The organism is Streptomyces sp. CC224B, assembly GCF_030010595.1.
Taxonomy (GTDB): domain Bacteria; phylum Actinomycetota; class Actinomycetes; order Streptomycetales; family Streptomycetaceae; genus Streptomyces; species Streptomyces longispororuber.
Genome location: NZ_JASCXL010000013.1, coordinates 57,672 through 106,741 on the forward strand (window position 1 = coordinate 57,672; position 49,070 = coordinate 106,741).

Here is a 49,070-nt window from a genome sequence, read left to right on the forward strand (position 1 = left end):
CGTCCCAGGTGGTCCTGGGCCTGCCGCTGGGCGGTCGCGATGCCCGGCATCAGGACGGCGAACAGGACGCCGACCACCGCCACCGCACCGACGACCGTACCCAGCAGAACCAGGTCGAGGACGCCCATGAGGACCAGGGTGCCGAGGAGCATGACCGCGGCGTTGACCAGCTCGACCGGGGCGCCGGTGGCGGCCTGGTGGAGCAGGACCGTGTCGGAGGTGACGCGGGTGACCAGCTCGCCGGGGGTCCTGCGGGCGACCGCGGGCACGGGGGCCCGCAGGAAGCGCCGCACCATCGTCTCGCGGGCCCGCAGCACCACGCGCTCCCCCAGGGTGCCGACCAGCGTCCACTGCCAGTACCCCACGGCGCTGCCGACGACCAGCAGGAACAACAGGGCCAGCATCGGTTCCCGCAGCGAGGCGGAGCCTCCGAGCGCGTCGAGCACCTCCTTGGTGACCATCGGCGTCGCCAGCCCCATCGCCGACGTCACGAGGGCGAGGAGGAGGGCCAGGGCCAGGGACCGCCCGTGCGGACGGGCGAACGACCAGAGGATCCGCAGCCGCGGGAGGGAGACCGGTCCTCGGGGGTCCGCCGGTTCCTGGGACTTCTGGGGCGCCTGAGAAACCGCACCTTCGGAAACACTCATGCCTCAGAGTGGAACATCGATGTTCCACATGGGTCAAGTAATTTCCGTCATGGGGCAGCGCTATCGTGGGGCGCATGAGCGAGGAGCGGAGATCGGCGCCGGAGAGCGGAACCCGGGCGCGCACGCGGCGCGCCATCATCGACGCCGCCGTCGCCCTGGTGGCCGCCGACCCGACCGCGTCGCTCGGCGATGTCGCGGCGGCGGCCGGGGTGGGGCGGACGACCGTGCACCGCTACTTCCCCGAGCGTTCCGACCTGCTGGCGGCCATCGGCCACGACGTCCTGGAGAAGGTCGCCGCCGCGACCGAGCGCGCCCGGCTCGACGACGGCCCGGCCGCGAAGGCGCTGGAGCGGCTCTGCCAGGAGTACTTCGAGCTCGGTGACGGGCTCACGCTGATGTTCGAGTCGCCGCAGTTGGCGACCTGGTCGGGCTGGGACGAGGAGACCGCCGCCGACCAGCACTTCCTGCGCACGGTCCGGCGCGGCCACAAGGACGGCAGCATCGACACCGCGCTGGACGAGGAGTGGGTCCGCAACCTGGTGTGGGCACTGCTGTACTCGGCCTGGGAGCACACCCGCACCACCGCGGCGTCCAAGCACACCGCGATGACGCTGTGCCTGCACACCCTGCGCAAGGCGATCGCCCCTTGACCGCGGCGGCTCCGGTCGGTCGGCTCTGCGGGGTGCCCGGGGGCCGGGGGCTGGGGGCGAGCCGCAAGCGCTACAGCCGTCCTACCTACGACGGTCGTGGCTGTGACCGTCGTGGCTACGACCGTTCTCGATACGGCTGTTCGCGCACAGGCCGCTTCCGCTTGCGCTCGGCCGCCCGGCGTCGGTCCAGGCCGACCACCACCGGGCCGGCCGTGACACCGTGCAGGAGGACCGACACCAGCACGGTGAAGGTCACCGCCGCCCACAGCTCCCTCTCCGGCACCGGGAAGTCCTGCTGGCCGAGCGCGTAGGCGAGGTAGTACAGCGAGCCGATGCCGCGGATGCCGTAGACCGCGATCACCCGGCGCTCCCGGCGCTCGACGCCGCCTACCAGCAGCCCGGCCCACCCGCACAGCGGCCGGACGACCAGGAGCAGAAGGAGCCCGGTGAGGGCGCCCCGCCAGGTCAGCGGGGCGAGGCCGCCCAGTGCGACGAAGGCGCCCAGCAGGAACAGCAGCACGGCGGTGAGCAGGCGCTCGATCTGCTCGACGAAGTCGTGCAGCACCTTGTGGAAGCCGTGGGCGCGCTCGGCCGCGCGCACGGCGCACGCGGTGGTGAACACGGCCAGGAAGCCGTAGCCGCCCGCGAGTTCGGTCAGCCCGTACGCCAGGAAGGTCGCGGCCAGCGCGACGAAGCCCTCCCGGTACTCGGACAGCCGCAGCACCCGGGAGCTGGTACGGAAGAACAGCCAGCCAAGGAGTCGGCCGATCAGCAGTCCGCTCAGGACACCGACGGCGCACTTGTACGCGACGTCCTGCACCAGCCAGGTGCCGAACCAGTCGGCCGACCAGCCGCTGCCCGCGGTGGCGGCCAAGGCGACGGCCGCGTAGGTCAGGGGGAAGGCGAGGCCGTCGTTGAGGCCGGCCTCGCTGGTGAGGGCGAAGCGCACCTCGTCCTCGTCGTGCTTGTCCTCCGTGGGCTCCCCGACCCGCATCTCCGAGGCCAGTACGGGATCGGTCGGGGCGAGGACCGCCGCCAGCAGCAGGGCGGCGGCCGGCGGCCAGCCCAGCCACCACGCGACCAGCGCGGTGCCGAGGACGGTCAGCAGCATCGTGATGCCGAGCAGCCGCCAGGTCGAGGCCCACAGCCGCCGGCCGACGGGCCGGTTGAGCGCGAGCCCGGCACCCATCAGCGCGATGATGATGCAGACCTCGGTGACGTGCTCCGTCACGAGCCGGTTCTGCACCGGGTCGATCTCCGGCAGCGGTAGCGGGAGGAGGTACACGCCGATGCCGCCGGCCAGGAACACGACCGGCAGCGACAGCGGCCGTCCCGCGACCACCCGGGGCAGCACCGCCGCGAGCAGCGCTCCTACGCCCAGCCACACGAACACCACGTCGGCGATCGTCACTGCGTTGTGCCTGTCCTTTCCCTGTCGCCCGGGTGCCGTGTCCGTGCCTCGGTGGGCGGCGCGGTGCCGAGGAAGCGTGCTGCCGAGGAGCGCGCTTGCGAGAAGCGTGCTGCCGAGTAGCGTGCTGCCGGAAGTGTGCTGAAGAAACGCCCCCGCCGGTCAGCGGGGGCGTTCGCGACGGTGTCTCAGGGTGTGGTGCGCCGGGCCGCGCTCGCGGCCGGGATCCGCCTCACGCGTGGGCGTGCCCGCGCCGGTGACCCCGGCCGGTGAGCACGCGGTACAGCGCGAGCAGGATGACCGAGCCGACGATGGCCGCGACCCAGGTCGAGAGCTCGAAGAAGCCGTCGATCGAGTCGACTCCGAAGATCACCTTACCGAGGAACCCACCGAGCAGGCCTCCGGCGACACCGATGAGCATGGTGATGACGATTCCGCCCGGGTCCTTGCCCGGCATGAGCGCTTTGGCGACAGCGCCCGCGAGCAGCCCGACGACGATCCACCCGATGATGCCCATAGCAGTGTTCTCCCTTGCGTCCGGTTCACCGAACGTGTGTCCCGCGAACACCACGTCAAACGGCGGACACCGGCGCGCGGTCGATGTCCTCGACCACGGTGGTCATCGCGTCCTGTGGGACGTCGGCGGGGCGGGGATGCCGTTTCGTACGCGTATCACCGGTCGTGGTCGCGGAAGAACGGCGTGCGCCGCGGCCGCCGTTCAGGCGGGGCGAGGCGACGGCGGCGTGCCGTGTCAGCGGCCGGACAGCAGCGCTCGGGTTTCGCGGGCGACCTGCTGGGCCTCCCCCGTCGGCACGACGAGGACCGGGACCCGCGCCCCTGGCTCGCTGACGATCTCGGGCCGTTCGGCGACGAGTGGCCGCAGGCCGCCCGCGAGGCCGAGTACGGACAGCCGGGCGCACACCTCCTCGCGCACTTCCGGCTGGTCCTCGCCGATCTCGCCGGTGAGGACCAGGGCGTCGAGCCGCTCCAGGGACGCGGCCATCCCGGCGATGCCGCGGCGGCAGTGGTGGGTGAAGACGTCCAGGGCGAGCGCGGCGCGTTCGTCCCCCGCCGCTCGGCCGCGGACGAGGTCACGCGTGTCGTCCGAGGTGCCGGAGAGGGCGAGCAGCCCGGACTCACGGTTCAGCGCGGCGTCGATGTCGTGCGCGGACAGCTGGTGCCGGGTCTGCAGCCAGGTCAGGGCGCCGGGGTCGACGCTGCCGCTGCGGTGGCTCATCACCAGCCCCTCCAGCGGTGTGAACCCCATCGTCGTGTCGACGCTGCGCCCGTCACGCACGGCGCAGGCGGAGCAGCCGCCGCCGAGGTGGGCGATCACCAGGTGGAGCTGTTCGGGCCGGCGGCCGAGGAGTTCGGCGGCTCGCCCCAGCGCCCAGGCGTAGGAGAGCCCGTGGAAGCCGTAGCGACGCAGCCCGTGGTCCTCGCGCCACCTGGCGGGCACCGCGTACTCGCGTGCGGCGGCGGGCAGGCCGGTGTGGAAGACCGTGTCGAAGCAGGCGACGTGCGGGACGTCGGGCAGCAGGCACCGGGCCGCGTCCAGAACGGCGAGGGCCGGCGGGACGTGCAGCGGCGCGAGGTCGGCCACCAGGTCCAGGCGGGCGCGGACCTCGTCGTCGACGAGGGTGTGGCCGCGCAGTTCCGGCCCGCCGTGGACGATGCGGTGCCCCACGGCCGCCGGAGCGGGTGCTTCGTCCAGCAGGTGCCGCAGCGCGTCCGGAGCGTCCTCGCCGGGCGGAGCACCGCTGCGGTGCTCGGCGAGGATCTCCCCGTCGGCACCGAACACGGTCAGACGCAGGCTCGACGACCCCGCGTCGGCCACCAGGACCGGGCTGTTGCTCCGTGCGACCATGCTGGTCCTCTCCTGTAGGGCAGTTGTGGGGCAGGGTCACATGCCTGTGGATCAGGCACATGGGAGGGGAGAAATACCGGCCCGGCACGGCGCGCGGGCCGCCGCCGCACCGAGGTACCCGGCCCGGTCCCCCGGGAAACGGGCCGGCCCGCCCGATGGGTTCGCAGGACCGGCGCCGTGGACGCCGCCGCCTCGGCCGCCGTGCGTTCGGGGTGTCCGGCGGTGTCGAGGCCGTGCCCCGCGAACGGGTGCGCGTGCGCGTACGCGGCGGACAGTCACCGCGCTGTTTGAGTGATAGTCGTCCCGGGCGCTTCAGGCGCCGACCTGCACCGCCGATGGACCGAAGTGTCACAGACGCCTCCGTGTCTGCGAACCCACCCCATCGGCAAGGAGAACCATGCTTACTGTCCACCGTCGCGTACTGACCGCCGCCGCGCCCGGAGTCCTGGCACTCGTCGCCCTGGCGGCACCGGCACACGCGTCCGCCGCTCCCGCTCCCTCCGCCGCCGCACCCCACGAGTGTGCGGCCATCGACTCCTACTCCCCCAACGCCCACGAGGAGCACACCGTCGCTCTCGTCGACGGCCGCGCCTTCGCGGGCGAGTGGGACGCCAAGCTGCACACGATCGTGTGGCAGGACCTGTCCGACAACCCGGGCTTCCCCGCCCACGCGTGTGACATCACCATCAGCGAGCAGGGCGACAAGGCGTTCGTCAAGACCGTCACACGTGACGGAGCGGTGCACGAGACCACGTGCAACACCGCCGGCAAGGACGTGAAGTGCGACAAGCCGTGGACGCAGCTCAGGCCGCCCACCGCGCACCACGGTTCGTGACCTTCTCCTGACACCGCGACGCGTTCGCCGCGCCACCGGACGGCGTCGGTCTCCCCCACCGGCGTGGCGGCGCCCGACCGCCCCCGCCGCCCTCGCCACCGGTGGCCGCGTCGCGTCGCAGCCAGTTCCGCCGCGGGCTCGGACGAGGGGTGCGGTACCGTCCGGCCACGCGCCCCTGAGCGGTCCGCCGCACGGCCCGTGGAGTGGCAGCCGTACGGTGGTCCGCCGCCGGGGCGGGAGCGGCGCCTAGGTCACTTGCCGCTGCCCGTGGCGCTGTGCGTGGCGCCACCTGCAGGGGCGGCGCCGCCCTTGGAGCCCTTGTGGCCCTTGGCGCCACTGGCGGCGCCGGCCGTGCCCCCACCGGCGGCGCCTCGACGGTTGCCGAGGTAGTCGATGACGGACCAGTTGGTGGTGTTCGCCTTGTCGGTGATCTGGCGGCTGGTCTGGGCGTTGTCCGGGTGGGCGGGGGCCGGGGAGAGTACGGCGGCGACCGGCCCGCTGATGTCGGAGCCCTGCTGGCTCCTGTTGGTGTCGGCCGTGGCGGTACCGGCGGTGGCCAGGACCAGGGCTCCGACGAGGGCCGGCACGGCGGGGTGGCGCAGGGGAGGAAGCATGGGGGTGCCCTTCACTCAGGGAATCGGACGGGGTGGATGGTGGCTGTGCGGGCGGGGCAGGGGTCTTGCTCTTCTGCTTCGGCTGGCGGGACCCGGGCGTGTGCCCGGACCCGTGCGGAGACGGTCGCGGGGGGATCGGGGCGGACCGCGCAGGTGAGGGGATCGGCGGTTCGTCCTATGAACACCCCGCACGCCGCTCAACGGCCTTACCGGCCCCAGGGGCACGCGAGCGCAAGGCTCACCGTGAGGCCGCCGCGTTGACGCCCACCCACAGGAGCGCGCGCCCGCCTCGCGTCAGCGGCGCGCCCGGCGGCGGCGACGAGCACACGATCGCGTGGTTTTCCTCCGCGGATCGGGGAGCAGCGCGCCCGGAAGCCGTTCCCTCCGCTCGGGCCCGCCCTAGCGTGGGTGCGTGACCGACGACCGAGCCGACGCGCGTACCGCCGTACCGGCCGTCCCGGCCTGGAGGGGTGCTCAGCTCGGCCGCCTCTCCGAGTTCCTGCGGTGTGTGCTCCTGCCCGCTCTCCTGGTGATCGTCACTCCGCCTCTGGTGTTGCTCCTGGTGACGCTGGTCATGGCGTTCGACGGGGCCCTCGCTCCTGTGCTGAACCCGTCCGACTGGCCCCGGTTGGCGGCGGCGCTGCCGAGGCCGTCCGCCCCCGCCGCGCTGATGCTCTGCGGGTTCGTGGTCGCCGAAGCCCTGCTGCTGCGGCTCCTGCCGGGGCGCACGGTGCGGGGGCCGGTCACCCCGGCGGGCGTGCGGCCCTCGTACCGTGCGAACGGGCCCCTGGCCCTGCTCGTGACGCACCTCGTCCACCTCCTCGCCTCGGCCGGACTGGGGTGGTTCTCGCCCGGGGTGCTGTACGACCGGTTCGGGGAGTTGCTGACCACGTCGTGCGTGCTGTGCCTGCTGCTCTGCGCCGGGCTGTACGTGAAGGGACTGCGCCGCCCGTCGGGCCCCGACCACGGCAGCACCGGTCGCCCGGTCCTGGACTTCTTCTGGGGCACTGAGCTGCACCCCGTCATCGGTGGTGTCGACCTGAAGCAGTTGTTCAACTGCCGGGTGGGCATGATGGGGTGGAGCCTGCTCCTTGTGTCGTTCGCGGCGGCCCAGCACGAGCGCAGCGGCGCGGTGTCCTCCTCGATGACCGTCGCGGTGGGCCTCCAGCTCGCCTACATCGTGAAGTTCTTCGTCTGGGAGACCGGCTACTTCGGCACGCTCGACGTCATGCACGACCGGTTCGGCTACTACCTGTGCTGGGGTGTCACGGTGTGGCTGCCCGGCGTCTACACCCTGAGCACGCTGTATCTGGTCGTCCGTCCCCGCTCTCTTCCGGTGTGGGAGACCGTGCTGCTCCTGACCGTGGGGCTGGCCGCGCTGGCCGTCAACTACGCGGCGGACGCCCAGCGCCAGCGCGTACGCGACACGCACGGCGACACCCTCGTCTGGGGCCGTCCCGCGCAGGTGCTGCACGCCTCGTACACGACGGCCGACGGCAGTACGCACTCCGCTGTGCTGCTGTACTCCGGCTGGTGGGGGCGGGCGCGGCACTTCCACTACCTGCCCGAGTTCGTGCTCGCCGTGTGCTGGGTGGCGCCCGTCGGTGCCGGGCGGGTGCTGCCGTACTTCTATCTGCTCTTCCTGGCCGTCCTGTTGCTCGACCGCTGCGGACGCGACGAGCGGCGCTGTCGGGACAAGTACGGCGAGGCCTACCTGGAGTACTGCCGGCGGGTGCCCTGGAAGATCGTCCCCCGCCTGTACTGACGGGCGGCGCCGCCCGTCGTCCGTGCCCCCTTCTGTGCCGACATGTTCGGAGGTGCTGGAAAGTGGCGGGTGTGATCCTGCTGTGCTTCGTCGGTGTACTGTTCGCCGGCTCCCGCTGGCTCCCCGGCCGGGTGGTGCGCGGAGCGGCGGCCGGTTCCGGCCCGGTCCCCGAGTACCGGCTCAACGGGTTGGCGCTCTTCGTCCTCACGGTCGGTGTCTGCGTGCTGCTGTGGTGGCGCGCTCCCCAGGTCCTCGCCTATCCGGTACGGCATCTGCGGGACCTGTTCGTCGCGGCGAACGTCTTCGCGTTCGCCCTGGCCGGGATCCTCTGTGTGCGGGGCAGGCACCGTCAGCCGGCGCGCCCGCGGCCCGGGCCGTGGGCGGCGGTGAAGGACTACTTCTTCGGTGTCGAACTGAATCCCCGGTGGGGCGGGGTCGACCTGAAGCTGTTCAGTTACCGGCCCTCCCTCATCGGGCTGCTGCTGATCAACTTCTCCGCGGCCGGCGTGCAGTACGTGGAGCACGGCTCGCTCACCCCGCGTATGGCGCTCTACCAGGTCTTCTTCTTCGTCTACCTCGCCAACTACTTCCAGTTCGAGGGCGGCATGCTGCACACCTGGGACCTCACCAGTGAGCGCTTCGGCTGGATGCTGGTGTGGGGCGACTACGTGCTGGTGCCGTTCTTCTACGGCCTCCCGGGCCTGGTGCTGGTGGACGTCCACCGGCCGCTGCCGCTCTGGCTCGGGGCCCTGTGCTGTCTCCTGTTCGTCCTGGGCTTCTGGCTCTTCCGGGGCGCCAACGACCAGAAGCACCGCTTCAAGCAGGACGCGAAGGCGACCATCTGGGGCCGTCCGGCCGAAACCGTCGGGGGCAGGCTCCTGGTCTCCGGTTTCTGGGGCATCGGCCGCAAGCTCAACTACACCGGCGAGCTGCTCGTCTACGTCAGCTGGACGCTGCTGTGCGGCGCGCACTCACCACTGCCGTACACGGTCCCGGTGTTCCTCCTCGTCCTGTTCGTCCATCGCGCACACCGCGACGACCGGCGCTGCCGCGCCAAGTACGGAGCGGTGTGGAGCCAGTACTGCGAGCGGGCCCGGTTCCGGATGTTCCCGTACGTGTACTGATCCGCCGCCACCCGCCACCCGCCACCCGGCAGCCGGGCGGCGGGCCTGGTCTGCCATGGGGTCAGCACCCCATGACGGCGACCTTGCGCACGCGTCGCCGGGGAGGGACGCCCACGTGCGAACCCGCCAGCCACAGCAGCCAGTTCGCGAGGCCCGTGACGGTGGCGACGGAGTCGAGCAGGTCCCTGCGCTCGTCGCGCACGGCGTACGCCAGGGCGCCTGCGGCGATGTGGGCGACCGAGCCGCCCAGCGCGCCGCGCCGGGTCTCCTCCAGGGCCAGCAGCCGCATCGAGCGCGCCCGTTCGTGTGCGTCGCCGCGCCACAGGGCGAACAGGGAGTGGCGCAGCGCGAGGCTGGCCCGGTCGTGTCCGGTGAGCACGCGGTGGACGGCCGCGGCCACGCGCTCGGGAACGCGGGACGCCTGCGTGCGCGCCTTGCGGTAGCCCTCCAGATCGGTGGCCGCGGCCAGGCCCTCCGCGTCCAGGACGGCGTTCGTCATCCCCTGGGCGGCCAGCGGGTGTCCGCATCCGGCCGCGTCACCGACCAGCACCACCCGCCCGCGGCCGAAGCAGGCGCGGCGGCGGAACTGGCCGACGGACCACTGGACGTCGCCGGCGCGGACCCCGCGGCGGAACGCCTCGGCCAGCTCGGCGGGCAGGTACCCGGTGAAGCGGCCCTCCAGGTACGCGCGCACCTGCCCGGCCCCGGGGCGGCTGAGGGGGACGTCGAGGCAGACGCGGACCAGAGCGGGAGCGATGCGGTAGACGAGCGCCGGCCCGGGGCCGCCGAGGAAGATGTGCCCGTACCCCTCCGTGGGCAAAGGGACATCGCGCAGGACCAGTCCGGCGGTGTGCGAGAGCGTCACAGGCGGGGCCGCGTTGCGGTACAGGGCCCTGCGTACCGCGGAGTTGCGGCCGTCCGCCCCCACGACGAGGGGCACGTGGAGCAGTTCACCGGCGACCCGGCAGGCACCGTCGGCTGTCGCGTCCGTCAGGCGCGGGCCGAACACCACCGTCACGGAACCGGTGCGGCGCGCCTGCGCCAGCAGGGCACCGGCGAAGACGTGGTGCGGCGCGGTCACCGCGCCGCCCCGGCCGTAGGGCAGCTCGATCGGGGTGTCCCCCGCTCCGGGATGGACCAGGAAGCCGCGCTTCTCGACGAAGGCGCCGGACGGCAGGCTGACGCCCAACCGGGCCAGGGCCGCGACACCGGCCGGGTGCAGCCACTCCCCCGCGACGCGGCCGCCGCGCTCGGGGCGGGGCTCCACCAGTGTCACGTGCGTGCCACGCCGGGCCAGCGCGAGCGCGGCCGCGCATCCGGCCGGACCCGCGCCCGCCACGACGGCTTCCGCGACTTCCACCTTCGACCTCCGTCACACGTTCGAGTGCATGAATCAGGAGACGACGCCCAATTACCCAGAGTTCCTACATAATGACGTGAAGTCACTCCAATGGGCTAGGGCGGCTCCGTGCCCGCCGATGGGGTACGGGGGGAGGGGCATGATCCTGGTGACAGGCGCCGGCGGCCATCTGGGCGCCAATCTCGTACGCCGGCTGCTGGCGGACGGCCACGACGTACGCGCCCTGGTGCCCGCCTGGGAGTCCGCCTCGCAGGCACTGGCGGGCCTGCCCGTCGAGCGCGCCGCGGGGGACGTACGGGACGCGGCGGCCGTGGAGCGCGCGGTCAAGGGGTGCGGGAGCGTCTTCCACTGCGCGGCCCGCGTGTCGACCTCCGCCCGGGGACACCGTGACACGTACGCCGTCAACGTACTCGGGACGCGCAATGTCCTGGACAGCGCGCTGCGTTGCGGGGTGGGCCGGGTCGTCGTCACCGGCTCGTTCAGCGCGACGGGCGGCCGGCCGGGGCGGGCGAGCACGGAGCGGGACCTGCACTACCCCTTCGAGAGCCACACGCCCTACACCCGGAGCAAGGTGCTGGTGGAGCACGAGTGCTGCAAGGCGGCGGCCCAGGGGCTGGAGGTGGTCGTCGCGGTGTCCACGGCGATCATCGGTCCGCACGACTACGTGCCGTCGCGCATGGGACGGCTGCTGCTCGACCACGCCCACGGCCGGCTGACCGCCTACCTGCCCGGCGGCTTCGAGTTCGTCTCCGTGCGGGACCTCGTGGACGGTCATCTGCTGGCCTGGCGGCACGGCCGCCCCGGTGCCAAGTACTTGTTGTCGACGGAGTTCTGCACGGTGGACCGGATGCTGGAGCTGTACGCGGAGGTCACCGGCCGTCCCAAGCCTCCGCTCCGGGTTCCGGCGCGGGCCATGTCCGTGCTGGCCCGGCTCGCCGAGGCGCCCAGGGCGCTCCTCGCTCCCGACCGGGAGGCCCGCTTCACCCCCGCGGCCGTCCGCTTCCTGCGCTCGCAGCGCCGGGCCGACTGCTCGCTGAGCCGGGACGTCCTGGGTTACCGGCCCACGTCCATCGCGAGCGCCGTCGAGCAGGCGTACCGCTGCTTCGTCGACCGCGGCCTGGTGGAGCGGAGCGCGCGCGTGCGAGGGGTCAGGGCGGCGCCGCGGCGAGCGCCCACCGTATCGGCCGGGGGCGGGTGATGGCCTTCCACGGCGCGGCGGCGCGACCGCATGTCGTCCCGGTACCGCGCCTGTCCGGTGGCGGGCTGCCGTGGTTCGGGCCCTGCTGGTCGTTCCGGCGGGACCCGGTGGCCCTGCTCCGCGCCGGGCGGGAACGGCTGGGCGACGTCTTCGGCTTCCCGCTGCTGGGGCAGCAAGTGGTGTTCGCCTGCGGGCCCGAGGCGCACGCGACGGTCTTCGGCGCTGAGGAGACGGTGCTCAGTCCGCAAGAGGCCTACCGCTTCATGACCCCGGTCTTCGGTACGGGCGTGGCCTACGACGCGCCACCGCAGGAGATGAGTGCCCAGATCGGCCACCTCCTGCCAGCACTGAGTTCGCGTCGGCTCGACGGGTACGCCCTCATCGCCGAGCAGGAGGTCCGTGCCCTCCTCGCACGCTGGGCGCCGCAGGGCGAGGTCGACCTGTTGAGCGAGTTGAACCGGATGACGGTGGCCATCGCCACGCGCTGTCTGATCGGTGATGAGTTCCAGCGTGGCATGGGGCCGCACCTTCCCGGGCTCTACCGGGACCTGGAGAGCGGGATCCGCCTGGCCGGCATCCTCAGCCCCGCGCTGCCGCTGCCTTCCTTCCGGCGCCGGGACCGTGCCCGCGCCGCCATCGCCCGGGCGATCGGCGACGTCATCACCGCGCGCCGTGCGACGTCGGCGGGTGCCTCCGACGGGTGTGAGGGGAAACCGGCCGCAGGGGTGGTGGACGTCGGTGGGGGCGACATGCTGGCCACGTTGCTGGCGGCCCGGACCCCGGACGGTTCCGCGCTTTCCGATGACCTTCTGACCGGCATCCTCATCGGCATGATCTTCGCCGGTCAGCACACCAGCGCCGTGCTCGCGACCTGGACCGGGGCGCTGCTGCTCCAGCATCCCGAGTACCTCGGCGCGCTGCTCGCCGAGCAGCGCGCGGTGACCGACGGCACTCTCCGGCTCGGCACCGAACCGCTGCGCCGGATGGAACTGCTGGAACGCTGCGTGAGGGAGGCCGAGCGGCTGCACCCGCCGCTGATCCTGCTCATGCGCAAGGCACTGCACGAAGTGGAGTTGGTGGGCCATACCGTTCCGGCAGGCGCCCTGGTGATGCTGTCACCCGCCGTGGCGCACCGTATGCCGGAGGTCTTCCGCGACCCCGACCGCTTCGATCCCGCCCGCTACGAGGCGCCACGCGAGGAGCACCGGCAGCCTCACAGCCTGATCGGCTTCGGCGGCGGCCGGCACCGCTGCGTCGGCCTCGCCTTCGCCTACCTCCAGGTCAAGGCCGTCTGGAGCGTGCTGTTGCGCGAGGTGGCCTTCGAGCCGGGGCACGCGGACCACCGCCCCGACTACTCCACCTTCGTCCCGGCTCCGGTGTCCTGCCGCGTCCGCTACCGCAAACGATCCGTCCCCGTACCGGAGCAGCCGTGAGCACCGTTCCGCACCGTCGCGCGGCGCGCCTCCCGGGCCCGGACGCGCCTCCGTCCTTCGCCCGGGCCCGCAGCAAGCGGGCCAAGGTCCGCGCCGCCGGCCTCGACCCCGACTACTGGTATCCGGTGGAGTACGACGCGGCGCTGCGCCCCGGCACCACCTTGGCCACGCGCTTCTGGGGCCACCACATCGTGGTCTACCGGGGGACGGACGGCACCTTGCACGCCCTGGAGGACCGCTGCGCCCACCGGCAGCTCAAACTCTCCGGCGGCGAGGTCGACGGCTGCCGCCTGACGTGCACGTACCACGGATGGACCTACGACGGGCAGGGCCACGTCGTCCACTACGCGCATGACCTGTTCGGCAGGGCCCGGCCCGAAGTGCGCATCCCGAGTTATCCGGTCGTCAGCCGGCACGGCCTGATCTGGATCTTCCCGGGCGACCCCGAGCTGGCCGGACAGCGCCGCATTCCGCGGATCCCCGAGTTGACGGGCGCCCGCCCCTGGGCACGCCTGGACGCCTCCTACACCTGGCACGCCCACCACTCGATGATCATCGACAACGTCAGCGACTTCACCCACGCCTATCTGCACCGCAAGTACCGGCCCTTCTGGGACGCCCGGCTCACCCGGCACGAGACGCGTGGGGACAGCGTGGAGCTGGCGTACGACACCTTCGTCGGCGGCGGGCGGTTCACCTCCCGCTTCGTGGATCGCAGCCGCGTGGACACCACCGGCATCGAGCTGGCCTTCCAATACCCCTACCAGCGCTCGGACACCGGCGGTTCGATCAAGCACTGGTGCTTCGTGCTGCCCATGGACCGGCGGACCACCCGTGCGTTCTTCCTGTTCTACTTCGACTCCCTGAAGATCCCCGGCACCCGGCGGCAGGTGCCGCGCGTGCTCATGGGCCCCCTGATGCGGCTGGCCGGCGCACTCGCCGTCAAGCCCCTGCTCAGGCAGGACGGCGTAGCGGTCGAGGCGGAACAGACGGGCTACGAGATCCACCACGCCGCGCCCGTCGTCGAACTCAACCCGGCCGTGGGCCTCTTCCAGGACCTCACCATCCGCAAGTGGGAGGAATTCCTTGACCGTGACCGGCTCCGGCCGCGCCCCTCACCCATCGCCCTCGCCGACGGGCGCGTCCCCGCCGACGCTCACCGCTGACATCCGGGCGGCACACGGCCTGGCGGTCCGGCACCTGCTGTCCCGGCAACGCGACGACGGGAGCTGGGAGGGCGAGATGGTGTGGAACACCATGATCCTCTCCCAGTACGTCATCGTGCGGGAGCTGGTGAAACGCCCCGTCCCGAAGGAGCGGCACGCGGCGATCGTCCGCCACTACGAGACGACCGTGACCGGCGAGGGCGGCTGGGGCCTGCACCCGGCCTCCGGCCCCTCGCTGTACTGCACCACACTCGCCCACGTGGCGCTGCGGCTGCTCGGCCTGCCCCCCGGGCATCCGCTGTGTGCGGGCTCCGCCGCGTGGCTGGCCGCCCAGCCGGGCGGGGCGCTGTCCGTGCCCACGTGGGGCAAGTTCTGGCTGGCCCTGCTGGGCCTGTACGACTGGCGGGCGGTCAACCCGCTGCCGCCGGAGATCTTCCTGCTGCCGCGCCGGGTCCCGTTCCACCCCGACCGCCTGTACTGCCACACCCGCACGATCTACCAGGCCATGGCCTACCTCTACGGGGCCCGGTTCGCCGTACGCCCGCGCGTCGCGCAGGCTCTGGAAGGCGAGCTGTTCCCCGGCCGCAGGCCGCGCCCCGCCGACCGGGCGCGGCTGGGCACCGACGCCCTCTACCCGCCCGCGCCTGTGCTGCGGGCCGTGTTCACCTGCCTGACCTGGTACGAACGCGCCCCGATGGCCCGGCCGCGGGCGCGGGCCCTGGACCGTTGCCTGCGCCGCGTGCGCCACGAGCAGCGGGTCACCGTGGAAGCGGGCATCTCCCCCGTCAGCTCGCTGCTGAACGTACTGGTGCTGCACGCCGCGGGCGCCGGTGCCGAGGAGGTCGACCGCGCGCTGGCAGGCCTGGAGAGCTGGTGCTGGCAGGACGAGGAGCGCGGGATCCGCTACGCGGGCGCGCGGTCGCACTCCTGGGACACGGCCTTCGCGCTGGAGGCCCTGTTCGCGTCCGGGCCCACGGATGTCGCGGGGCGGGCGGCAGCCGCTGAGCGGGCCGCTTCCTTCCTGATCGGCGCGCAGCTGAGGGGGGACGTCCCGGACCCCTGGGTCACCGCCCGCGCCTCCGCCGACGGGGGGTGGTGCTTCTCCGAAGGCGCCCACCGCTGGCCGGTGAGCGACTGCACGGCCGAAGCCGCCGCCGCGCTGCTGCACACCGCCGGCGCCACCGGAGGCACCGAGGCGCCGACCCCCCTCCCGGACCCGGAACGGCTGGCCCGCGCGCACCGCTTCCTGCTGGAGCGGCAGAACCGCGACGGAGGCTTCGGCACCTACGAGCCCCGCCGCGGGCCCCGGCTCCTCGAACGCCTCAACCCCTCGGAGATGTTCACCAACTGCGTGGTCGAGGACTCCTACATCGAGTGCACCGGCTCCGCCCTGGTCGCGCTGGTGGCGCTGCGCGACCACGTGCCGACGCCCGACCGCCGTGCCGGGGACCGCGCCGCGCACCGCGCGCGCCGCTTCCTGCTGAGCCGCCAGGCACCGGACGGGTCCTGGCCCGCCGCCTGGGGTGTCCACCGGATCTACGGCACGCTGTTCGCCGTGCGGGGCCTGCTGGCCGCCGGGCTCGCGCCCGGCCACCCAGGACTCGAGCGCGCGGCCCGGTGGCTGGAGCGTGTGCAGCGCGAGGACGGCGGCTGGGGCGAGCACCACCGCGGCTGCGTCGAGCGCCGGTATGTGCCCGACGAGACCAGCCGGCCCGTACAGACCGCCTGGGCGCTGCTGACCCTGCTCGGCCTCCGCCCGAATGCCGCCCCCGCCGTCGAGCGAGGCCTGGCGTGGCTGTGCCGCCACCAGCGGGCGGACGGAAGCTGGCGGCAGGAGGCGCCCGCGGGTGTCTTCTTCGGCTCGGCCATGCTCGACTACCGCCTCTACGCCGCCTACTTCCCCCTGTGGGCACTGGGCGTACGCCTGGCCGGGACGGAGTCCGTCACCGAGGACGACGGGGCGTGCGGCAGTGCGGCCCCGTAGGACCCGGACCCGACGGTTCGTCGCCGGGCACGGCGAGCGCGTCCCCTCTCCCCACCCCTCCCGCCTTCCCGTCCGTCCTCCCGTCCGTCCTCCCGCCTGCCCGCCCGAGGCACGCGTCGCCGGTCCTAGGGCCGCGACCGGCCCTGAGACCCGTAAGGACACTTGCCTTGCCACCGCTGGCCGCACGGCTGCCCGTCCCCGGGGCCTCGCGCGCCCGACCGGGCCGCGGGGACCTGGTGACCCTGGTCTTTCTCGCCTTCTCCTGGGTGCTCGCGTTGTCGCTGGAGCTCTACTTCGTCGTCCACCATCAAGACATCCGGCAACAGGACCACGTCTTCGCCGACCTGTTCCGCATCTACGGGGCGGGGGACCGCTCCTACTACGGGCAGGGGCACATCGCCTTCCCCTACGCCCTGGAGTCGCTCAACGTCTTCGTCACCCAGATCCTCAATGCCGCGCTGGCCTACGCCGTGCTGCGGCGGCGCCCCTGGCGGCATCCGCTGCAGCTGGCCGTCGGCTCCTACCTCACGTATTCCGTCGTCCTCTACCTGTGGCACGCGCACGCGGCCGGATACCCGGAGATGCCGGTGCGCGACGCCTGGGGCTACTTCATCTTCTACGCGCCCAACCTGCCCTGGCTGCTGGGCAACCTGTGGCTGGCGGCGACGGCGTTCCGCACCCTGAGCCGCCTCGCCGCCGGTGCGGAAGCCGTACCGGCCGGGAAGGAAGACCCGCGATGACCCGCACGCGCGTCGCGATCGTGGGCGCCGGAGTGGCGGGCCTGGGCGCGGCATGGGCCCTCAGCCGCCACCCGCAGCGCTACGACATCGAGGTGTACGAGCGGGGCCCGGCCGTCGGCGGCAACGCTCGGACCGCGGACTTCCCCCGGAAGGACGGCGGCACGACACCGGCGGACGTGGCGGTGACCGCGTTCATCCCGTCCGTCTACCCGAACTACGTCGCCCTGCTGCGGACGCTGGGCATCGACACCGTCCCCACCCGCTTCAGCTACGCCGTGCACTACGGCGACGAGGTCTACGCCCACGACACCGACAGCGCGCTGCGCCGCCGGCTCCAGCCGGACATCACCGCCTTCCGCCGACTGCTGCGCACCGTCGGACGTTTCAACGTCCTCAGCAAGCAGCCTTCGCTCACCGCGGCGCTGCTCAACCCCTTCACCTACGTCTCCATGCGGCAGGCCCTTAACTGGTGGGGCGTCTCCGAGGCGTTCCGCTACCAGGCGCTCAAGCCGCTGTTCGTGAACTTCGTCCTGGCGTCCGGCGTCTTCGACATGCCCGCCTCGATGTTCGTCCGCTACCTGGACTTCTTCGACATCGAGCACAGCTCACCCATGGTGACCTGGCGGGGCGGCACCCGCGCGATCTACGCCCGGCTCACCCGGGACTTCGCCCACCGCATCCACCTCGACCACGCGGTGCGGCAGGTGATCCGCGACGGCGACGATGTGGTCCTCGTGGACGCCCACGGCGGGCGCGAGCGCTTCGACCACGCCGTCCTGGCCTGCAACGCCAACCACGCGCTCGCCCTCCTCGCCCGTCCCACCCGCCGCGAGCGCCGCCTGCTCGGCGCCGTGCGCTACGACGCCGGACTGCACGGCACGGCCGTGGCACACACCGACGACTCCCTCCTGCCCGACGACGCGCTGCGCGTACGCGACACCAGGAGCACCTACGTCCGCCACTACGGCAGCGCCCCCGACAACTACGAGATCACCTACGTCATGCACAACCAGCAGCCCTGGGGCGACGGACCCGCCTCCCCCCGCCTGGTCACCTACAACGCCCAGCGTCCTCCGGCACCCCAGCACGTCGTCGGCCGCTACGAGTTCCAGCACGTCGTCCACGACATCCGGCACACCGTCCTGCTGCACGCCCTCCTGCCCACGCTCCAAGGCCGCCACGGCACCTGGTACTGCGGAGCCCACACCACCGTCAACAGCCAGGAGCACGCCTTCCTGTCGGGCCTCGCCGTGGCGCGCCAGCTCGGCGCCGACTACCCCTTCGCGGGCCACCGCGAAGCCACCCGCTGGTTCAACTTCTACGGCCGGATGTGCCAGGGACCCCGCTTCCGCACGGCATGACCACCCTGCCCCCGGCTGCGGCCGGACGACCACGGCCCGGATCCGTCGCGCGTCCCCTTCCCCCCTCCCCCCTCCCGCCCTTCTCCCTCTCCCCCTCCGCCCCGCCCGTGCCGCCGCCCGCGGTCCGCGGTCCGCAAACGATCTCCGCTCCGCGTCGTCGGGGCGTCCTTCGCTGAGGAGCGACTCATGCAATCTGTCACGGGTGTCCAGGCGTACGAGGCTCTGGCCCGGGATCCCGGCGAGCGCGGACGGTGTTACACCTCGCTGGTGCGCGACTACTACGGCTTCGCCACGGAGCTCTACCGCGCCGTGTGGGGCGAGTCCCACCACTTCCCGCCCTTCCGCGGCGGGGAGAGCCGCGCGGAGGCCATGGCCGCGGCCGAGCGGGCCATCGCGGACCGCGGCGGCTTCCGCTCGGGCATGGCCGTGCTGGACGTGGGCAGCGGGGTCGGCGGTCCCGCCGTCACCATCGCCGGGCACAGCGGGGCCCATGTGACGGGCCTGGAACTGGTGCGGGAGAGGCTGGAGTTCGCCAGGGCCCACGCCGCGGCTCAGGGCATGTCCCACCTCACCGACTTCCGCTCGGGCGACGCCATGCACCTGCCGTTCGACGACGCGTCCTTCGACGCCGTCTACAGCATCCAGGCCATCTGCCACACACCGGACGCCGCCCGGGTGCACGCCGAGGTGGCTCGCGTGCTGCGTCCTGGCGGCGTCTACCTGGGCAGCGACTGGTTCCAGGCCGCCGGCCTCACGCCTGGGCAGCAGGCGCGCCTGGTGGAGCCGGTGTGCCAGGGCCTCGCGCTGCCCGCCCTGCGCACCCCGCAGGACCTGCGGCGGAACCTCGCGGCGGCGGGCCTGGTGGTGGAGGACGTCCACGACCTGGGCGACGAGGGTGACCTGGAACCCAACTGGCGTGAGATGGAAGAGGTCATGGCGGCCGTCCCGCAGCAGGACAAGACCCCCGTGCTCGACTTCATGGAGCGCGCCGGCACCGCTCTGTGCCTCGCGGCCCGCAGCGGCGCGTTCGTCATGGCGTGCTGGTTGGCACGCAAGCCCTGACAACGGCCCGCGATCCATTCGCCCCGGATGGCGTGCGGTCGCCTGGGCGGCCTACCACCGCAGCAGCACCAACTCGATGGCGAAGCCCGGCCCCATGGCGGCGACGAGGCCGACGGTGCCTTGGGGCGGCGGTGCCGACATCCGCGTGCGCAGCACGTCCAGGACGGCCACGGAGGAGAGGTTGCCGTGCTCCGCGAGCGAGCGCCGGGTGAGGTCCAGGGCGGCCGGGGGCAGACCGAGTGCCTCCTCGACGGCCGTGAGGACCTTGGGCCCGCCGCCGTGGCAGATCCAGCTGCCGACGTGCCGTGGCTCCAGACCGTGCGCGCCCAGCAGGGCGCGGGCGGCCGGAGGCAGGTGCTCGGCCACGAGGGCCGGAATGTCCGGCGACAGGAGGATCCTGAAGCCGAAGGAGCCGATCTCCCACCCCAGTGCCGCTTCCGTGCCCGGGACGAGCCGGCTGTGGCTGTCGAGGAGCGCGGGCCCGTCGGCGGTGGCCCGGTGGCCTCCGACGGCCACCACGGCCGCCGCGCCGTCACCGAAGAGGCTGCCGGCGATGAGGTTCGTCATGGAGCCGTCCTGGGGGCGGAAGGTCAGCGAGCACAGTTCCACCGCCAGCAGGACGGCTGTCCGGCCGGGGTGGGCGCGCAGGTAGTCGTTGAGCCGGGCGAGGCCGGCGGCTCCCCCGGCGCATCCGTGCCCGAACAGCGGGACGCGCTGCACGTCCGGCCGCAGCCCTGCGCGGTGGGCCAGCAGCCCCTCCAGGGAAGGGACCGCCAGACCGGTGACGGTCGTACTGATCACCGCGTCGACCTCCCGCGGGAGCACTTCCGCCGCTTCCAGCGCCTCGGTCAGCGCGCGTTCGGCCAGCTCCAGTGCCGTCCGGCGCCAGGCCCGGTTCGCCTCCGTGAAGTCCGTCAGCCGGGCGAGCTCCGGCAACGGGGCGGACAGGTGACGGGTGGCCACGCCCGAGTTCTCCCGCACCTGCCGCAGCACTTGCAGGCTGGTGGGTGAGTCCATGCGGGTCGCCCGGGCCAGTGCCGAGGTGATGTCCTCCTGCGCGTACCGGTACGGGGGCAGTGCCTTCCCGATCGCCACCACGCGCGGCGCGGGGATCTCGGTGTGCGGCGGGCGGTGTGGGCTCTTGCGGCGCATCGGCTCAGTCCCCGTTCCGGCCGTGGCGCGCGCTGCGCCCTGGGATCCGCTTCCGGCGAGCGCGGGGGCGCCGGACTGCGGGCGCCCACCAGTTGGCGGGCCCGAGGGCCGCCATGACGGCGGGCACCAGCACGCCCCGCACCAGGACGGCGTCCACCAGCGCCCCCAGCGCGACACCGATGCCGACGAACTTGAGCAGCGCGACGCCGGAGAGGCCCATGGCGGCGGTGCACGTCGCCACCGCCAGCGCCGCACAGGTCAGCAGGCGGCCGGTGCGGGCGATGCCGTCCACGATCGCCCGGCGGTTGTCGCCGTGGCGCGCGTACTCCTCCCGGATGCGGCCCAGCAGGAACACCTCGTAGTCGACGGACAGTGCCAGGGTGATGAAGAGGACGAACAGCAGCATGGACACGTCCAGGGTCCCCACGGTGGTGAAACCGCCCAGCAGTTCCTTGCCCCGGCCGTCCTGGAAGACGACGACGAGTGCGCCGAGACCGGCCCCGAGGCTGGCGACGGCCACGGTGAGGGCTTTCAGGGGCGCCACGACCGACCGGGTGAAGGCGGTCAGGAGCACCAGGAGCCCCGCGGCCAGCGCGGCGACGGTCCAGGGCAGGGCCGCCCGTACCGCCGCCGCGCTGTCGACGATCTCGGCCGCGCGACCGCCCACCTCGATCGTTCCCGGCGCGGGCGTCGCCCGGACCGCCTCGACGACCGCCTCCGCCTCCCGGGTGCCGAGGCCGGCGGAGAACGCCACCAGCAGCACGGCGGGCCCCCGCCCCGCGGCCTGGGAACCGGGGGCCGCCGGCGGCGTCACCTGGTGGACGCCCGTGACGGACGCGAGGGAGGCGAGCTGGGAGCGGTAGCCGTCCAGGTTCCCGCCGGCTTCCGGTCCGCTGACGACCACGGTGACGAGCTGGTCCGGCGGCGCGGTGAACGCGGACCGCACCCGCTGCGCCGCGGCGGCCGCCTGGGCGGACGCCGGCAGCGTACGTTCGTCCACCACCCCCAGCCGGACGTGGGTGAAGGGCAGGGCCATCAGGGCCAGCAGGACGGTGACCGCCCCGCAGGAGAGGAAGGGCCGCGCGGTCACCGCCAGGGTCACGCGTCGCCAGAAGCGGCTGCCGTCCCCGGTACGCGCACGGCGCCAGCGCCTCAGGGGGTCCCACGCCTGCGCGAGGGGGCCGAGCAGCAGCAGGCACGCGGGTACCACCGTCAGGGCGGTGACCGCGGACAGCAGGGTGACGACCATGCCCGCCAGGGACAGGCCGCGCAGCAGCGGGACCGGTACGAGCAGGACGGCGGCCAGGCAGGTGGTGACGGCCAGGGCCGAGAAGACGACCGAACGGCCGCTGGACCGCCAGGCCACCGCCAGGGCCGCCTGCGGAGGCAGGCCGCGGCTCGTCTCCTCGCGCACCCGGGCCAGCAGGAACAGGCTGTAGTCGACGGCGAGGCCGATGCCGACGGCCAGGGCCGCGCTGACCGCCACGCGTGAGACGTCCACCGACCGCGCCACCAGGCCCAGGACCGGCAGCGCGCAGCCGACGGACAGGGCGGCCACGACGCCCGGCAGGAGGGCGGACACCACCGACCCGTACGCGAAAACGAGGATGGCGAAGAGGGCGGGGGCGGCCAGCAGTTCGGCCCGGCGCAGGTCGCGTTCGATGGTCCGGTCGATCTCCCGGTTGGCCCAGATCTCACCGCTGGGCTCGACGCCCACGTCCGTGGCGGCCGAGCGGGCGGCCGCCACGATGCGGGGCACCGCCTCCTTGCGGTGCCGGTCCGTTCCCGCCAGCCGGACGGCGACCAGCGCGCGGCGCCCGTCCTTGGACCACAGCCACGGCTCGCCCGCGCTCTCCGCGGACCACACCGCGCGCACGTCGCGCTCCCGCGACAGGGCCCGCACCGCCCGGCGCGCTCCGTCCTCCACCGCCTTCCGTCTGCTCCGTTCGGAGCGGGGCGACAGGGCCAGGAGGAGGTCGGGCGAGAACACACCCGCCTGTTCGGCGTGCCGGCGGGCCCGCTCCGCCTCCGTACCGGTGGCCACCGCGCCGCCGGTGCCCAGGGCGGACAAGGCGGCCGGGGCCAGGAGGACGGCACAGACAGCGGCGGCCCCGGCACACGCCACCACCCCCCAGGCGCGTCGTCTCGTCCAGCTCATGAGGCGGTCCTCCCCTCACCGGGTTGCCCGGCCTGCGTCAGGCGGCGGTGAACAGGAGGACGGCGTTCTGCCCACCGAAGGCATAGGAGCAACTGATTCCCGCGTCCTTCGGCAAGGGGCGTGGCGCGCCGGCGACGATGTTCAGCTCGGGATCCCCCTCCTGGCTGCCGAAGTTGGCCACCGGCGGCACACGGGCGTGGCGCAGGGCGAGAACGGTGTAGGCGGCCTGGATCGCCCCCGCGGCTCCGAGCGCGTGCCCGATCACGCCTTTGGAGGCTGTGACCAGGGGCATGTGGTCACCGAAGACGCGTCGCAGCGCCACCGCCTCAAGTGCGTCGTTGGCGGGGGTGGAGGTGCCGTGGGCGTTGACGAGGCCGATGTCGTGCGGCGCGCACCCGGCGTCCTCCAGCGCCGCGGTGATCGCCCGGACGGTGCCGGCGCCCTGCGGATGCGGCGCGATGGGGTGGTGGGCGTCCGCGGTGGCGCCGTAGCCGCGCAGCAGCGCCAGGACCCGTGCTCCCCGCGCCCGCGCGCTCGACAGGCGCTCCAGGACGAGGACGGCGGCGCCCTCGCCCAGCACGAACCCGTCCCGGGCCGCGTCGAAGGGCCGGCTGGCCAGGTGCGGTTGCTCGCGGCGCCGGGACAGCGCCCGCATCCGGGCGAAGCAGGCGGCCGTCATGCGGGAGCGGGCGGACTCGCTGCCGCCTGCCAGCACGATGTCGCACGCGCCGGAGCGCAGCAGGTCCCGGGCGACTCCGATCGCGGTGGCACCGGAGGCGCAGGCGCTGGAGGTGGTGAAGTTGGGGCCGCGGGCGCCCAGGTCGATGGCGACCTCGCCGGCGGCCATGTTGGGCGCGCTGCGCGGCACCGTCAGCGGTGAGACGCGGGTCGGTGCCCCGGTGCCGAGGTGGCCGCACACGGTGGGGTACGTGTCGAGGCTGTTCCCTCCCACGCCCAGGACGACCCCGACCCGGTCGCCGTTCCAGGCGCGGGGATCGGCGTCGGCGTCGGTGACGGCCCGCCGGGCGGCGATCAGGGCGAACCGCAGGAAGGGGTCCATCCGCAGTGTGACGCTCCGGCCCAGCTCGGCGGCGGCGTCGAGGCCCGTCACCTGGCAGGAGAAATCGACAGGCAGGCCGGCGAGGAGAGGGTCGGTGGCGGCCAGGGACCGGCCGCGGCACAGCTCGGACCAGTTCTCCTGCGGGGTGTGGCCCGCCGGGGTCACCAGCCCGATGCCGGTGACGGCGACCTCAGGCCGCATCGGGGAACGCCCGTGCCGCGTCGCCGAGGGTGGAGGACGGGGACAGCTCCAGCACGTCTTCCGGGAGGACGATCCCGAATTCCTGTTCCGCCGCCACCACCAGCTCCATCAGCGACATCGAATTCATGCCCAGGCTCTCCAGGGTCCGTTCGGGGCTCAGGTCGTGGACTCCCGCCTCCACGTCCAGGTGTTCCGTCAGGAGCGCGAGGAGTTCCGCGGGCAGGACCGGTTGCGCTGGTGGGTCGCTTGGTTGCGTCGGTCGCGTCGGTTGCGTCATGTCGGCATCTCCTTGTTCCGCGTCCGCGTCCGCGATCACATCCGCATCCGCATCTGCATTCCGCCTGCCGCGCCGCGGACGGGCCATGGCGCCTCGTCCCGCCGGCAGACGCGGTCGTTCCACGGGGTCGGTCAGGCGGTTTTCCCGGCCTCCCGGACCCGCTCGCACAGCGCGCGGGCTCGGCGGGCCAGCCCTCTCAGGCGCTCCACGTGGTCTCCGATGCTTTCCTGTGCCCGCGCGCCGTCGGGGCCGAGCCCGGCGACCGAGAGGACCCCGAGCGTGCGCAGCAGGGGCAGCACCACCTGTGCGCAGTGGACCTCGTAGTTGAAGATGCCCGAGGCCGCCACCCGCAGGGCGCGCGACCGGAAGCCGGGGATCGCCACCGGGGGCATCTCGAAGTCGCGGAGTACGTCGGCGAGTGCGGCCAGGGCCTGGTCGGGGAAGGCTCGCAGGGCGTCGGCGTACAGTCCGCGGTAGAACAGCATGTGCAGGTTCTCGTCCGCGGCGATCCGGGCCATGAGCGTCTCCGCCACGGGATCGCCGCAGGCCGAACCGGCGTTCCGGTGGATCTCCCGGGTGGCCAGCTCCTGCACCGTGGCGTAGGCCAGGAAGTGCAGGACGGTCGGGAGGTCGGAGCGGTACCCCGTACTCACCTGCCGCATCCGCAGCCGCTCCAGGGCGATCGGGTCCACGGCTCTGCGGGCGTGGAGGAAGGCACGCAGGGCGTCCGCGTGGCGCCCCTCCTCGGCCGTCCACCGGTGGACCCACGTGCCCCAGGCGCCGTCCCGCCCGAACCGCGTCGCGATCTCGAGGTGGTAGCCGGGGAGGTTGTCCTCGGTGAGCAGGTTCAGGACCAGGGAGTCCTGCACGGCCTCCGGCAGCGCCGACTGCCCGGGATCCCAGGCCACGCCGCCCAGCGGGCCGTCGAAGTCGCTCCCCTGGCTCCAGGGCACGAACTGGTGCGGGAACCATTCACGGCTCACCGCCAGATGCCGCTCCAGCAGCTTCGCCGCCGATGGCTCCAGCTCCCGCACGACCCGTTCCGACCCGGCTTCCTTCACGCTCACCGCCCCGCTTCACGCTGTGGTGCGCAGGCTTCCCGTCACGCCGAAACGTGCAACAGAACCCGCCGGTCGTGTCGCCTGGCCGTGCGGTGGTGGCCGGCCAACGTATCAACGCCGACCGGTGCCCAGCTCATCGCGTTCACTCTGCGGGGACTCGAACCGCTTTGGCAAGGAGAGTAGCGGTATGTCAACCGATAGAGTGACGTGCTGTTTATGTGGACAATTCCCGTGACGCCGCCCCCTGCGCGTCGGCGTCGCTGTTCCAGCGTGCGATGTCCGCGGGGCCGTCCCGTCAGCCGCCCTCCGCCCGGACGCGGTCGGCGATGCCCAGGGTCAGGTCCTCGGCCCGCTCCTCCAGGTTCCACGCCCCGTCGCGGTAGGCGTGGTTGCTGATCCAGAACACGAGGACGTCGTCGCGCAGCGACCGGCTCACCAGCCCGAGCGACCAGTCGTTGCCGCCGTCGTGCCAGGCGAGGCGGCCGTCCGGGGTGTCGCGGACGCTCCAGCCGTAGCCGTACGCGTCCTTCGACCCCGGCTGCCGTACGTGCGGCGCGAAGAGCTTCTCCCGCGCCCGGGCGGGCAGTACGTCGTCGCTCAGGAGCGCGCGGTGCCACCGCAGCATGTCCGGGGCGGTGGAGAGCATGCCGCCGTTGCCGCGCAGGTTCCAGTACGGCCCGTCGGCGGCCCAGGGGTGGTCGAAGGGCCTGCCCTTGCTCCGCCCTTCGCTGTCGTACTCCACGGCGACCAGGTGCCGTGGCCACCGGGGCAGCACGTAGCCGGTGTGCTCCATCCCGGCGGGGGCGAACAGGTGCCGGTTCAGGAATTGTTCGTACGTCTCCCCGGACGCCTCCTCGACGATCACGGCGAGGAGGCTGTAGCCGGTGTTGGAGTAGTGGAACTCCTCGCCCGGGGCGGACCGGGGCTTCGAGGCGAGGGCCTGGCGCACCAACTCCTCGCGCGACAGCGGCTCGTAGTCGTCGCCGAGCCCCGCGACGAGGCCCGACGTGTGCGTGAGCAGGTGCTCGACCGTGATGCCGCGCTTGTCTCCGGGCACGGGCCGGATCCGGTCGAGGTGGCGGCTGACGGGGTCGGTGACCCGGAGCCGGCCCATCGCCTCCAGCTTCACGATCGCGGCCGCGGTGAACTGCTTCGTCATCGACATGACGTCGTACACGGTGCGGCAGCTCGCGGGGGTGCCGGCGGCGCGGTCCGCCGCCCCGAACCCGCCGCAGTACGCGAGCCGGTCGCCGCGGGCGGCGAGCACGGTGCCGCCGGGTCCGGCGGGCAGGGCACGGCGGAGGAAGTCGGCCACCGACTCCCCGTCGCGGGCCCCGGCCGCCGGGGAGCGCACCGTCGGCGACCCGGCGCGGGGCTCCGCGGCGCACCCGACCGACAGCAGCAGCGCGGCGAGGGCGGCGGCAGCGGACGTACGGCGGCGGTGGTTTCCGCGAGGGCGGTGGTGCGGGCAGGCCCGCGGGGTGAAGTGGCGGTGCGGGCGGGCGTGGGAGCGGTCGTTCGGCAAGGGCGTGGACATGTGGCCTCCGGCGTCGGGAATGCGCCGAGGCTGACCGGCGCCCGCAACGCACCTCAAGGCGCTAGGCTGTTCGAGCTTGTGCGAGACCGTGTACGTCCAGGTCAGGCCTGGGTCAGGGGGGGTCACGATGACCGCAGCACCACCTACTCCGCCGGTCACCGACGCGGCCGCCTTCGTGGCGGAGTTGCGCCGCCTCAAGGCGTGGTCGGGCCTCAGCTACCGCCAGTTGGAGCGCCGCGCGGCGCAGGCGGGCCACTGGCTGCCGTACTCCACGGCGGCGACCATGCTCGGCAGGGACCGGTTGCCCCGCGCGGAGCTGGTGGCCGCGTTCGTGGCGGCCTGCGGGCTGCGCGGGGACGAGGCGGAGGCGTGGCTGGACGCCCGCGTGGCCCTCGCGTGCGGGCGGCCCGCGGTGGCCGCGCCGACGGTGCGGGGCAGGGGTGCGCGGCGGCCCCTGCGGGTGCTGGCCGCAGCCGCGGCGGTCGCCGTCGCGGTCCTCGGCGGGGCGTCGCTGGGCGGTGCTTCCGGCGACGACGTGGAGACGGAGACGGCGCGCACGGCGGCCCACACGCCGCGCTCTTCCTGAGCATCGCGCCGCGCTGCGCCTGAGTCGCCCGCGGCGCTGGCCCGAGCCGCCCACCACGCTGCCCCCGAGCCGTCCGCCGCGGCGCCCCGAACCGTCTGCCGCGCTCTTCGACGAATGACCCGCCGCGATGCTCCGGAACCACCTCCGCCGCGATACTCCTCGGCGCCGCCCGTCGGATGGGACCCGCCGGGTGGACTACTCCCCCTACGTCATGCCGTGCCGGGCGCGCCCTCCGCGAGGTGGTCGAGGGTCTCGGTGAAGCCCTTCCAGGCCGTCTCGGTGTCCTCGGAGCGGTCGTGCGCGCCCCGGAACCACGCCACGAACTCGGCGACGTCAAGGAGGCTCCAGCGCAGCCGGTACAGCGCGAGCGCGGTGGCGTCCGGGGTGCGGCCGGTCAGCCGGGTGTAGCGCGCGAGGTCCGCGGGGTCGGCGGAGTGCAGGGACAGGTCGCGCTCGGGCAGGGCGAGCCCCACCGTGTCCCAGTCGACGAGCCGGTAGCCGTCGGCGCCGAGGATGAGGTTGCCCGGGTGCGGCTCGCCGTGCGTGACGACGAGGGGCGCGCCGCGGCCCCGTACCTCGGCGGCCATCGCGTCGAACTCCGCGCAGCGGGCGCGGAGCGTCGCGGCGTGCGCGGCCAGCAGTTCCCGGGCCGGTTCGGCGAACGGGCCGCCCGTCCAGGTGCCGTCCAGGTGGTCCAGCACCTCGTGGACGTCGCTGAGCCCGGCGGGCTCCAGGGTGGTCGGCGGTGTGGTCTCCGGCGGCGTCCGGCCGTGCAGCTCCGCCAGGAGGTCGAGGACCTGGTCGCGCTCGGCCGTCGACAGCCGCTGCCCGAACTCGCCCGGCCTGCCCGGCACATGGGGGAAGAGCGTGAGGGCGTAGCGCGCGTCCAGGGCGACGACGGAGCCGCCGTCCGCGGCCGGGACGGGGGCCACGACGAAGCCGAGCCCGTCGCGCTTGCGCAGGGTACGGGCGGTCTCCATGGCCCGGCGCAGCCCCTCCAGGGCCGCCGCGGCCCCCCGCCCGCAGTACTCCTTGTGCTCCAGGTCGGACACGGTGGCGAACCACCGCCCCCCGGCCTCGTCGACGACCTGCCAGTGGTGGTCCCCGAAGCCGACGGGGGCGTAGGAGACACGTGACGGGGTGACACCGAATCCCCTCACCGCGTCCCACAGGAGTTCTTCATCGAGTTCTTCCGGAAGGTTCTGCATAGCGGCACGCTAGCAACTCATAAGCGGCGTACGAAAGTTGCGGCCGAAGGCGCGGCGTCCGGCTGGGTGCCCGGTGGCCCGGGATGCGTTTCCGGAATCCGCCGACAACTGAAGGGTGCTCCGCGGGGCAGTTCGCCGGACTCCGGCGCGTGTTTCCGGCGCACCTCGGAGACGTGCACAGCGACGGTTAGGAACAGCTTCTGCCAGAACGGCCTTTGAGTTCCCCGTAGCAATAGGCCGGTCGACACATAAAAGGCACAGACACGCATACGCGCGGCACGCGGAAGAAGGAAGCGGCAACGGCCCGTGGTGACCGCCCGGGCACGTATGGAACGGCGCCCCGGCGGCGTCGGGGCGGCGACGGGCTCAGGCCGCGGCTCGGGGGACGCCGGCGGCGCGCCGCTTCAGCGGCTCCCACCAGGAGCGGTGCTCGGCGTACCAGGACACGGTGGCGGCGAGCCCGCGCGTGAAGTCGACGTGCGGGCGGTAGCCCAGCTCGGCCGCGGCCTTGGCGCACCGGAGCGAGTAGCGCGCGTCGTGGCCCTTGCGATCGGGCACCCGCTCGACGCGGTCCCAGCCGGTGCCGGTAGCGGCGAGCAGCAGTCCGGTCAGTTGCTCGTTGGTCAGTTCGGTGCCGCCGCCGATGTGGTAGACCTCTCCGGCCCTGCCGTGGCGCAGCGCAAGATCGATGCCCCGGCAGTGGTCGGAGACGTGCAGCCAGTCGCGTACGTGCTGCCCGTCGCCGTACAGGGGTACCGTCCCGCCGTCCAGGAGGCGGGTGATGAACAGCGGGATCACCTTCTCCGGGAACTGGTACGGGCCGTAGTTGTTGGAGCACCGCGTCACCACGACGTCCATGCCGTGGGTGCGGTGGGCGGCGAGGGCGAGCAGGTCGGAGGCCGCCTTGGTGGCGGCGTAGGGCGAGTTGGGGGCCAGGGGGCTGTCCTCGGTCCAGGAGCCCTCCGGGATCGAGCCGTAGACCTCGTCGGTCGACACGTGCAGGAACCGGGCGACGCCGTGGAGGCGGGCCGCGTCGAGGAGTCGCTGCGTGCCGAGGACGTTGGTGGTCACGAACGGGGCGGAGCCCGCGATGGACCGGTCGACATGCGTCTCGGCGGCGAAGTGCACGACGGCGTCGTGCCCGGGCAGCACGCGGTCCAGTACCTCGGCGTCGGCTGTGTCCCCGTGGACGAAGGAGTACCGAGGGTAATCCGCGACCGGGTCGAGGTTCTCGCGCACTCCGGCGTAGGTGAGTTTGTCCAGCACGGTGACGCGGATGCCCCGCGCTTCCGCGCGCGGCGACAGCAGCGTGGACCGGACGAATTCGGAACCGATGAAACCCGCACCACCTGTCACAAGCATCCGCATGCGGGAAAAATACATCGCCCGCCCGGGGCGCACCAGGGAGGGAATCCAGGCCGGGGCCGCGCATTCTGGCCGCCGCGGCCCGGGAAATCGGTGCGGGCCCCGTCCGAAGACCCCGGGGGAAAAGAGCCCGGGGCCGGGGAGCGCTTCACGTTTCGCATCAAGCGGAAGGGGGAGAAGGAACGCCCGGCCCACGCGGAGCGTCCCGCCGCAGTCCGTGCGCGAAAACATACGTGCAGGAGGCACCGGATTGTGTCCGCGGCGGATCAACCGGGTGGTATCGCACGGCGCCCGTGGCCGCTCCTGCCAGGCTGAAGATCACCGCGGTGAACGAGGCGCAACGGCCTGACTCGACGGCGCGAACCGGACCCGTGGCCCGGCGTACCGGCGTACCGGAATGCAGCGGCAGGCCAACCTGCAAATCTCGCCGCAACGGCCTTCCCCTGTCAATGCCTTCGGGGGCGGAAGCAGGCCTGACGCGGCCGGGAGTTTGGCCAGGCGCCGGGTGGGAGCGGGGGCGGGGCGAGGCGTTTGCGGGGTCTCCCGTCCGTCCCGTCAGCGGGACATTCCGCGGGTGCGTAAACAGCGGGCCGCCGCTGCCGCGGTGTCGCCCGGGAAGGCTTGAAGTGATTCCGCTTGCCGGTCTAACGTGACCAAACAAGACGGGTCGACGAAGCACCATTTCCCTTTCGGGTGCCCTCTGCACCGGAGACAGAACGCGCTTTTGCCAGGTATTTTCCGCGTTTTCCAGGCTCCGGTCGCCGAGATGCCCGCAGGGCTGCACCACCGTCATCGACCGCCGTCGACCGCACAGAACAAGCCAGCTAGGAACCGGAAAAGGAAACGGGAATATGTGAGGATACACGCGGTCGTTCCGAGCAGCGCTGCACAGGCGTGCGGAACGGTCGTGCCGGAGCGCTGTCCGCCGACCGGTGAAACGCCCTGACCTCCATGTTCCCGGTTCCGGCGCGCCCCGGTTCCCGCCGCATGCCGTTTCCCTTCCCTTCTGGCCCCGCCGGCTTCCGGCACCCGCCCCGTGCCGGGGCGAGGCGGACCAGGACCGCTCACACCGCACAGGAAGACCACAAGAAGGGCGCTCCCATGCAGGTTTCAGTGACGAACGAAAAGGAAGCTCGCGCAGTGAGTGCAGCGGATGTGGAGCAATCGGCTCTGAAGTGGCTGCGGGACGAGTTGGACGACCCGGAGATCACCGGTGCGGACAACTTCCTCGACATCGGCGGCCACTCGCTGACCTTCTCGAAGCTGAACATTTTCCTCGGGGACTCCTTCGGAATCGTCCTCGACATGAAGACGACGTACGACGGGTCCCTGGCCGCGGCGCTGGCCGCCGCGCAGCCTCTCGACACATCCGAGCCGAGCAATAAGTAAGGGAGTCACCACATGACCAGCAGCCCCGTGCGTACGGAGTTCGCGCTGTCGGAGGACGAACTCGCGTTCTTCCACAAGAACGGTTACATCGGTCCGCTCACCATCTACACGCCCGAAGAGATGGACCAGATGTGGAAGACCGTCCAGCGCGAGGCGCTCGACCGGTCGCACGCCGCGTACCCGGAGGTGGACAAGGGCATCGGTGCCCCGAACATCTTCAACTACGACCGGCACCTGGACATCGACCTGCTGGCGCGGCACGTCATGAACCAGCGGATCACCGACCGCGTGGCCTCGATCCTGGGCCCGGACCTGCTCTGCTGGCGCTCGGAGTTCTTCCCGAAGTACCCCGGCGACGAGGGCACCGACTGGCACCAGGCGGACACCTTCGCCAACGCCAGCGGCAAGCCGCAGCTGCTGTGGCCCGGTGAGTCCGAGGAGGAGTTCGGCGCCGGCACGCTCACCGTGTGGACGGCGTTCACCGAGTCCACCCGTGAGAACGGGTGCCTGCAGGTGATCCCCGGCACCCACCACCAGATGAACTACGACGAGTCCAAGCAGATGGACTACAACGAGGAGCGCATCAACTCCGAGGTCAAGGACGGCGTCCCGCGCGGCTTCTTCGGCTACGACTACCGGCAGCTCCAGAAGGACCCGAACTGGAAGCCCAACGAGGAGGACGCGGTCTCCTTCGAGATGGAGAAGGGCCAGTGCATCATCTTCTGGTCCACGCTGATGCACGCCTCGCTGCCGAACGTCGCCACCGGCAAGAACTACCGCATGGGCTTCGCGACCCGGTACGTGCCCACCTCCGTGCGCGTCTACCCGGACACCGACCACATCGAGGAGTACGGCGGGAGCATCTCGCTGGAGAAGTGGTCGGCCGTGCTGGCCCGCGGCCGTGACGAGTACGGCCACAACAAGATCGCCACGGAGACGCTGCGCGGGACGAAGTACCTGCCCGCGTAAGCCGGACGGCAGTACCCTCGCGCCGCGGACGTGCGGCGCGACGACTGGGTGACGACCCATGGCCCGCCCTGGCCGCGAGTCGTCACCCAGCGCGGTGTCGGGGCACGGCACCACCACCTACCGCTCACCGCCGGGCCGTCCGCCGGGGACCTCGGCGCCGGCCCGCGCGACGCCATCCGGGGGACAGCAGCACCGTGACAACACCGAGCCAGGCGCGACCCGTGGTCGCCTTCATCCCGCCGTCCTGCTGCGGAGCGGGCTACTTCCGCCGCCTGCGGCGCGAGCTGGGCGACCGGATCGACGTCCGCGCCCTCGAACTCCCCGGCCACGGCCGCCGCTACCAGGAGGCCCCCCTCACCGACGCCGCCGCGGCCGTCGCCGACCTCGCCGCGCGCGTGGACACCCCGCTCGACGCCCTGTACGGCGAGAGTCTGGGCGCCTACCTCGCGCTCGGCCTGGCGGACGTCCTGGACCGGACGCGGCCCCCGCTGCTGCTCGCCGCGTCCAACTCCCCGCCCTCGGTGCGCGACCGCATCGACCCCGGGGCGCTGGACTCCGTCGAGTCCGCGGTCGCCGCGCTGCGCGCGATGGGCGGCGAGATACCCCCGGAGGTGGTCAGCGACCCCGCGCTCGCCGAGAGCGCCTACCCGCTGATCCGCGCGGACCTGCTGCTCGCCCAGTCGTGCATCGACCTGGTCCGCGACAGCGCCGCGGCCGGGGACCTGACGGTGCTCGCCGGCGCCGACGACACCGCCCTGACCCGCATGGAAGGCTGGGCGGCGCACACCCGGGGGCGCTGCGAGGTGACGTCCCTGCCCGGCGGCCACCTGCTGTCCGCCACGAACCCCGCGGGCGTGGCCGAACGCGTTCTGGAGGCGCTGGCCCGCCGCTGAGGCCGCCCGGCCGCCGTACCCGCCGTACTCCCCCGCCCGCCGCTCCTCCCCTCCCGTCCCGCCCGGGCGCCGCGTGGGGTGCGCGGCGACGGCCGTTTCGTCCTCCTTCGAAAGGAATCACGATGGTGCTGTCCCAAGCGCCTCTCCCCGCGATCAGCCACCATCAGATGCTGGTCTTCCTGTTGCAGGTCGGCCTGCTGCTGGGTGTGGCGGTGCTGCTGGGCAGGCTCGCCACCCGGCTGCGGATGCCCCGCGTGGTCGGTGAGCTGTCCGCGGGCGTGCTCCTGGGGCCGTCCGTGTTCGGGAACGCGCTGCCCGACCTCCGCGACTGGCTGCTGCCGCACGACACCGCGCAGATGCACCTGCTGAGCGCGGTGGCGCAACTCGGCGTGCTGCTCCTGGTGGGCATCACGGGCGCGCACATCGACGTCGGGCTGCTGCGCCGCAAGCGCCGCGTGATCGGCTATGTCAGCGTGGGCAGCGTGCTGCTGCCGCTGGCCCTCGGGGTGGGACTCGGCTTCGTCATGCCGGATTCGCTGATGGCCCCCGGCGCCGAGCGGGGCACGTTCGCCCTGTTCGTGGGCGTCGCGATCGCGGTGAGCGCCCTCCCGGTGATCGCCAAGACGCTGCTCGACATGGACCTGCTGCACCGCAACGTCGGCCAGCTCATCATCGGCGCGGCCGCGGTCAGCGACATCGTCGGCTGGATGCTCCTGTCGATCGTGGCCGCGATGGCCACCCACGGGCTGCACACGGGTCTCGTCCTGGAGTCCGTCGCCTACCTGATCGCGGTCCTCGTCTGCACAGTCCTGGTGGCCCGGCCGGTGGCCCGCAAGGTGCTCCAGTACACCGACCGCTCGGCGCAGTCGGACGTCAGCGTCGCCGCGATCGCCGTGATGATCCTGCTGTCCTCCGCCGGTACGCTCGCCCTGGACATGGAGCCCATCCTGGGCGCCTTCCTGTGCGGCATCGTGATCAGCTCGCTGGGTGTCTCCGCCCGCCGGTCGCTGGACTCCATGCGCACCTTCGTGATGTCGACGCTGGCCCCGCTGTTCTTCGCCACCGCCGGGCTCCAGGTGGACCTGTCCGCGCTGGCCCGGCCCACGGTGCTGCTGGCCGCGGTGGTGACCCTGCTGGTCGCCACGCTCGCCAAGTTCGCGGGCGGCTACGTCGGCGCCCGGATGGGCCGGCTCGACCACGGCGAGGGCCTGGCCATCGGCGCCGGGCTCAACGCCCGCGGCGTCGTGGAGATCGTCATCGCCACCGTCGGGCTCAACCTCGGCGTCCTGACCACCGCCACGTACACCGTCGTGGTGCTGATCGCCGTGGTGACCTCGATGATGGCCCCGCCGTTCCTGCGCCACGCCACGCGGAGCATGCCGACCACCACCGCCGAGCACGAGCGGCAGCGGGAGCTGGCCGGGCAGACCGCCTGACGCCCCGCCGCGGACAGGCCCGCGACCGGCAGGCCCCGCCCCCCGGAACTGGGGGGCGGGGCCTGCCGGTCGTGGTGCCCGCCGGTCAGGCGGCGGCGAGCCAGTCGGCCAGGAGCGCCGGGGTCGGCGCCAGGAACACCGCGCGCGGGGGCAGCCGCAGGCCGTGCTCCGCGTGCGCGCGCCGGCTCAGCCGCACCGCGAGGAGCGAGTCCCCGCCCAGGTCGAAGAAGTCGTCGTCGACGCCGACTTCCTCGTGCTGGAGCAGGTCGGCGAAGAGCGCGGCCAGGAGTCCCTCGCGCCCGGTGCGCGGCGCCCGGCCCCCGCCCTCGTCCCCTCCCCGGTCCGCGCCCCGGCGCGGGGCGGGCAGCGCGGCCCGGTCCAGCTTCCCGTTCGGGGCCAGCGGCAGCCGCTCCAGGACCACGAACGCGGACGGGATCATGAAGGCGGGCAGCCGGTCGGCCACGTGGCGCCGCAGCACCCGCGAGGTCAGCCCGGCCGCCGCCGCGCCGCCCGGCTCGGCCGGCACCACGTAGGCCACCAGGGTGCCGGCGCCCGTGCCCGCCGCGGGGCGCAGCGCCACCACGGCCTGGGCGACGTCGGGGTGCGCGACCAGGGCCAGCTCGATCTCGGCGGGCTCGATGCGGATGCCGCGCAGCTTCATCTGGCCGTCGTCGCGCCCGAGCAGCTCCAGCTCGCCCCCGGCGTTCCAGCGGGCCACGTCGCCGGTGCGGTACATCCGCTCGCCCGCCGGGCCGAACGGGTCCGCCACGAACCGCTCCGCGGTCTGCCCCGGCCGGGCGTGGTAGCCGCGGCCGACCGCGCCGGCCACGTACAGCTCCCCCACCACCCCCTGCGGGACCGGTGCGAGCCCCGGCCCCAGGACGTACGTGCGCATGTTGCCGAGGGGGGTGCCGATGGGGACGCCGCCCTCGCCGCGCCAGCCGTCGGGCACGGTGTACGTGGTGGCGTAGAAGCTCTCCGTCTGGCCGTAGGCGTTGACCAGGGTCGTGTCCGGGATCGCCGCCCGCACCTGCTCGGTCAGCGCCGCCGAGAGCTTCTCCCCGGCGAACACGGCCGTGTCCACGCTCAGCCGCCCCTCGAGCCGCTCCAACACCTCGGCGAACACCGACGGGACGGTGTGCAGGACGGTGCCCGACCACTGCCCGCGCTCGCCCAGCTCCAGCACGTCGCGGACCACCTCGACGGTGGCGCCGGTGCTCAGCGCGGTGAACACCTCGAACACCGACACGTCGAAATTGACGGAGCTGCTGGCCAGCATCCGCGCGCCGGGCCGCATGTGGACGACGTCGGCCAGGCGCGTGATGCCGTTGACGACGTTGGCGTGCGAGATGGCCACCCCCTTGGGGGTGCCCGTGGAGCCGGAGGTGTACATGAGGTAGGCGAGGTTGTCCGGGCGCGGCGGCCGCGGGACCTCACCGGTGACGCCGCCGGGCCCGTCGAGGTCCAGATCCTCCAGCAGGCAGCACGGGACGTCGTGCGGCGGCAGCGCCGACGCGGTCGCGGCGTCGGTGAGGATCAGGCCGGGGGCGGCGTCCCGCAGCAGGTGCCCCAGGCGGCGGCTGGGGTAACGCGGGTCGATCGGCAGGTAGCCGGCGCCGGACTTGAGGATGCCCAGCATGGCCACCACCAGGTCGGCCGAGCGCGGCAGCGCCAGGCCCACCACCGACTCCGGGCCGGCCCCGGTGGCCAGCAGCGCGCGGGCGAGCCGGTCGGTACGGGCGTCCAGTTCCCGGTACGTCAGTGAGGTCGCGCCGCAGACCACCGCCGGGGCGTCGGGCGTCGCGGCGACCTGGCGCGCCACCAGTTGCGGGAGCGTCACCGGCGGGGTGGGGGCCGCGGTGGCGACGTAGTCCACCAGGAGCCGGCGCCGTTCGTCCTCGGGCAGGACGTCGACCGCGCCCACGCGCACCCCGGGGTCGGCGGTCACGTGGCGGAGAGCGCGCAGGTAGCAGGCCGCCAGGTACTCCGCGCCGACGGCGTCGAACAGGTCGGTGGCGTACGTGAGCGAGCCGTGTAGCGCCGCGCCCGCGGCCGCAGCGCGCAGCCGCAGCGCCAGGTCGAAGGGGGTGCTGTCCGGCGGCACCGCCTCGGCGGTCACCGTCACACCGGGCAGCGTGACGGCGGGCCCGGCGTCCTCGCGCAGCTCGAACACGACCTGGCACAGCGGGTGGTGGGCCAGGGAGCGCTGCGGGGCCAGGGCGTCCACCAGGCAGGCGAACGGCAGCTCCCGGTGGTCATCGGCGGCGAGCGTCGCGCGGTGCGCCTGCTCCAGCAGGCGCGTGAAGGGCGGGTTGCCGCCCAGGTCGGCCCTGAGCACCCACAGGTCGTCGAAGGGGCCCACGCACCCCGCCCAGCTCGCGTCGGGGCGCCGCTCGGCGGGCGAGCCGACGGTGATGTCCGTGCCGCTGCCCAACTGGTGCAGCACCACGGCCAGCGCGGCGCGCAGCACCGTCTCGGTGCGCACGCCGTGACGGGCGGCCAGCGCCGCCACCGCCCGGGCGAGGTCCGCGTCCACGACCAGTGGGACCCGGTCCGCGCGGTGGCTCGCCTCCGGGGGGCGCGGCCGGGCGGCGGGCAGCGGCAGGGGGGCGGGCGCGCCCGCCAGCGCGGTGCGCCAGAAAGCGGTGGCGCGCTCGCGGACACCGCGCGGGCCGCTCTCCTCCTCGAGGAGCTTCCGCTGCAGCAGCGCGAAGTCCGCGTACGGCACCGGTGCGTCCGGCCACTGCGGGGCGGTCCCGTCCCGGCGGGCGGCATAGGCGGTCGCGAGGTCGTCGGCCAGCGGCCGCAGCGATGCCTCGTCCGCCGCGATGCCGTGCACCACCAGGACGAGGACGTGCTCCTCGGGCGCGCTCCGCACCACGGCGGCGCGCACCGGCAGCTCCGCGGCCGGGTCGAAGGGGTGGCTCACCTGCGCGGAGACGACGCCGGACACCTCGGCGGGCGACGCGTCGAGCAGGGGGACGTCGAGGTCGAGTTCGGTCACGGGTATGACGTGTCGGCCGGGCGCGCCGGTCGCGTCCTCGGGGAACACCGTGCGCAGGCCGTCGTGGCGGACCACGACGTCCCGTACGGCGCGCGCCAGCGCGGCCGTGTCCAGGGCCCCGGTCATCCGCAGTACGAGCGGGACGTTGTGCAGGGCCGACGGGCCGTGAATACGGTGGATGAGCCACAGTCGGCGCTGCGCGAACGACAACGGATTCATGCGTGCCTACTCCTTGTTGGTCCGGCGTGGTTGGAGTCTGTCGGGCCCGCCCACGCCGTGCCACAGTTCCGGGGCGTTACCCGGCGGCGTCAACCGGGACGTGCGCGCGCATTGCCGCCGCGGACTCGATGCGCGATTCTCGACGCGTCATCCCGAGGAATTCCGGCCGTGTGTTCCGGCTGTCCGGCTGTCCGGTCGACAGGACCGGCGGGAATACCCGTCGTGGCGGCCGGCGGCCCCACGCGGAAGCCGGAAACGACGGCCGGAAACGACAGAAACGACAGCCGGAATCGACCGGTAGCGAACGGAGAAAACGTGCACATCACCGTCGACGAACAGTCCTGCGTCGGGGCGGGCCAGTGCGTCCTGTCCGTCCCCGAGGTCTTCGACCAGGACGACCGGACCGGCCGGGTCGTCCTCCTGGCCGAGCGGCCGCCCGCGACGCTGCACGGCGACGTCCTGGAGGCCGCCCGGGCCTGCCCGGGCCAGGCGATCACGCCCGCGGACGACTGATCCGCCGCGCCGCACCGCCGTGCCCGGCGCCGGCGGTGCGCGCCGTCGTCAGGGGTCCCGCGGGGCGGGCCGACCCAGCCGTGTCCCCCGGCCGCGAGGTGCGGCCGGGGGACACGGCTCGTCGTGGGGGGGGGGGGGGGGGGGTCAGCTGGTGAGGACCGCCTTCATCACCGAGCCGTCGGCGACCGCGGCCAGCGCGTCCGCGTGCCGGTCCAGCGGGAACGGCGTCACGAGGCTCGCCAGGTCGAACCGGGCGGCGAGCGTCGGCAGCAGCCGCACGTACTCGACGAGGTGCGCCCCGGTGAAGGCCCACGAGCCGATCACGTCGAGCTGGCGGTACACGATCTGGTGCGGGTTGACGAGGGTGTCGCCCGCGTCCGTGTACTGGCCGATGACGAGGTACGTACCGCCCCTGCGGGCCAGGGTGAGCCCCTGGGCGACGGCCTGCGGCACGCCCGCGCACTCGATGACGAGGTCGGCGCCCTGACCGCCGGTGGCGGCGCGCACCTCGCTCAGCACCTGCTCCTGGTCGGCGGCGTCCGCGATGTTCAGGTGCACGTCGCCGATGCCCGCCTTCGCCGCGCGGTCGAGCCGCTCGGCCGGGCCGCCGATGACGATGACCTTGGCGGCGCCGGCGAGCTGGGCGAACGCGGCGGCGGCGAGACCGACGGGGCCGCTCCCCTGGACGACGACGACCTCGCCGAGCCGCACCGGGCGGCGTTCGTACAGGGCGTGCACGACGGTGGGGCCCGCGCAGGCCAGCGACATCGCGGCGAGCGGGTCGACGCCCTCGGCGGCCTTGACGACGGTGGTGCCCGGCTGGAGGACGATGTGGTCGGCCCAGGAGCCGGACAGCTCGGGGCCGTTCAGGGTGGAGCGGTTGACCCCGTACGTACGGCGGTTCTCGCACAGCGTCGGCTCGCGGTGCAGCCGGCACGGCGGACAGGTGCCGCAGGCGATGGACGAGGCCCACATGACGGAGTCGCCGGGCCGCAGTTCGGCGCCGACGGCGTCGTGCGTGGTGCCCTCACCCAACTCCCGTACCGTGCCGAGGCCTTCGTGGCCGAGGACGAGCGGCGTGGGGATCGGCAGGTGCCCCTGCTGGAGGTGCAGGTCGGTGCCGCAGATGCCGCCGTAGCCGCAGGCGACGATCATGCCGCGCTCGGGGGCCGGCGGCAGGGCGAACTCGCGCAGCGCGAGCGGCGCGCCGAACTCCTCCAGGACGACTCCGCGGCCGGTGCGCCCGGTCATACGGCCACCTCCTCGAGGTCGTCGAGGAAGGTGCCGTCGAGCGGGGCGAGCGGGGTGGAGTCCCGGCACACCACGTAGTCGGGGCGCGGCTCGCCGCGCCAGCTCGGCAGGTTGCTGACCTCGTTGTACGTCACGATGAGCAGTCGGCGGGCGAACGGGGACATGTTGGGGGCCGAGCCGTGCACGATCTCCGGGGAGAAGAGCACCACGGAACCGGCCGGTCCCTTGGGGCTGGTCATGCCGTGCCGGTCGACGAGCTCGGCGAGCCGCTTCGGCGGCAGCGAGATGTCGTCCGGGTCGAGGTGCTGCTCCGACTTCACCTCGGACTTGCGGCCCTCGTGCGCGAGCCCTTCGCGGTGCGACCCGGGCAGGAAGATGACGGGGCCGTTGAACTCGGTGACGTCGTCGAGGAAGACGGCCACGTTGACCTGCGCGGGGGCGGGCAGGTTGTCGGAGATCTGCCAGGCGAGGAAGTCCTGGTGCCAGGCCCACTTCTCGCCGCCGAAGGCGGGCTTGGCGTTGATCTTGAACTGGTAGACGTACACGTCGTCGGTGAGGAGCTGCTGGACCGGGGCCAGCACGCGCGGGTCGCGGACGAGCCGGGTGTACTCGGCCTGCCGCTGGTGGGAGGAGTACACCGCGCGTACCGCCTCGCCCCCCTCCTCGACGATCCGGTGCGGCCCGGGCGTGTCGCAGTCGCGCTGGAACGCCGTACGCAGCCGGTCCACCTCGTGCCCGTCCAGCAGGGAATCGAGGAGCAGGAATCCGTTCTCCTGATACTGCTCCAACTGCTCCTGGGTCAGACGCATTTTTCTTTTCGCTCCTTATACAAGGGGAATTCGCGTAGGGGGCCCGCACACGGGCTCAGGGGTCGCGCCGGGGGTTCACCCCATGAAATGTCCGCCGTCCACGATGAGCTGCTGTCCCGTGATGTAGGCCGACCGCGATGTCACAAGGAATTCGAGAGCGTCGGCGATGTCCTGCGGGGTGCCGATCCGCTGCTGGGGAATGGAGTCGATGACCGCGGCGCGCCGTTCCGGCACGTCGAGCCGGTAGCGTTCGGTGACTTCCGGGGTGTCGGTGAAACCGGGGAGCAGGGCGTTGACCTGGATGTGCGGGGCCAGCTCCAGGGCCATGCACTTGGTGAGCTGGAGCAGCCCCGCCTTGCTGGCGCAGTAGTTGGCTCCGTTCGCGCGCGGCCGGATCGCCGTGGTGGCGCCCACGTTGACGATGGAGCCGCCGCCGGCCTCGATCATCGCGGGCGCCAGTGCCTGGCTGAGGTGGAACGGCCCGGAGAGGTTGGTCGCGACGACCTGGTCCCAGTCCTCCTCCGTGAGGGAGAGGAAGGGCCGGTCGCGGTTGACCCCGGCGTTGTTCACCAGGATCCGGGGCGCGCCGTGCTCGGCGAGGATCCGGGTACAGGCCTGACGGACCTCGGCGGGTCGTCCGAGGTCGACGCGTACGGGCACGATCGAGCCGTTCCCGGCCTCGGCCGTCTCCTTGGCCGCGGTCTCGTCACTCCGGTAGAGGGCGAGCACCCGGTGGCCCAGGGCGCACAGCCGCAGACTCAGCGCACGTCCGATGCCCCGCGTACCGCCGCTGATCACTGCCGTCGCCATGAGAACTCCACAGAGGTGCGTACCGCGGGGCGTCCGGCCGTCCGCGGGAGCGCCCGGGAAGTGGGCGGTTCCGGCAGATCACGCACGTCCAACACCCCGCACAGAGGAATGGATCGAGGAATGCATCGGAACGAGCGGCCACCCGCGGTGTCCGTCGGGCCGGGGGGAGGGGTTCACCGGTGGCGTCCTGGCAGCCGCCGCCGGTGAGTTCCAGACGCGTCGTCCAAGCCTCTCGGCCCGGGATCACACCCTCACGCCTGCGGGCTGCCGGGGTCAAGCGAAGGAAGAGCGCCCGGCGGGGACCGCGGGCGACGGCACCGGGTGTCCTGTCCACGGGACACCCGGTGCCGTACGGCGATGTGGCCAAGAAGCGCCCCTGCCGAGGCCGACCGCGGCACCGGCGGGCGCACCCGGTGGGTTTCGGACGCCGCGCGGCCGGGTCCCGCGGGCTCCGCGCCCCGCGGCGGTCGCGCCGTTCCCGCTCACCCGCGCGACCACCCCCGGCAACGCGCCCGAAAGGCGGCGGACATGCCCGCCGATTCCGCTTCCGCGCGGTGTCCCGTGGACGGGACAGCGGGGCGCCGCGGGGCGTCCTGCCTCCGGTCCGCCCTCGCTTGACCCCGGCAGGCCGCAGGCGTGAGGGTGTGATCCCAGGCCGGGAGGCCTGAAGACGACGTGTTCGACCGGCGGCGGACGCCAGGAAGCCCTTCCCCGCCCCGGCCTACGGACACCGCGGGCGGCCGCCTGATCCGAACCACTTCTTCGATCCATTTATCTGTGTGGGGTGATGGATGTGCATGCTCCGCTGGAGCAAAACCGTCCGCTGACGAGTAGGGACGGTGCGGCCGGACTGATCCTCGACACGACGGTGCCTGAGCTGTTCGCCCAGCAGGCCAGGCTGACTCCGGACGCGGTCGCCGTCGTCTGCGGACACGAGTCACTGACGTTCGGCCAACTCGCCGCGGAGTCCGACGCGGTGGCCGCCGGGCTGAGGCGGCGCGGCGTGGGAGCGGAGTCGCTCGTCGCGGTCGCGCTGCCGCGGTCCGTGGAGGCGGTCGTGGCCCTCCTCGGCGTACTGAAGACCGGCGCCGCCTACCTTCCGCTCGACCCCGACTACCCCGCCGAACGCGTCGCGCTGATGCTGGGCGACGCCCGGCCCGCCCTGCTGGTGTGCGCGGCGGACGCCCCCGGGCACCTGACCGGCCACTGCCCCACCGCCGGCGTGGCCGAGCTGGCCGACGGCGGCTCCGGCGACGGCACCCGCGCGGCCGCCCACCCGTGGGGGCTCGCGTACGTCATCTACACCTCCGGGTCGACCGGTACGCCCAAGGGCATCGGGGTCACCCACCGCGACGTGGCCGCGCTGGTCCAGGACCGGCGCTGGCACCACGGCATGCGGATGCTGCTGCACTCGCCGATGGCCTTCGACGCCTCGGTCCTGGAGATCTGGGTGCCGCTGCTCAACGGCGGCGCCGTCGTCGTCGAGCCGTCCCCGGACCTGACGCCCGCCGTGCTGGCCGCGCAGGTGGCCCGGCACGGCGTCACGACCGTCTGGCTCACCAGCGCGCTCTTCAACCTCCTGGTGGAGGAGGACGCGCGCTGCCTGACCGGCCTGCGCGAGGTGTGGGTGGGCGGCGACCGGGTGTCGCCGCAGTCGATCGCCCGGGCCGTGGCGGCCTGCCCCGACACCGTCTTCGTGAACGGCTACGGGCCGACCGAGACCACGGTCTTCACCTCCAGCCACCAGGTCGACCCGGCGCGGAAGCCGGACGAGGAGGTGCCCATCGGGCAGCTCTTCGACACCCTCGACGGCTACGTCCTCGACGAACGGCTGCGGCCCGTGGCGCCGGGCGTCATCGGGGAGCTGTACGTCGCGGGCGCCGGCGTGGCGCGCGGCTATCTGCGCCGGCCGGCGCGGTCCGCCGAGCGGTTCGTGGCCTGCCCCTTCGGCCCCGCCGGTGAACGGATGTACCGCACCGGGGACCTGGTGATCCGCACCGACGACGGCGACCTCGTGTACCAGGGGCGCGCCGACGACCAGGTGAAGGTGCGCGGCTACCGCATCGAGCTGGGTGAGATCGAGGCGGCCCTGCTGGCCCACCCCGCGGTCGCGCACGCCGCCGTGATCGCCCGGCAGGGCCGCGGCGGGGACACGGCCAAGCAGCTCTTCGGCTACGTGGTGCTCGCCCAGGACGGCGCGCCCGCGCCCGACGAGGCGGAGATCGCCCGCGAGCTGCGGGAGTTCGTGGCGCGGCGGCTGCCGGAGTTCATGGTGCCGGTCGCGCTCATGGTGCTCGACCGGCTGCCGCTGACCCCGAACGAGAAGCTGGACCGGGCCGCGCTGCCGGAGCCGTACTTCACCGGCAGTGCCTACCGGGCGCCGCGCGCCGGGACCGAGGAGGTCCTCGCCGGTGTCTTCGCCGAGGTCCTCGGCCAGGCCCGGGTGGGCGCCGACGACGACTTCTTCGCCCTGGGCGGCGACAGCATCCAGTCCATCCAGGTGGTCTCGCGGGCCAGGGCGCAGGGCGTGCTCGTCACCTCGCGGCAGGTCTTCGAGCACCGGACCGTGGCCGAGCTGGCCGCGGTCGCGGTCGCCGACGCCGGGGACCGCGGCCCCGTCCTGGCCGAACTCGACGGCGGCGGCGTGGGCCACCTGCCGCTCATGCCGGTGGCGCACTGGATCCTGGAGAACGGCCCCGGCTTCGACTCCCTGCTCCAGGCCGTGGTCCTGGAGCTGCCGCACGGCATCGACCGCGACGGCCTGGCCGCGACCCTCACCGCGGTCCTCGACCGGCACGACCTGCTGCGCGCGCGGCTGCTGCCCGACGGCCTGCTCGTCGCCCCGCCCGGCTCGGTGGACGTCGATCCGCTGATCCGCACGGTGGCCTGCGACGGGACGTGGTCGGGCGAGGCCTGGCGGAGCCTGCTCGTGGGCGAACTGCGGGAGCTGGCGGGCCGCCTCGACCCGGCGGCCGGGACCCTCGCCCAGTTCGTGTGGTTCCAGCCGCCGTCCGGCCCGGGGCGGCTCCTGGTCGGCCTGCACCACATGGTCGTCGACGGCGTGTCGTGGCGGATCCTGATGCCCGACCTCGCGGCGGCCTGGAAGCAGGTCCGCGAGGGCGCCACGCCGGAGCTGCCGGCGCCCGCGACCTCCGTACGGCGGTGGGCCCACGCGCTGGTGGAGGAGGCGGCACGGCCCGAGCGGGTGGCCGAGCTCGACCGCTGGACGTCGATCCTCGACGGGCCCGACCCGGTCCTCGGGGCCCGGCGCCTCGACCCCGCGGTGGACGTGCAGTCCACCGTGGAGAAGGTGCGCGTCGTGCTGCCGCCCGCGGCCACCGACGCGGTCCTCACCTCGGTGCCCGCGGCCTTCCGCGGCGGCGTCAACGACGTGCTGCTCGCCGCCCTGGCGATGGCGGTGGTCCGCTGGCGCCGCGCCCGGGGCGTCGAGGAGCCCTCGACGCTGCTGCGCCTGGAAGGGCACGGGCGCGAGGAGGAGTCGGTGCCCGGCGCGGACCTCTCCCGCACCGTGGGCTGGTTCACCAGCGTCTTCCCGGTCCGCCTGAACCTGTCGGGGATCGACGTGGAGGACGCCTTCACCTCCGGCCCGGCCGCCGGGGCCGTCGTCAAGGCGGTCAAGGAGCAGTTGCTCGCCGTGCCCGACAAGGGCCTGGGGTTCGGCCTCCTGCGCTACCTCAACCCGGAGACCGCCGAGGTACTCCGCGGGCGCTCGCTGGGCCAGGTCGGCTTCAACTACCTGGGCCGCTTCTCCACCGGCGACATGCCCGACGACCTGCACGGCCTGGGCTTCACCCAGACCTCGGACGCCGCGGACCTCACCGAGCTGGCCGAGCTGGACGCCGGGCACGACCCGGCCATGCCCGCGCTGTGCGAGGTGGACATCAACGCGATGGTCACCGACACCGCGGCGGGACCGCGCCTGGGAGCGGTCTTCGGCGCCCCCGCGGGGGTCCTGACCGCGGCGGAGGTCGGCGAGCTGGCCGAGCTGTGGCAGGACGCCCTGGAGGCCCTGGTGCGGCACGCGGCCACCCCCGGCGCGGGCGGTCTGACGCCGTCGGACGTGCCGCTGGTCGACGTCTCCCAGGGCGAGCTGGAGACCTGGGAGAAGCAGTACCCGGGCCTGACCGACGTGTGGCCGCTCACGCCCTTGCAGGCGGGTCTGCTGCACCACTCCGAACTGGCCGGCGCCGGCAAGGACATGTACCAGGTCCAGCTGGTCTTCGGGTTCACCGGCCCGGTGGACGCCGCGCGGATGCGGGCGGCCGGACAGGCCCTGCTGGAGCGGCACACCGGCCTGCGGACGGCGTACGTGCCCGACGCGTCCGGGGACGTGGTGCAGCTCGTCGTCTCGGGCGTGACCCTGCCGTGGCGCGAAGTCGACCTCGCCGAGGACGAGTTCGAGGCGTTCCTCGCCCGGGAGCGCACCGAGCCCTTCGACGTCGCCGCGCCCCCGCTGCTGCGGATGACCCTGGCGCGCGTCGGCGCCGAGCGCACCGAGGTGGTGCTCACCGCCCACCACGTGCTCTTCGACGGCTGGTCCGAGCCGATCCTGCTGCGCGAGCTGCTGTGGCTGTACGCCGGTACGTCCGCCCTGCCCAAGGCGCCCTCGTTCCGGGAGTTCCTCGGCCACCTCCACCGCCGCGGACAGGAGCAGCGGGAGCTGTCGGTACGCGCCCACACCGAGGCCCTGCGCGGGGTCGACGAGCCCACGCTGCTGGTCCCGGAGCGGGAGGCGGCGAGCGGCGGGGCCGGCTTCGGCACGCTGGAGCTCGCGCTGGGTGCCGACGAGGCCCGCGCTCTGGTCCGGCGGGCCGCGGAGACCGGCAGCACGCCCAGCAACGTCGTCCAGGCCGCCTGGGCCGTGGTCCTCGGGGAGCTCACCGGCCGCACCGACGTGCTGTTCGGCGCCACGGTCTCCGGCCGCCCGCCCGCGCTGGCCGGAGTGGCCGACACGGTCGGCCTGTTCATCAACACCGTGCCGGTCCGGGCGCGCTGCTCGCGGGACAGGACCCTCGCCGAGGTGGCGACCGGGCTCCAGGCCGCGCAGGCCGCGCTGCTCGACCACGACGACTGCGCGCTCGCCGACCTGCACGAGGCCACGGGCCTGGACACGCTCTTCGACACCCTCGTCCTGGTCCAGTCGCACCCCTTCGACAACGCTGCCATCGCCGAGGCGAGCGACGCGGCCGGGCTGCCCGCGCCCACCTTCCGCAACATCGCCGGGGCGAACTACCCGCTCATCGTGATGGCCGAGCTGGACCCGCTGCTGCGCCTGCGGCTCCAGTACCAGCACAGCGCCTTCGACGCCGCGGCGGCGTCCGGCGTCGCCGAGCGGCTGCTGCGCGTGGTGCGGGCGTTCCTCGCCGACCCCGGCAGCCGGGTCGGGGCGGTGGGCGCCCCGGCGTCCGCCTCCCCCGCGGCCTCCCCCGCGGCCACGCCCCGGCCCGCGGCGCGGGCGGCCGGGGACGGGGAGCTGGTGCCGCGGGCGTTCGCGCGCCTCGCGGCCGAGGACCCGGACTCCGTGGCCCTCCTCGTCGGCGGGGCGACGACCAGCCGGCGCGACCTTGACGCGCGGGCCGCCCTGCTCGCCGACGACCTCCGCCGGTACGCCGCGGGGCCGGACTCCGTGGTGGCCGTGTGCTGCGCCGACCCGGTCGACCGGGTGGCCGCGCTGCTCGCCGTCCTGAAGGCGGGCGCGTGCGCCCTGCCCCTGGACGCCGAGGACTCCCCGGAGTGGACCGCGGCCGTCCTGGGCGACGCCGCGGCGGGCGCCGTCGTCGTCGACAAGGAGACCGCCGACCGGAACTGGGGCTCCCTGCCCCGCGTCCCGGTCCCCCACGACGCGCTGGGCGCCCTTCCCGCCGCGCCGCCGGAGCGGACGCTCCCCGGTCACCTCGCGCACCTCCGCTACGCCCCCGACGCGACGGCCCGGCCCCGCGCGGTGGCCGTCACCCACGCCGGCCTGGCCGAGGGCGTACGCGCCTTCGCCGCCGAGGCCGGGGCGGCGCCGGTGGAGGCGGGTCCCGCGACGCCCGCCACCGACCTCCTGGCGGCCCTGTGCGCCGGCCGCACCGTCGAGATCCGCGACGGCGCACCGGAGGTCAGCGCCCTCGACGCCGACGCCGCCCGCGTCCGCGTCCTCAGCCCGTCCCTCGCCCCGACCGCTCCCGGCGCCACCGGCGAGCTGTACGTCGCCGGCGCGTACGGGCGCGGTCACCTCGGGCAGGGCGCCCTGACCGCCGCGCACTTCGTCGCCGACCCCTACGGCACGCCCGGTGCCCGCCTGTTCCGCACCGGCCTGCGTGCCCGCGTCACCGCCGACGGCCGGCCCGAGCCGCTCGGCAGCACCACCGCGGGAACCACGGCCCCCCGGGCCGTGGAGGCCGTCCTGTCCCGTCACGCCCAGGTGGCCGACGCCGCCGTGGTCACCGTCGGCGCGGGCCCCGTCGCCTACGTCGCGGCCGCGGACGGCGGCCGGGCCGCCCCCGAGGAGCTGCGGGACCTCACCGCGCGGCACCTGCCGCACCGGCTCGTGCCGCGCGCGGTCGTGGTCCTGGACGAGCTGCCCAGGACCGCCTCCGGACGGCTCGACCACAAGCGGCTGCCCGAAGCCGCCGACGCGCCCCGCCAGGCCAGGACGGCGGGCAGCGAGCGCGAGGAGTACCTGACCCGGGTCTTCGGTGAGGTACTCAAGCGGGAACAGGTCGGCGTCGACGACAACTTCTTCGCCATGGGCGGGAATTCACTGCTCGCGACCCGGCTGATCGGCCGGATCCGCAATGAGCTGGGAGTGGAGCTCACCATTCGCTCGGTATTCCAGTACAAGACCATCGCCGAACTGGCGGCTCACTGGGACGACATCGTCACGGCGAGCGGCCCCCGACTGCGCAAGATGAGCTAGGGAGAAGCCCAGCATGTCCACAGCACCTGAACTTGCCGGCGAGACCCCCTACATCTGGCGCGCCCGGCAGCCCCGGAGCCGGCACCGGCTGATCTGCTTCCCGCACGCGGGGGCCGGCGCCACCGCCTACGCCGACTGGGCGGCCCTGCTTCCGCCGGAGGTCGAGCTGGTCGCCGTCCAGCTCCCCGGCCGCCAGGACCGCATCGCCGAGGAGCCCTTCACCGCGGTCGGCCCGCTGGTCAGCGTGTTGACGCACGCGCTGCGGCCCGTGCTCGGCGGATCGTTCTCCTTCTTCGGCCACTCCTGCGGCGCGGCGCTCGCCTTCGAGCTCGCCAAGGCCCTGCGCGCCAAGGGGCAGCCCGGCCCCGACCACCTCTTCCTCTCCGCGCAGGCGGCGCCCGGCGCGACCGGCATCCGGCAGCTGCACGCGCTGCCCGACGACGAGTTCCGCGACGCGATGCTGACCCTCGGCGGGATCGACGAGGAGATAGCCAACGACGAGTTCGTCATGGACTCCCTGGTGCCCGTGCTCCGCGCGGACTTCGAGCTCTGGGAGCGCCACCGCACGGCCCCCGACGCGCCGCTCGACTGCCCCATCACCGTCCTCGCCGGTGAGGACGACCCGCAGGCGCCGAAGGAGTCGCTGGAGGGGTGGCGCGCGCAGACGACCGCCGAGTGCACCGTCCTGTTCCACCCCGGCGGACACTTCTACTTCCTCGATTCGCCCGGCACGGTGGTCTCCGCCCTGACCGAGAAGATGCTGGGCGCGGTGGCGGGGAGGACCGCATGACGAGCGCGGACACCCTCGGCGTACTCGACGCGCTCAGCGGCGAGATCACCGCGGCCGCCCGGGCGGTGCCCGGCGTCGCCGACGCCGTCGCCGTGGCCCGCAAGGGCGTGCGGGCGGCGGCGCGCCCCCGCCCCGCGGCCGCGCCGCCCCCGCCCCCCCCCGGCCCGGCCCGCGGGGATCGGAAGAGCGGGGTGGTGGGGAAAAGGGGTGAGAGGCGAGGGGGTGTAGGGGGGGGGCGGGGAATTT

The 49,070-nt window shown here is 73.6% G+C and carries 38 protein-coding genes (1 of these 38 only partly in view); 20 read left to right on the top strand and 18 right to left on the bottom strand.

From position 1 onward, the window contains the following. A protein-coding gene (locus tag QK440_RS07835) for an ABC transporter ATP-binding protein (protein ID WP_282792257.1) crosses the window boundary here: on the bottom strand, positions 1-647 show its 5' portion. 1,177 nt of this gene lie to the left of the window's left edge; 647 of the gene's 1,824 nt are visible here — the first part of the coding sequence; it begins with the start codon at positions 645-647; its stop codon lies beyond the left edge, outside the window. 74 nt (positions 648-721) lie between these two features. Here QK440_RS07835 and QK440_RS07840 point away from each other — a divergent pair, with 74 nt between their 5' ends. Then, positions 722-1,297 carry a TetR/AcrR family transcriptional regulator gene (locus tag QK440_RS07840; RefSeq protein ID WP_282792258.1) on the top strand — a complete coding sequence of 192 codons (576 nt, stop codon included), beginning with the start codon at positions 722-724 and terminating at the stop codon, positions 1,295-1,297. A 115-nt stretch (positions 1,298-1,412) separates the two neighbouring features. On the opposite strand, the gene QK440_RS07845 is transcribed toward QK440_RS07840, so the two are convergent. The 3 genes from QK440_RS07845 to QK440_RS07855 all read right to left on the bottom strand — a co-directional run bounded on the left by QK440_RS07845 (position 1,413) and on the right by QK440_RS07855 (position 4,572). Beyond that, the gene (locus tag QK440_RS07845) at positions 1,413-2,708 is read right to left on the bottom strand and encodes a cation:proton antiporter (RefSeq protein ID WP_282792259.1); all 1,296 of its coding nucleotides are present in this window, start codon (positions 2,706-2,708) and stop codon (positions 1,413-1,415) included. 229 nt (positions 2,709-2,937) lie between these two features. Next, positions 2,938-3,222 (bottom strand): GlsB/YeaQ/YmgE family stress response membrane protein, encoded by a 285-nt coding sequence (locus QK440_RS07850; RefSeq protein WP_282792260.1) that lies wholly within the window; start codon positions 3,220-3,222, stop codon positions 2,938-2,940. Positions 3,223-3,456: 234 nt separating this feature from the next. Continuing rightward, positions 3,457-4,572, bottom strand: a complete 1,116-nt coding sequence (locus tag QK440_RS07855; protein WP_282792261.1) for an acetate/propionate family kinase — start codon at positions 4,570-4,572, stop codon at positions 3,457-3,459. Positions 4,573-4,969: 397 nt separating this feature from the next. Between QK440_RS07855 and QK440_RS07860 the strand changes: the two genes are divergently transcribed. After that, positions 4,970-5,407 (top strand): hypothetical protein, encoded by a 438-nt coding sequence (locus QK440_RS07860; RefSeq protein WP_282792262.1) that lies wholly within the window; start codon positions 4,970-4,972, stop codon positions 5,405-5,407. Between the two features lie 251 nt (positions 5,408-5,658). Here the strand turns inward: QK440_RS07860 and QK440_RS07865 are convergent, their stop codons facing one another. After that, positions 5,659-6,021, bottom strand: a complete 363-nt coding sequence (locus QK440_RS07865; RefSeq protein ID WP_282792263.1) for a hypothetical protein — start codon at positions 6,019-6,021, stop codon at positions 5,659-5,661. A gap of 412 nt (positions 6,022-6,433) precedes the next feature. On the opposite strand from QK440_RS07865, the gene QK440_RS07870 reads away from it, so the two are divergent. Together QK440_RS07870 and QK440_RS07875 are read left to right on the top strand one after the other, a co-directional pair. Then, positions 6,434-7,786 (top strand): hypothetical protein, encoded by a 1,353-nt coding sequence (locus QK440_RS07870; RefSeq protein ID WP_282792264.1) that lies wholly within the window; start codon positions 6,434-6,436, stop codon positions 7,784-7,786. A 62-nt stretch (positions 7,787-7,848) separates the two neighbouring features. Next, complete coding sequence (locus QK440_RS07875; protein WP_282792265.1) at positions 7,849-8,910, top strand: DUF1295 domain-containing protein; 1,062 nt, start codon at positions 7,849-7,851, stop codon at positions 8,908-8,910. A 61-nt stretch (positions 8,911-8,971) separates the two neighbouring features. Here QK440_RS07875 and QK440_RS07880 read toward each other — a convergent pair whose 3' ends face one another. Next, positions 8,972-10,270: an FAD-dependent monooxygenase gene (locus QK440_RS07880; RefSeq protein ID WP_282792266.1), complete on the bottom strand. Its 1,299-nt coding sequence runs from the start codon at positions 10,268-10,270 to the stop codon at positions 8,972-8,974. Between the two features lie 139 nt (positions 10,271-10,409). Here QK440_RS07880 and QK440_RS07885 point away from each other — a divergent pair, with 139 nt between their 5' ends. The 7 genes from QK440_RS07885 to QK440_RS07915 all read left to right on the top strand — a co-directional run bounded on the left by QK440_RS07885 (position 10,410) and on the right by QK440_RS07915 (position 19,214). Next, positions 10,410-11,468 (top strand): NAD-dependent epimerase/dehydratase family protein, encoded by a 1,059-nt coding sequence (locus QK440_RS07885; RefSeq protein WP_282792267.1) that lies wholly within the window; start codon positions 10,410-10,412, stop codon positions 11,466-11,468. Then, positions 11,468-12,901 carry a cytochrome P450 gene (locus QK440_RS07890; RefSeq protein ID WP_282792268.1) on the top strand — a complete coding sequence of 478 codons (1,434 nt, stop codon included), beginning with the start codon at positions 11,468-11,470 and terminating at the stop codon, positions 12,899-12,901. Before QK440_RS07885 ends, QK440_RS07890 begins: the two co-directional genes overlap by 1 nt. Further along, the gene (locus tag QK440_RS07895) at positions 12,898-14,067 is read left to right on the top strand and encodes a Rieske 2Fe-2S domain-containing protein (RefSeq protein WP_282792269.1); all 1,170 of its coding nucleotides are present in this window, start codon (positions 12,898-12,900) and stop codon (positions 14,065-14,067) included. Before QK440_RS07890 ends, QK440_RS07895 begins: the two co-directional genes overlap by 4 nt. Continuing rightward, positions 13,994-16,051, top strand: a complete 2,058-nt coding sequence (locus QK440_RS07900) for a prenyltransferase/squalene oxidase repeat-containing protein (protein ID WP_282792270.1) — start codon at positions 13,994-13,996, stop codon at positions 16,049-16,051. The genes QK440_RS07895 and QK440_RS07900 overlap by 74 nt, the downstream gene beginning before the upstream one ends. Positions 16,052-16,218: 167 nt before the next feature. After that, on the top strand, positions 16,219-16,791 hold the full coding sequence (locus QK440_RS07905) for an emopamil-binding family protein (RefSeq protein WP_282792271.1): 573 nt from the start codon (positions 16,219-16,221) through the stop codon (positions 16,789-16,791). Then, on the top strand, positions 16,788-18,152 hold the full coding sequence (locus QK440_RS07910; RefSeq protein WP_282792272.1) for an FAD-dependent oxidoreductase: 1,365 nt from the start codon (positions 16,788-16,790) through the stop codon (positions 18,150-18,152). Before QK440_RS07905 ends, QK440_RS07910 begins: the two co-directional genes overlap by 4 nt. Before the next feature lie 186 nt (positions 18,153-18,338). Then, positions 18,339-19,214, top strand: a complete 876-nt coding sequence (locus QK440_RS07915) for a class I SAM-dependent methyltransferase (protein WP_282792273.1) — start codon at positions 18,339-18,341, stop codon at positions 19,212-19,214. Between the two features lie 51 nt (positions 19,215-19,265). Here QK440_RS07915 and QK440_RS07920 read toward each other — a convergent pair whose 3' ends face one another. The 6 genes from QK440_RS07920 to QK440_RS07945 all read right to left on the bottom strand — a co-directional run bounded on the left by QK440_RS07920 (position 19,266) and on the right by QK440_RS07945 (position 26,660). After that, positions 19,266-20,366: a type III polyketide synthase gene (locus QK440_RS07920; RefSeq protein ID WP_282792274.1), complete on the bottom strand. Its 1,101-nt coding sequence runs from the start codon at positions 20,364-20,366 to the stop codon at positions 19,266-19,268. Positions 20,367-20,370: 4 nt separating this feature from the next. Continuing rightward, positions 20,371-22,524, bottom strand: coding sequence for an MMPL family transporter (locus QK440_RS07925; protein ID WP_282792275.1), 2,154 nt, complete (start codon positions 22,522-22,524; stop codon positions 20,371-20,373). A 37-nt stretch (positions 22,525-22,561) separates the two neighbouring features. Then, positions 22,562-23,785 carry a beta-ketoacyl-[acyl-carrier-protein] synthase family protein gene (locus QK440_RS07930; RefSeq protein ID WP_282792276.1) on the bottom strand — a complete coding sequence of 408 codons (1,224 nt, stop codon included), beginning with the start codon at positions 23,783-23,785 and terminating at the stop codon, positions 22,562-22,564. After that, complete coding sequence (locus tag QK440_RS07935; RefSeq protein ID WP_282792277.1) at positions 23,775-24,062, bottom strand: acyl carrier protein; 288 nt, start codon at positions 24,060-24,062, stop codon at positions 23,775-23,777. Before QK440_RS07935 ends, QK440_RS07930 begins: the two co-directional genes overlap by 11 nt. Positions 24,063-24,193: 131 nt before the next feature. Next, positions 24,194-25,129, bottom strand: a complete 936-nt coding sequence (locus QK440_RS07940; RefSeq protein WP_282792278.1) for an acyl-ACP desaturase — start codon at positions 25,127-25,129, stop codon at positions 24,194-24,196. A 289-nt stretch (positions 25,130-25,418) separates the two neighbouring features. After that, positions 25,419-26,660, bottom strand: a complete 1,242-nt coding sequence (locus QK440_RS07945) for a serine hydrolase domain-containing protein (RefSeq protein WP_282792279.1) — start codon at positions 26,658-26,660, stop codon at positions 25,419-25,421. 127 nt (positions 26,661-26,787) lie between these two features. Here QK440_RS07945 and QK440_RS07950 point away from each other — a divergent pair, with 127 nt between their 5' ends. Beyond that, positions 26,788-27,246 carry a hypothetical protein gene (locus QK440_RS07950; protein ID WP_282792280.1) on the top strand — a complete coding sequence of 153 codons (459 nt, stop codon included), beginning with the start codon at positions 26,788-26,790 and terminating at the stop codon, positions 27,244-27,246. A gap of 209 nt (positions 27,247-27,455) precedes the next feature. Here QK440_RS07950 and QK440_RS07955 read toward each other — a convergent pair whose 3' ends face one another. Both QK440_RS07955 and rfbB read right to left on the bottom strand, forming a co-directional pair. Next, a complete protein-coding gene (locus tag QK440_RS07955; protein ID WP_282792281.1) occupies positions 27,456-28,454 on the bottom strand; it encodes a phosphotransferase in 999 nt (332 codons plus the stop codon). A 366-nt stretch (positions 28,455-28,820) separates the two neighbouring features. Next, positions 28,821-29,822 carry a dTDP-glucose 4,6-dehydratase gene (rfbB, locus tag QK440_RS07960; RefSeq protein WP_282792282.1) on the bottom strand — a complete coding sequence of 334 codons (1,002 nt, stop codon included), beginning with the start codon at positions 29,820-29,822 and terminating at the stop codon, positions 28,821-28,823. Positions 29,823-30,959: 1,137 nt separating this feature from the next. Here rfbB and QK440_RS07965 point away from each other — a divergent pair. The 4 genes from QK440_RS07965 (at position 30,960) to QK440_RS07980 (ending at position 34,506) form a co-directional block, all read left to right on the top strand. After that, the gene (locus QK440_RS07965; RefSeq protein WP_282792283.1) at positions 30,960-31,208 is read left to right on the top strand and encodes a hypothetical protein; all 249 of its coding nucleotides are present in this window, start codon (positions 30,960-30,962) and stop codon (positions 31,206-31,208) included. A 12-nt stretch (positions 31,209-31,220) separates the two neighbouring features. Next, a complete protein-coding gene (locus QK440_RS07970; protein ID WP_282792284.1) occupies positions 31,221-32,177 on the top strand; it encodes a chlorinating enzyme in 957 nt (318 codons plus the stop codon). Positions 32,178-32,371: 194 nt separating this feature from the next. Further along, complete coding sequence (locus QK440_RS07975; protein WP_282792285.1) at positions 32,372-33,070, top strand: alpha/beta fold hydrolase; 699 nt, start codon at positions 32,372-32,374, stop codon at positions 33,068-33,070. A gap of 122 nt (positions 33,071-33,192) precedes the next feature. Then, positions 33,193-34,506 (top strand): cation:proton antiporter, encoded by a 1,314-nt coding sequence (locus QK440_RS07980; RefSeq protein ID WP_282792286.1) that lies wholly within the window; start codon positions 33,193-33,195, stop codon positions 34,504-34,506. An 85-nt stretch (positions 34,507-34,591) separates the two neighbouring features. Here the strand turns inward: QK440_RS07980 and QK440_RS07985 are convergent, their stop codons facing one another. Then, entirely contained in the window at positions 34,592-37,729 is a 3,138-nt protein-coding gene (locus QK440_RS07985) for an amino acid adenylation domain-containing protein (protein WP_282792287.1), read from the bottom strand. A 315-nt stretch (positions 37,730-38,044) separates the two neighbouring features. Here QK440_RS07985 and QK440_RS07990 point away from each other — a divergent pair, with 315 nt between their 5' ends. Further along, a complete protein-coding gene (locus QK440_RS07990) occupies positions 38,045-38,242 on the top strand; it encodes a ferredoxin (RefSeq protein ID WP_282792288.1) in 198 nt (65 codons plus the stop codon). A 144-nt stretch (positions 38,243-38,386) separates the two neighbouring features. Here the strand turns inward: QK440_RS07990 and QK440_RS07995 are convergent, their stop codons facing one another. The 3 genes from QK440_RS07995 to QK440_RS08005 form a co-directional block, all read right to left on the bottom strand. Next, a complete protein-coding gene (locus QK440_RS07995; protein ID WP_282792289.1) occupies positions 38,387-39,493 on the bottom strand; it encodes a zinc-binding dehydrogenase in 1,107 nt (368 codons plus the stop codon). Next, positions 39,490-40,302: a phytanoyl-CoA dioxygenase family protein gene (locus QK440_RS08000; protein WP_282792290.1), complete on the bottom strand. Its 813-nt coding sequence runs from the start codon at positions 40,300-40,302 to the stop codon at positions 39,490-39,492. Before QK440_RS08000 ends, QK440_RS07995 begins: the two co-directional genes overlap by 4 nt. Before the next feature lie 75 nt (positions 40,303-40,377). Beyond that, a complete protein-coding gene (locus QK440_RS08005; protein ID WP_282792291.1) occupies positions 40,378-41,112 on the bottom strand; it encodes an SDR family oxidoreductase in 735 nt (244 codons plus the stop codon). A gap of 787 nt (positions 41,113-41,899) precedes the next feature. Between QK440_RS08005 and QK440_RS08010 the strand changes: the two genes are divergently transcribed. From QK440_RS08010 to QK440_RS08020, 3 genes are all read left to right on the top strand, one after another. Next, positions 41,900-48,034 (top strand): non-ribosomal peptide synthetase, encoded by a 6,135-nt coding sequence (locus QK440_RS08010; RefSeq protein WP_282792292.1) that lies wholly within the window; start codon positions 41,900-41,902, stop codon positions 48,032-48,034. Between the two features lie 13 nt (positions 48,035-48,047). Beyond that, the gene (locus QK440_RS08015) at positions 48,048-48,824 is read left to right on the top strand and encodes an alpha/beta fold hydrolase (RefSeq protein WP_282792293.1); all 777 of its coding nucleotides are present in this window, start codon (positions 48,048-48,050) and stop codon (positions 48,822-48,824) included. Then, positions 48,821-49,070 (top strand): hypothetical protein (locus tag QK440_RS08020; RefSeq protein ID WP_282792294.1); only part of this gene is annotated, 250 nt, incomplete at its 3' end. The genes QK440_RS08015 and QK440_RS08020, both read left to right, overlap by 4 nt.

Coding starts and splice junctions, on each gene's coding strand:
- QK440_RS07995 (WP_282792289.1), bottom strand. CDS start 39,493: ATGACCGGGCGCACCGGCCGCGGAGTCGTCCTGGAGGAGTTCGGCGCG.
- QK440_RS07935 (WP_282792277.1), bottom strand. CDS start 24,062: ATGACGCAACCGACGCGACCGACGCAACCAAGCGACCCACCAGCGCAA.
- QK440_RS07945 (WP_282792279.1), bottom strand. CDS start 26,660: ATGTCCACGCCCTTGCCGAACGACCGCTCCCACGCCCGCCCGCACCGC.
- QK440_RS07950 (WP_282792280.1), top strand. CDS start 26,788: ATGACCGCAGCACCACCTACTCCGCCGGTCACCGACGCGGCCGCCTTC.
- rfbB (WP_282792282.1), bottom strand. CDS start 29,822: ATGCGGATGCTTGTGACAGGTGGTGCGGGTTTCATCGGTTCCGAATTC.
- QK440_RS07860 (WP_282792262.1), top strand. CDS start 4,970: ATGCTTACTGTCCACCGTCGCGTACTGACCGCCGCCGCGCCCGGAGTC.
- QK440_RS07930 (WP_282792276.1), bottom strand. CDS start 23,785: ATGCGGCCTGAGGTCGCCGTCACCGGCATCGGGCTGGTGACCCCGGCG.
- QK440_RS07970 (WP_282792284.1), top strand. CDS start 31,221: ATGACCAGCAGCCCCGTGCGTACGGAGTTCGCGCTGTCGGAGGACGAA.
- QK440_RS08010 (WP_282792292.1), top strand. CDS start 41,900: ATGGATGTGCATGCTCCGCTGGAGCAAAACCGTCCGCTGACGAGTAGG.
- QK440_RS07865 (WP_282792263.1), bottom strand. CDS start 6,021: ATGCTTCCTCCCCTGCGCCACCCCGCCGTGCCGGCCCTCGTCGGAGCC.
- QK440_RS08000 (WP_282792290.1), bottom strand. CDS start 40,302: ATGCGTCTGACCCAGGAGCAGTTGGAGCAGTATCAGGAGAACGGATTC.
- QK440_RS07910 (WP_282792272.1), top strand. CDS start 16,788: ATGACCCGCACGCGCGTCGCGATCGTGGGCGCCGGAGTGGCGGGCCTG.
- QK440_RS07955 (WP_282792281.1), bottom strand. CDS start 28,454: ATGCAGAACCTTCCGGAAGAACTCGATGAAGAACTCCTGTGGGACGCG.
- QK440_RS07980 (WP_282792286.1), top strand. CDS start 33,193: ATGGTGCTGTCCCAAGCGCCTCTCCCCGCGATCAGCCACCATCAGATG.
- QK440_RS08005 (WP_282792291.1), bottom strand. CDS start 41,112: ATGGCGACGGCAGTGATCAGCGGCGGTACGCGGGGCATCGGACGTGCG.
- QK440_RS07855 (WP_282792261.1), bottom strand. CDS start 4,572: ATGGTCGCACGGAGCAACAGCCCGGTCCTGGTGGCCGACGCGGGGTCG.
- QK440_RS07840 (WP_282792258.1), top strand. CDS start 722: ATGAGCGAGGAGCGGAGATCGGCGCCGGAGAGCGGAACCCGGGCGCGC.
- QK440_RS07985 (WP_282792287.1), bottom strand. CDS start 37,729: ATGAATCCGTTGTCGTTCGCGCAGCGCCGACTGTGGCTCATCCACCGT.
- QK440_RS07925 (WP_282792275.1), bottom strand. CDS start 22,524: ATGAGCTGGACGAGACGACGCGCCTGGGGGGTGGTGGCGTGTGCCGGG.
- QK440_RS07890 (WP_282792268.1), top strand. CDS start 11,468: ATGGCCTTCCACGGCGCGGCGGCGCGACCGCATGTCGTCCCGGTACCG.
- QK440_RS07885 (WP_282792267.1), top strand. CDS start 10,410: ATGATCCTGGTGACAGGCGCCGGCGGCCATCTGGGCGCCAATCTCGTA.
- QK440_RS07920 (WP_282792274.1), bottom strand. CDS start 20,366: ATGCGCCGCAAGAGCCCACACCGCCCGCCGCACACCGAGATCCCCGCG.
- QK440_RS07850 (WP_282792260.1), bottom strand. CDS start 3,222: ATGGGCATCATCGGGTGGATCGTCGTCGGGCTGCTCGCGGGCGCTGTC.
- QK440_RS08015 (WP_282792293.1), top strand. CDS start 48,048: ATGTCCACAGCACCTGAACTTGCCGGCGAGACCCCCTACATCTGGCGC.
- QK440_RS07915 (WP_282792273.1), top strand. CDS start 18,339: ATGCAATCTGTCACGGGTGTCCAGGCGTACGAGGCTCTGGCCCGGGAT.